At 42.5% G+C, this 57,671-nt stretch carries 57 protein-coding genes (1 of these 57 running past the window's edge); 35 read left to right on the plus strand and 22 right to left on the minus strand.

The window, feature by feature from the left end; translation table 11 throughout:
• The 9 genes from PQG45_RS05580 to PQG45_RS05620 form a co-directional block, all read left to right on the plus strand.
• The coding region (locus tag PQG45_RS05580) for a Crp/Fnr family transcriptional regulator (RefSeq protein ID WP_316070432.1) at positions 1–655 on the plus strand (655 nt) is incomplete at its 5' end.
• A 59-nt stretch (positions 656–714) separates the two neighbouring features.
• Positions 715–2,130: a hypothetical protein gene (locus PQG45_RS05585; protein WP_316070433.1), complete on the plus strand. Its 1,416-nt coding sequence runs from the start codon at positions 715–717 to the stop codon at positions 2,128–2,130.
• Positions 2,131–2,220: 90 nt separating this feature from the next.
• Positions 2,221–3,042, plus strand: coding sequence for a sulfite exporter TauE/SafE family protein (locus PQG45_RS05590; protein ID WP_315577503.1), 822 nt, complete (start codon positions 2,221–2,223; stop codon positions 3,040–3,042).
• A gap of 33 nt (positions 3,043–3,075) precedes the next feature.
• Positions 3,076–4,494 carry an MBL fold metallo-hydrolase gene (locus PQG45_RS05595; protein ID WP_316070434.1) on the plus strand — a complete coding sequence of 473 codons (1,419 nt, stop codon included), beginning with the start codon at positions 3,076–3,078 and terminating at the stop codon, positions 4,492–4,494.
• 2 nt (positions 4,495–4,496) lie between these two features.
• Positions 4,497–4,769, plus strand: a complete 273-nt coding sequence (locus PQG45_RS05600) for a rhodanese-like domain-containing protein (RefSeq protein WP_315577501.1) — start codon at positions 4,497–4,499, stop codon at positions 4,767–4,769.
• A gap of 84 nt (positions 4,770–4,853) precedes the next feature.
• On the plus strand, positions 4,854–5,063 hold the full coding sequence (locus tag PQG45_RS05605) for a hypothetical protein (protein WP_316070435.1): 210 nt from the start codon (positions 4,854–4,856) through the stop codon (positions 5,061–5,063).
• Complete coding sequence (locus PQG45_RS05610) at positions 5,041–5,244, plus strand: DUF6132 family protein (RefSeq protein WP_315577499.1); 204 nt, start codon at positions 5,041–5,043, stop codon at positions 5,242–5,244. The genes PQG45_RS05605 and PQG45_RS05610 overlap by 23 nt, the downstream gene beginning before the upstream one ends.
• Positions 5,245–5,429: 185 nt before the next feature.
• Positions 5,430–5,993: a YeeE/YedE family protein gene (locus PQG45_RS05615; RefSeq protein WP_315577498.1), complete on the plus strand. Its 564-nt coding sequence runs from the start codon at positions 5,430–5,432 to the stop codon at positions 5,991–5,993.
• A gap of 68 nt (positions 5,994–6,061) precedes the next feature.
• Positions 6,062–6,508, plus strand: a complete 447-nt coding sequence (locus PQG45_RS05620) for a DUF6691 family protein (RefSeq protein WP_315577525.1) — start codon at positions 6,062–6,064, stop codon at positions 6,506–6,508.
• A gap of 187 nt (positions 6,509–6,695) precedes the next feature.
• Here PQG45_RS05620 and PQG45_RS05625 read toward each other — a convergent pair whose 3' ends face one another.
• The 3 genes from PQG45_RS05625 to PQG45_RS05635 form a co-directional block, all read right to left on the minus strand.
• Positions 6,696–8,369, minus strand: coding sequence for a bifunctional metallophosphatase/5'-nucleotidase (locus tag PQG45_RS05625; protein ID WP_316070436.1), 1,674 nt, complete (start codon positions 8,367–8,369; stop codon positions 6,696–6,698).
• Positions 8,370–8,374: 5 nt separating this feature from the next.
• Positions 8,375–9,412 carry a c-type cytochrome gene (locus tag PQG45_RS05630; protein WP_316070437.1) on the minus strand — a complete coding sequence of 346 codons (1,038 nt, stop codon included), beginning with the start codon at positions 9,410–9,412 and terminating at the stop codon, positions 8,375–8,377.
• An 88-nt stretch (positions 9,413–9,500) separates the two neighbouring features.
• A complete protein-coding gene (locus PQG45_RS05635) occupies positions 9,501–10,154 on the minus strand; it encodes a DUF2202 domain-containing protein (RefSeq protein ID WP_316070438.1) in 654 nt (217 codons plus the stop codon).
• A 145-nt stretch (positions 10,155–10,299) separates the two neighbouring features.
• On the opposite strand from PQG45_RS05635, the gene PQG45_RS05640 reads away from it, so the two are divergent.
• Together PQG45_RS05640 and PQG45_RS05645 are read left to right on the plus strand one after the other, a co-directional pair.
• The gene (locus PQG45_RS05640) at positions 10,300–11,490 is read left to right on the plus strand and encodes an NAD(P)/FAD-dependent oxidoreductase (RefSeq protein WP_315577494.1); all 1,191 of its coding nucleotides are present in this window, start codon (positions 10,300–10,302) and stop codon (positions 11,488–11,490) included.
• A 38-nt stretch (positions 11,491–11,528) separates the two neighbouring features.
• On the plus strand, positions 11,529–12,524 hold the full coding sequence (locus PQG45_RS05645; protein ID WP_316070439.1) for a glycosyltransferase: 996 nt from the start codon (positions 11,529–11,531) through the stop codon (positions 12,522–12,524).
• Positions 12,525–12,565: 41 nt separating this feature from the next.
• On the opposite strand, the gene PQG45_RS05650 is transcribed toward PQG45_RS05645, so the two are convergent.
• Positions 12,566–12,976, minus strand: a complete 411-nt coding sequence (locus PQG45_RS05650) for a DsrE family protein (protein WP_316070440.1) — start codon at positions 12,974–12,976, stop codon at positions 12,566–12,568.
• Positions 12,977–13,014: 38 nt separating this feature from the next.
• Here PQG45_RS05650 and PQG45_RS05655 point away from each other — a divergent pair, with 38 nt between their 5' ends.
• From PQG45_RS05655 to PQG45_RS05670, 4 genes are all read left to right on the plus strand, one after another.
• The gene (locus tag PQG45_RS05655) at positions 13,015–13,614 is read left to right on the plus strand and encodes a class I SAM-dependent methyltransferase (RefSeq protein WP_315577491.1); all 600 of its coding nucleotides are present in this window, start codon (positions 13,015–13,017) and stop codon (positions 13,612–13,614) included.
• Between the two features lie 71 nt (positions 13,615–13,685).
• Entirely contained in the window at positions 13,686–13,991 is a 306-nt protein-coding gene (locus tag PQG45_RS05660; protein ID WP_315577490.1) for a rhodanese-like domain-containing protein, read from the plus strand.
• Between the two features lie 269 nt (positions 13,992–14,260).
• The gene (trxA, locus tag PQG45_RS05665; protein WP_315577489.1) at positions 14,261–14,557 is read left to right on the plus strand and encodes a thioredoxin; all 297 of its coding nucleotides are present in this window, start codon (positions 14,261–14,263) and stop codon (positions 14,555–14,557) included.
• A gap of 84 nt (positions 14,558–14,641) precedes the next feature.
• A complete protein-coding gene (locus PQG45_RS05670) occupies positions 14,642–15,367 on the plus strand; it encodes a thioredoxin domain-containing protein (RefSeq protein ID WP_316070441.1) in 726 nt (241 codons plus the stop codon).
• 216 nt (positions 15,368–15,583) lie between these two features.
• Here PQG45_RS05670 and PQG45_RS05675 read toward each other — a convergent pair whose 3' ends face one another.
• The 5 genes from PQG45_RS05675 to polA form a co-directional block, all read right to left on the minus strand.
• Positions 15,584–16,780 (minus strand): MFS transporter, encoded by a 1,197-nt coding sequence (locus PQG45_RS05675; RefSeq protein ID WP_315577487.1) that lies wholly within the window; start codon positions 16,778–16,780, stop codon positions 15,584–15,586.
• A 63-nt stretch (positions 16,781–16,843) separates the two neighbouring features.
• Positions 16,844–17,413: a Crp/Fnr family transcriptional regulator gene (locus PQG45_RS05680; RefSeq protein ID WP_315577486.1), complete on the minus strand. Its 570-nt coding sequence runs from the start codon at positions 17,411–17,413 to the stop codon at positions 16,844–16,846.
• Positions 17,414–17,461: 48 nt separating this feature from the next.
• Complete coding sequence (msrB, locus tag PQG45_RS05685; protein ID WP_315577485.1) at positions 17,462–17,938, minus strand: peptide-methionine (R)-S-oxide reductase MsrB; 477 nt, start codon at positions 17,936–17,938, stop codon at positions 17,462–17,464.
• Between the two features lie 42 nt (positions 17,939–17,980).
• Positions 17,981–18,973: a glycosyltransferase gene (locus PQG45_RS05690; RefSeq protein ID WP_315577484.1), complete on the minus strand. Its 993-nt coding sequence runs from the start codon at positions 18,971–18,973 to the stop codon at positions 17,981–17,983.
• A 10-nt stretch (positions 18,974–18,983) separates the two neighbouring features.
• Positions 18,984–21,809: a DNA polymerase I gene (polA, locus tag PQG45_RS05695; protein ID WP_315577483.1), complete on the minus strand. Its 2,826-nt coding sequence runs from the start codon at positions 21,807–21,809 to the stop codon at positions 18,984–18,986.
• A gap of 65 nt (positions 21,810–21,874) precedes the next feature.
• Here polA and pdxH point away from each other — a divergent pair, with 65 nt between their 5' ends.
• The 4 genes from pdxH (at position 21,875) to PQG45_RS05715 (ending at position 23,531) form a co-directional block, all read left to right on the plus strand.
• Positions 21,875–22,507, plus strand: coding sequence for a pyridoxamine 5'-phosphate oxidase (gene pdxH / locus PQG45_RS05700; RefSeq protein WP_315577482.1), 633 nt, complete (start codon positions 21,875–21,877; stop codon positions 22,505–22,507).
• A 73-nt stretch (positions 22,508–22,580) separates the two neighbouring features.
• Positions 22,581–22,841 carry a hypothetical protein gene (locus tag PQG45_RS05705; protein ID WP_315577481.1) on the plus strand — a complete coding sequence of 87 codons (261 nt, stop codon included), beginning with the start codon at positions 22,581–22,583 and terminating at the stop codon, positions 22,839–22,841.
• A 209-nt stretch (positions 22,842–23,050) separates the two neighbouring features.
• Positions 23,051–23,251: a hypothetical protein gene (locus PQG45_RS05710; protein ID WP_315577480.1), complete on the plus strand. Its 201-nt coding sequence runs from the start codon at positions 23,051–23,053 to the stop codon at positions 23,249–23,251.
• Positions 23,238–23,531 (plus strand): type II toxin-antitoxin system RelE/ParE family toxin, encoded by a 294-nt coding sequence (locus PQG45_RS05715; protein ID WP_315577479.1) that lies wholly within the window; start codon positions 23,238–23,240, stop codon positions 23,529–23,531. Before PQG45_RS05710 ends, PQG45_RS05715 begins: the two co-directional genes overlap by 14 nt.
• Before the next feature lie 321 nt (positions 23,532–23,852).
• Here PQG45_RS05715 and PQG45_RS05720 read toward each other — a convergent pair whose 3' ends face one another.
• A complete protein-coding gene (locus PQG45_RS05720; RefSeq protein ID WP_315577478.1) occupies positions 23,853–26,771 on the minus strand; it encodes a DNA polymerase III subunit alpha in 2,919 nt (972 codons plus the stop codon).
• 2 nt (positions 26,772–26,773) lie between these two features.
• The gene (gene dinB, locus PQG45_RS05725; protein ID WP_315577477.1) at positions 26,774–27,961 is read right to left on the minus strand and encodes a DNA polymerase IV; all 1,188 of its coding nucleotides are present in this window, start codon (positions 27,959–27,961) and stop codon (positions 26,774–26,776) included.
• A 108-nt stretch (positions 27,962–28,069) separates the two neighbouring features.
• On the opposite strand from dinB, the gene PQG45_RS05730 reads away from it, so the two are divergent.
• Both PQG45_RS05730 and PQG45_RS05735 read left to right on the plus strand, forming a co-directional pair.
• Entirely contained in the window at positions 28,070–28,771 is a 702-nt protein-coding gene (locus tag PQG45_RS05730; RefSeq protein ID WP_315577476.1) for an XRE family transcriptional regulator, read from the plus strand.
• 216 nt (positions 28,772–28,987) lie between these two features.
• Entirely contained in the window at positions 28,988–31,084 is a 2,097-nt protein-coding gene (locus PQG45_RS05735; protein WP_316070442.1) for a Tex family protein, read from the plus strand.
• Positions 31,085–31,117: 33 nt separating this feature from the next.
• Here the strand turns inward: PQG45_RS05735 and PQG45_RS05740 are convergent, their stop codons facing one another.
• The 4 genes from PQG45_RS05740 to PQG45_RS05755 all read right to left on the minus strand — a co-directional run bounded on the left by PQG45_RS05740 (position 31,118) and on the right by PQG45_RS05755 (position 34,334).
• Complete coding sequence (locus tag PQG45_RS05740) at positions 31,118–31,369, minus strand: heavy-metal-associated domain-containing protein (RefSeq protein WP_316070443.1); 252 nt, start codon at positions 31,367–31,369, stop codon at positions 31,118–31,120.
• A gap of 108 nt (positions 31,370–31,477) precedes the next feature.
• Positions 31,478–31,678 (minus strand): heavy metal-binding domain-containing protein, encoded by a 201-nt coding sequence (locus PQG45_RS05745; protein ID WP_316070444.1) that lies wholly within the window; start codon positions 31,676–31,678, stop codon positions 31,478–31,480.
• Between the two features lie 11 nt (positions 31,679–31,689).
• Positions 31,690–33,849 (minus strand): TonB-dependent receptor, encoded by a 2,160-nt coding sequence (locus PQG45_RS05750; RefSeq protein ID WP_315577472.1) that lies wholly within the window; start codon positions 33,847–33,849, stop codon positions 31,690–31,692.
• Positions 33,850–33,941: 92 nt separating this feature from the next.
• Entirely contained in the window at positions 33,942–34,334 is a 393-nt protein-coding gene (locus PQG45_RS05755; RefSeq protein WP_315577471.1) for a hypothetical protein, read from the minus strand.
• Between the two features lie 82 nt (positions 34,335–34,416).
• Between PQG45_RS05755 and PQG45_RS05760 the strand changes: the two genes are divergently transcribed.
• Together PQG45_RS05760 and PQG45_RS05765 are read left to right on the plus strand one after the other, a co-directional pair.
• Complete coding sequence (locus tag PQG45_RS05760; protein ID WP_315577470.1) at positions 34,417–36,054, plus strand: S8 family serine peptidase; 1,638 nt, start codon at positions 34,417–34,419, stop codon at positions 36,052–36,054.
• Positions 36,055–36,057: 3 nt separating this feature from the next.
• Positions 36,058–37,164, plus strand: a complete 1,107-nt coding sequence (locus PQG45_RS05765; protein WP_315577469.1) for an acyltransferase family protein — start codon at positions 36,058–36,060, stop codon at positions 37,162–37,164.
• Here PQG45_RS05765 and PQG45_RS05770 read toward each other — a convergent pair.
• From PQG45_RS05770 to PQG45_RS05780, 3 genes are read right to left on the minus strand one after another with little or no spacing between them, the layout of a single operon-like run.
• Positions 37,161–38,084 (minus strand): ROK family protein, encoded by a 924-nt coding sequence (locus tag PQG45_RS05770; protein WP_315577468.1) that lies wholly within the window; start codon positions 38,082–38,084, stop codon positions 37,161–37,163. The genes PQG45_RS05765 and PQG45_RS05770 overlap by 4 nt on opposite strands.
• Complete coding sequence (rsgA, locus tag PQG45_RS05775; protein WP_316070445.1) at positions 38,065–38,997, minus strand: ribosome small subunit-dependent GTPase A; 933 nt, start codon at positions 38,995–38,997, stop codon at positions 38,065–38,067. The genes PQG45_RS05770 and rsgA overlap by 20 nt, the downstream gene beginning before the upstream one ends.
• The gene (locus tag PQG45_RS05780) at positions 38,984–40,231 is read right to left on the minus strand and encodes a 3-deoxy-D-manno-octulosonic acid transferase (RefSeq protein WP_315577466.1); all 1,248 of its coding nucleotides are present in this window, start codon (positions 40,229–40,231) and stop codon (positions 38,984–38,986) included. Before PQG45_RS05780 ends, rsgA begins: the two co-directional genes overlap by 14 nt.
• Before the next feature lie 64 nt (positions 40,232–40,295).
• On the opposite strand from PQG45_RS05780, the gene ytxJ reads away from it, so the two are divergent.
• The 7 genes from ytxJ to PQG45_RS05815 all read left to right on the plus strand — a co-directional run bounded on the left by ytxJ (position 40,296) and on the right by PQG45_RS05815 (position 47,490).
• A complete protein-coding gene (gene ytxJ / locus PQG45_RS05785) occupies positions 40,296–40,622 on the plus strand; it encodes a bacillithiol system redox-active protein YtxJ (RefSeq protein WP_315577465.1) in 327 nt (108 codons plus the stop codon).
• 5 nt (positions 40,623–40,627) lie between these two features.
• Positions 40,628–41,431, plus strand: a complete 804-nt coding sequence (locus PQG45_RS05790) for a hypothetical protein (RefSeq protein ID WP_315577464.1) — start codon at positions 40,628–40,630, stop codon at positions 41,429–41,431.
• 12 nt (positions 41,432–41,443) lie between these two features.
• The gene (lipA, locus tag PQG45_RS05795) at positions 41,444–42,313 is read left to right on the plus strand and encodes a lipoyl synthase (protein WP_316070446.1); all 870 of its coding nucleotides are present in this window, start codon (positions 41,444–41,446) and stop codon (positions 42,311–42,313) included.
• Positions 42,314–43,501: a lycopene cyclase family protein gene (locus PQG45_RS05800; protein WP_316070447.1), complete on the plus strand. Its 1,188-nt coding sequence runs from the start codon at positions 42,314–42,316 to the stop codon at positions 43,499–43,501.
• Positions 43,502–43,567: 66 nt separating this feature from the next.
• Positions 43,568–44,824 (plus strand): methionine adenosyltransferase, encoded by a 1,257-nt coding sequence (gene metK / locus PQG45_RS05805; protein ID WP_315577461.1) that lies wholly within the window; start codon positions 43,568–43,570, stop codon positions 44,822–44,824.
• 106 nt (positions 44,825–44,930) lie between these two features.
• Complete coding sequence (locus tag PQG45_RS05810; RefSeq protein WP_315577460.1) at positions 44,931–46,049, plus strand: vWA domain-containing protein; 1,119 nt, start codon at positions 44,931–44,933, stop codon at positions 46,047–46,049.
• A gap of 1 nt (position 46,050) precedes the next feature.
• The gene (locus PQG45_RS05815) at positions 46,051–47,490 is read left to right on the plus strand and encodes an AAA family ATPase (protein ID WP_316070448.1); all 1,440 of its coding nucleotides are present in this window, start codon (positions 46,051–46,053) and stop codon (positions 47,488–47,490) included.
• Between the two features lie 34 nt (positions 47,491–47,524).
• On the opposite strand, the gene PQG45_RS05820 is transcribed toward PQG45_RS05815, so the two are convergent.
• Positions 47,525–47,857 (minus strand): HPF/RaiA family ribosome-associated protein, encoded by a 333-nt coding sequence (locus tag PQG45_RS05820; protein ID WP_315577458.1) that lies wholly within the window; start codon positions 47,855–47,857, stop codon positions 47,525–47,527.
• 127 nt (positions 47,858–47,984) lie between these two features.
• Entirely contained in the window at positions 47,985–49,622 is a 1,638-nt protein-coding gene (locus tag PQG45_RS05825) for a VRR-NUC domain-containing protein (protein WP_316070449.1), read from the minus strand.
• Positions 49,623–49,783: 161 nt separating this feature from the next.
• Here PQG45_RS05825 and PQG45_RS05830 point away from each other — a divergent pair, with 161 nt between their 5' ends.
• From PQG45_RS05830 to PQG45_RS05845, 4 genes are all read left to right on the plus strand, one after another.
• Positions 49,784–50,974, plus strand: a complete 1,191-nt coding sequence (locus PQG45_RS05830; RefSeq protein WP_315577456.1) for a phosphoglycerate kinase — start codon at positions 49,784–49,786, stop codon at positions 50,972–50,974.
• 82 nt (positions 50,975–51,056) lie between these two features.
• Positions 51,057–53,513 carry a bifunctional UDP-N-acetylmuramoyl-tripeptide:D-alanyl-D-alanine ligase/alanine racemase gene (locus tag PQG45_RS05835; RefSeq protein ID WP_316070450.1) on the plus strand — a complete coding sequence of 819 codons (2,457 nt, stop codon included), beginning with the start codon at positions 51,057–51,059 and terminating at the stop codon, positions 53,511–53,513.
• Between the two features lie 366 nt (positions 53,514–53,879).
• The gene (locus tag PQG45_RS05840) at positions 53,880–54,239 is read left to right on the plus strand and encodes an ArsR/SmtB family transcription factor (protein ID WP_315577454.1); all 360 of its coding nucleotides are present in this window, start codon (positions 53,880–53,882) and stop codon (positions 54,237–54,239) included.
• Positions 54,240–54,258: 19 nt separating this feature from the next.
• A complete protein-coding gene (locus tag PQG45_RS05845; protein ID WP_315577453.1) occupies positions 54,259–54,594 on the plus strand; it encodes a hypothetical protein in 336 nt (111 codons plus the stop codon).
• 70 nt (positions 54,595–54,664) lie between these two features.
• Here PQG45_RS05845 and fumC read toward each other — a convergent pair whose 3' ends face one another.
• Positions 54,665–56,068: a class II fumarate hydratase gene (gene fumC / locus PQG45_RS05850; RefSeq protein ID WP_315577452.1), complete on the minus strand. Its 1,404-nt coding sequence runs from the start codon at positions 56,066–56,068 to the stop codon at positions 54,665–54,667.
• Positions 56,069–56,155: 87 nt separating this feature from the next.
• Between fumC and PQG45_RS05855 the strand changes: the two genes are divergently transcribed.
• Positions 56,156–56,506 (plus strand): Spx/MgsR family RNA polymerase-binding regulatory protein, encoded by a 351-nt coding sequence (locus PQG45_RS05855; RefSeq protein WP_315577451.1) that lies wholly within the window; start codon positions 56,156–56,158, stop codon positions 56,504–56,506.
• Here PQG45_RS05855 and PQG45_RS05860 read toward each other — a convergent pair whose 3' ends face one another.
• Positions 56,507–57,671, minus strand: the 3' portion of a protein-coding gene (locus PQG45_RS05860; RefSeq protein WP_315577450.1) for an ABC transporter permease. 143 nt of this gene lie beyond the right edge of the window; only the last 1,165 of its 1,308 coding nucleotides appear in the window; the start codon falls outside the window, past its right edge; it ends in the stop codon at positions 56,507–56,509. It lies immediately after the preceding gene.

Raw genomic sequence — 57,671 nt, forward strand, 5'->3', positions numbered from 1 at the left:
AGTCTGGGGATTTAAAAACAGACCCATGGAATTAGATATATTAGCCAATTTCGAACCCGAGTTAAAGAAGAAAATCCAACAGGTTGGCGTGATTCGCAAGTTTCAGGCCGATGATTTTCTCATGAAAACAGGCCAAAGCATTCGCTCCGCGGTATTGGTTACGAAAGGAATTATTAAAGTTTTCCGGGAGGATGATGAAGGTAACGAGGTATTCATGTACAACCTTCACCCTGGAGAAGCTTGTGCGATTTCCATGACCTGCGCATCCCGAAATCTGAATAGCCAAATCATGGCGAAGGCATTGGTAGACACCGAAGTTTTGACCATTCCGGTGGAATTAATGGATGAATGGGCGGCTAAGTACAAATCCTGGTATCAATTTGTCCTAGAAACCTACCGTTCTCGCTTTGAGGAATTATTGGATACACTTGACCACATTGCCTTTCGTAATTTGGATGAACGATTATTGTGGTATTTAAAACAACATCAAAAGAGCCTAAAGAGTAATACGATCAAGGTTTCATTCACCGATATCGCCACAGAACTTAATTCCTCTCGGGAGGTTATTTCTCGTTTGATGAAGAAGCTGGCGGAAAAAGGACATATCAAAATCAACAAAAACCAAATTGAAATTATTGATTTGAAGACGCTGTGATATTCATCACGCAGGATAAATAGAAATGGAGCCAACTTGCAGCTGAAATTTATCACAGCATGCAGATCAAACACCTACTTCTAATGATCATTAGCCTAGGAACGAGCCTATCGCTTAGGGGTCAACACCAAGAAATTCATTCAGCCCCTCATCTTTGGAAAGGAAAAAAAAGTGTCGCGGAGGATTCAACCTCACTCCTTTTTGCCTTTAAACATGGCAAAGTACACGGTAACCTGCGTTACTTTTTCATGGCGACAGAAAACCAGGACCACCTAACGGATGCACACGCGAATGCGATGGGCGGAGGACTTTTTTACGAAACAGCCGCGTTCAAAGGCTTTCAGATGGGTGTAGGAGGTTATTTTATCTACAACATGGGGTCCTCCGACATGACGCATGTCGACAAATATACACAGACGGTCAGTCGGTATGAAACCTCTTTATTTGATCTAGCGGATTTAGCTAACAAACATGACTTAGATCGCCTAGAGGAGCTTTATTTAAAATACAACTTCACGAAATCATCCCATGTGTCGGTTGGTAAACAGCTCATTAACACCCCCTTTATCAATCTTCAAGATGGCCGAATGCGTCCTACTGAGGTGGGTGGTATTTACGGAGAATTATTTCCAGGCAAAAAGAATAAGCTGGAAGGGGGATACTTGTATGAAATTTCCCCGCGCGGAACAGTTGATTGGTATGGAATAGGCGAGTCAATCGGAATTTATCCAAATGGTACGAATGTAAATGGGACCAAAGGAAATTATAAAGGGAACATCGAATCCAAAGGCGTATACCTTATGGGATATACCCATCAATTACCTCGAGGAAACTCACTTAAACTTTGGAATGTATTTGTTGAAAATGTATTCAACACCAGTATGGTACAATGGGATATCAAGCAGCAACATTGGGTAGCAGGCATTCAATATACGCAACAGCAAGCGGTTAATGAGGGAGGAAACGAAGATCCAACGAAAACCTATTTCGCTCCTAGCCAAAAATCACGCGTTATCAGCGCTAAAATAGGCTATGAAAATACGCAATGGAAAACATCCTTCAACTATACACGCATTACCGCAGAGGGGCGATATTTAATGCCACGCGAATGGGGTCGTGATCCTTTTTATACATTTATGCCTCGGGAGCGAAATGAAGGCTTTGGCGATGTGAATGCGTATGTAGGGAAAGTAAATTATAGCTTTTCTGAGGTACCCTTGAAGGCTTCATTAAGTTATGGTTATTTCCAATTGCCTGATGTAAAGAACTACGCATTAAACAAATATGGCCTCCCCAGCTACACACAATTAAATATCGATTTGAGTTATGAGTTCGTTGATTTCCTTGAAGGCTTAGAATTACAGGCCTTGTATGTACACAAAGCCAACCAGGGGGAAACCTATCAAAATGAAAAATACATCATTAATAAGGTCAATATGAGCAATTATAACCTGATTTTAAACTTTCATTTTTGATTAAAACTATTTTTAGCCTTGTGATAAAAATCACGAAAAAGCGATAAAAATGGCCCCAAATTTGTATCAACAAAAAACAATAAAACACGCATGGAAATTATAGGTTATTTTGCTTCACTACTCATTGGAATTTCACTCGGCTTAATTGGCGGTGGAGGATCCATTTTAACGGTACCCGTTTTAGTTTATTTATTTGGTGTAGATCCTATTTTGGCAACGGCATATTCGCTTTTTGTTGTAGGGGCAAGTTCCCTAGTAGGGGCATTCCCTAAATACAAACAAGGCTTAATCAATGTAAAAACAGCCGTTATTTTCGGCATTCCTTCGATAGCAGCGGTTTATGCGACGCGTAAATTTATCGTTCCTTTAATTCCTGCAGAAGTTTTCACCGTTGGTGATTTTGTTGTCACCAAATCCATCTTAATGATGGTTTTATTCGCAGTATTGATGGTCGCTGCATCTATCTCCATGATTCGCGGCAAATGTGAACAATGCGAGAAAGAGAAATTAGGTACCTATGTAGAAGAAGAACAAGTATTCAACTATCCGATGATCTTATTAGAAGGTGCTGTAGTGGGCACTTTAACAGGCTTAGTAGGCGCAGGAGGTGGCTTCTTAATCATCCCGGCCTTAGTCATGCTGTCTAAATTATCCATGAAACAAGCTGTAGGAACTTCCTTATTAATCATTGCTGCGAAATCATTAATCGGATTTACAGGTGACCTAGGACATCAGGTGATTGATTGGAACTTATTGTTAATCGTAACTGGCCTTGCCATCGTAGGTATATTCTTAGGCGACATCATTAGTAAAAAAGTAGATGGAAATAAATTAAAAGTAGGTTTCGGATGGTTTGTGTTGGTGATGGGGATGTATATCCTAATCCAACAACTTGCTTTCCCAATGAAATAAAACAATCACATTCACAGCATAATAATTACCAAAATGAAAGTAGAACAAATTTACACAGGATGTTTAGCACAAGGTGCTTACTACATCGAGAACAATGGAGAAGCGGCAATCATCGATCCACTTCGTGAGGTGCAACCTTACATTGAAAAAGCAGAACGCAACGGAGCGAAAATTAAGTATGTTTTTGAAACACACTTTCATGCCGACTTCGTTTCTGGACATATTGATTTGTCGGCGAAAACAGGTGCTCCGATCGTTTACGGACCCAATGCCGCTTGTGCATTCGATTGCATCTCTGCAACAGACGGACAAGAGTTCCCATTAGGAAACGCGACGATCCGTGTCATTCACACACCGGGTCACACGATGGAATCTACTTGTTTTCTTTTGATTGACGAAAACGGAAAAGAAACGAGTTTATTCTCTGGAGATACGTTGTTTATCGGTGACGTAGGTCGTCCTGATTTAGCCCAAAAAGTAAAGGCTGATTTGACAGAAGAAATTTTAGCGGGTCATCTATTTGAATCTTTGCGTAACAAAATCATGCCTTTGGCAGATGATATTATCGTGTATCCTGCACATGGAGCGGGATCAGCATGTGGTAAAAACATGAGCAAAGAGACAACTGATACATTGGGTAACCAAAAGAAAACGAATTATGCATTAAACCCTGCTTTAACAAAAGAAGCATTTACCAAAGAGGTATTAACAGGCTTGGTTGCTCCTCCCGCTTACTTCCCATTGAACGTTTTAATGAATATTCAAGGCTATGATTCCATTGACAAAGTATTGGAGCGTGGACAGCATGCCTTAAGTCCAGAAGGATTCGAAGCGGCAGCAAATGAAACGAGTGCGTTAATCTTAGATACACGTGATCCACAAACATTTGCAGCAGGATTTGTACCTAATTCAATTAACATCGGAATCGATGGATCGTTTGCTCCCTGGGTTGGTGCGATGATTCCCGACATCAAACAAGAAATCTTATTGGTGACCGATGAAGGCCGCGAAGAAGAAGTAATCACGCGTTTAGCACGTGTGGGGTATGATTTCACGATAGGTTATTTGAAGGGTGGATTTGCCACTTGGAAAGCTTCAGGTAAAGAAGTTGATCACATCGAGTCCATAGATACGGATGAATTATTGAAGCGTGTTCAAGCTGGAGAGGGAGAAATTTTAGATGTTCGCAAAAACTCTGAATATTTATCTGAGCATGTCATCGATGTTGAAAATGCACCATTGGATTTCATCAATGACAGCATGTTGAAAATCAACAAGAACAAAACCTACTTCATTCACTGTGCTAGTGGTTACCGTTCAATGATTTTCAACTCGACGTTGAGAGCTCGTGGGTATGATAACTTAATCGACATCAAGGGTGGATTTAAAGCCATCAAAGAATCGGAGAAATTCAAAGTTTCTGAATATGTATGTCCTTCAACACTATTGTAATCATGGAAGATTTATTAGCTAACCCGGCAACTACGGTTGTTGACGTCCGCGAAACAAATGAGTTTGCGATGGGACATTTTGATGGAGCAATCAATATACCTTTAGGCATAATTCCTTTACGCTTAGATGAATTTAAATCGATGAAAGGACCCATTGTTGTCTATTGCCGAAGCGGAAATCGTTCAGGCATGGCCATGAATTTACTGAAACAAGCAGGACTTTCGGAGGTTTACAACGGTGGTGGACTGCATGAAATGCTTGTTTATCAAGATTAATGACAAAATTTGTAGCCCAGGCTTTGCCTGGGCTTTTAATCCCTATCTGCTATGTTTGCTAACTTAACTCAAAATTGGAATGTAATGCGCATCATCCGCCTGGTTATCGGTGGATATGCCTTGATTGAAGCATACCGGGGCCAAGATACCCTTATGGGATTACTAGGACTTGTATTAGTGGGCATGGCAATCTTAAATGCAGGCTGTGGCGCTCAAGGTTGTGCTGTACCTATGTCAAAATCAAACCCAAAAAAAACAGCGGAAATTGAATATGAAGAAGTTCATTCAAACTAATTTTTGGCAAATCTTAGGTAGCCTATTTGGCGGCATCGCTGGATATTTCTACTGGAGAGATATTGGCTGTTCGACAGGCACCTGTCCGATCACAAGCAAACCCCTGAACAGCATTATTTATTTTGCCGTGCTAGGTTACTTGATGATTGGAACGATTGCCAAAGCGAGGGTGAAGAGATAAGAGGTAAGAGTGAAGAGGTAAGAGTGAAGAGATTTTATAGAAATGAATTAATTTGCCGAATTATTTAAACTAGCAACTAGCAACTAGCAACTAGCAACTAGCAACTAGCGACTAACGACTAGCGACTAGCAACTAGCAACTAGCAACTAGCGACTAACGACTTAAAAACTAAATTTTAACTTACAATGATGGAAACAATCACCCAACCCTGGCCTTGGTATACGGCAGGAATAATTATCGGACTTATCGTCCCTGCCCTATTAATTTTGGGGAACAAACATTTTGGTATTTCAGCTAACTTACGCCATGCGTGTGCAGCTTGCCTACCCAGCAATATTCCCTTTTTCAAATATGATTGGAAAAAAGAGTCTTGGAATTTCTTTTTTGTAGGCGGAATTCTGGTGGGTGGCATTATCTCTACAATCTATTTAGGTTCGGGGGATGCTGTTATCGTCCATCCCGATTTAGCCAAGGAATTAGCTAGTTATGGCATTACAGATTTCTCAGGCATGGTTCCCGTACAATTATTCTCTTTTGAAACCTTGTTCACAACGCGTGGCTTAGTCATGATGATCGGTGGAGGATTCTTAGTAGGATTTGGAGCACGTTATGCGGGCGGCTGTACATCAGGTCACGCAATCATGGGACTTTCCGACTTACAATGGCCATCTTTGGTAGCTACCATCTGTTTCATGATCGGTGGATTTATCATGGCAAATTTCATCATTCCATTCATTTTAAATTTATAATAAACATGGAAAACAAGACTAATCAACACGCAAATCCAACTGATTTCGAAGTGCGTTCTTTGGACACCATGTGTGTCAATGAATCTGAATTAAATCACCCATGGTACTACAACTTGAAATATAGTTTAGTAGGCGTAATTTTTGGTATCGTATTTATCAAAGCTGAAATTATCTCTTGGTTCAGAATTCAAGAAATGTTCCGTCTGCAAAGCTTTCACATGTACGGTGTGATCGGTACAGCGGTAGTTGTAGGAGCTATCTCCGTATTTTTAATCAAAAAATTGAAGATCAAAACGATTCACGGCGAGGACATCACATTCACAGATAAGAAGTTCAACAAAGGCCAAATTTATGGTGGTTTGATTTTCGGCCTCGGCTGGGCTATGACAGGCGCATGCCCAGGTCCTCTTTTCGCACAAGTTGGCTCAGGCGCTATCGTAATCTTAGTGGTTATTCTGAGCGCTACGGCAGGAACGTGGGTATATGGTAAGTTTAGAGACCAGTTGCCGCATTAGAGGTAAGAGGTAAGAACGAAGAGGTATACGTTTTTAAAAACCAGCTGAAATAATATTCTGCTGGTTTTTTTTATATCAAGCCCCAAAAAAGCTAGCCCAGGTTTACTGCGACTAGCTTTTATTATGAAATCCTTACCTCTTACCTCTTCGTTCTTACTTCTTACCTCTTACCTCTAATTTTCAGAGTCTACCTAAAGGAATAATCCACCCCCGTCACTTGACTCAACAAATCCTGAGGACCATCCAAAATCTTTGCATCGTGGCGTAAAATAGGTGTTACAGGAGAGAATTTAACTAAATACTCCTTCATCATTGAGTGCAAGGTGTAGGCTGTATTCGTAGCCTCCTTTACCCCTTTCATGCGGCACAACATATCCTCGGGATCCCCATCACGTTCACATGCACATAAGGTATAAAGTCTATTTTTATCTAATTCAGCACCAGCAATCGTTACCATTTGGACACGATGACCTACACGCTCAAATGCTTTGAATTCCACTTGCATACCTTTGAAGCGAATTAACCAACCGCCAAAACGCTTTGATGCATCCTGTGCAAATACATTCTGCATCTCTTTTTCTAACCAATCTAGAATTTGTTGGCCTGAAGCTTTCGCCGTACGAATGGTACTATCTACGGGTAACATATCATATAAATACCCTTCCGTAATGGCTACTTTGCCATCTTTTCCGGGTACGCGCGGCGGACAAAAACGAAATCCATTCGATAATACAACATCTGCATTCACCTTCCATTTTAGTGCATCTACAATCATTGTATCAATGGTATTCTCTACCACAAAGTTGCGGTAAAGCGGAACCGTGCTATAGCCGAGTACTTTATTGATTTCCTCCTTATAAGGCTTTTCTAAATCCTGAACTAAGGTTTTTATCTCCGCATCAGCTGGATATTTGATTGGATCAACCTCCACTAACTCATATGTGGACCCTAGTACTTTCCCATCCTTCACTTGAATATCAAGTTTACCAATAAATGACCCAAAGGCACCGGGCTCCACAATCTTCGTGTATTCTGCCTGAATAGGTTTACGAACCCTTTCATGCGTATCAGCACCAAAAATATAGTCTACCCCTTGGCAATCCGGGTGATTTCCTAAGGCAATTTGTTGAGATAAGCCTAAGTGAGACAAGATGATCACGAAATCACATTGTTCCTGTTCACGCAATAAGGTCACATATTCCTTTAAATTATCTTCCGGTTTGGTATAGACAATTCCTTTTGAATACAAAGGGGACTGACGCAAGGGAACTAATGGGTCAGTATATCCTAAAAACCCAATTTTAACTCCCAAACGATGCATGATTTGGTAAGGTTGAAAAATCAGTTCTCCTTTCTTTCCATCTCCTAAATCATGGTACATATTGGCACAAATTTTAGGAGCAAGTAAACCTCCCATCAATTTTTGCATGTTCTTTTTGTAATAGACTACCTCCCAGTTACCCGGTAAATAAAGGTCATAATCCATCGCATTTAACAAGGGAACGAACGCTTGACCTGTTGTTTTAACAGAAAGCATACTTCCTTGGAACATATCACCTGTATCTAAAGTGATTGTGTTTTCCGGATTCTTCTCTTTTAATTTCTTTAAGGCCGTAGCCATATGTGGATAACCTCCCGCTTTACGAAAAGTCAACTCATTATTTTCCCAAAACAATTCATCGTGTGCATGCAGTTGGCAATGCACATCGGTCGTTTGTAAAATCGTAATTTGACCAGACCCGGCGATTGACTTCGTTGACAAAGTATTCTTTGTAGAAGTCTTGGCTTGCGAGGCAAGGGGCGATAAAGCCGCTACGCTGGTCAGAATACCACCTTGTAAAAATTTTCTTCTCGAGTTCATTCGGTTTATTTTTTAGACTTCTTGTGTTTGGCAATCCATTCTTTAATCGGCTTATATGGCCCATATTTATGTTGATCTTCCGTAAATGGGTCTGCATAAGGCCCAAAAGGATGATCAAAAGGCTTGCCTGCAATATCAGGCCAGTCTTGACTCAAATCTTTAGCAGGACGCGGCATCGTGTTCACATAAGCAGCTAAATCCCAAGCTTCCTCATCTGTCAATTGTGGTTTCTCGTAATTTGCCCCTAATGGCATATTGTATTTGACATACCCCGCAAAATTGGACATCCGGTATAGCCCTGCCCCATGATTGTAACTATGGGGTCCCCAAAGCGGAGGATAGGTATACGACTTCCCATTATCAGCCATCACACCACCCCCATCTGCTTGATGACAGGACTGACATTTGGCAGCATACACTTCAGCTCCTTTGATTGGATCAATGGCACGTTTCAAACCTTTCAATTTAAAAATGCCTGAACCTTTGGGTGCTACACCTTTCGCTACATCTGACCCTAACCACTTAATATAGGCCAAAATAGCCCGCATCTCCTTGCTTTCAGCCGCTAAGGCCTGGCCATTTAAGCTACGTTCAAAACAATCATTGACCCGTTTAACTTGATCTTCTATCGCTCCTGAACGAGCTCTGAATTTCGGATAGGTGGATTGCACGGCGAAATAATTATTCCCCCAGGGTTGAGTCCCAGCATTTAAATGGCAATTTTGACAATTCATGCCATTGGAAATAGCCTTCACGGACCCTTTTGGCCCTAAATATTCAGATGTATGGGCAATTAACTCCCGACCATATTCCACCAAAGCTTTCTCCTCCGACTTTAGATACATCAACCTCCAATCCGATGGAGCCGTCCATAGATGGGTGAAATTTGAATCAGGTTCTACATACGCTTGAGTCGAATCAACCATTCCATCAGTTGAACGAATGTGCGAAAAACTTAAATACCCCAATAATGCTATTAATGCGATTAGCAAGGTATATAGGAACATTTGCAAGAGGCTATGCGGCTGGGTCTGATGGTTCATGGGATGAGACGAGCGAATTGGTAAAGAAACAAATGACTAAATAAAATAGTAGAATACGTGTGACTTTTGTCACTTTGCAAGTAATTAATTACATTTTTTCTGTAGGCGTAGTTACTATCGCAGTAAATTCCGCTAACGAAATGTATACAGGAACATACGTTCCTCCCGCATTCGATAATTTTTTGTAAAAAGACCTCAAGTGGTTCCGACTCCCCTTATTCAAGAAATCATACACCAATTTCACATCCTGATTATTAGTTACAGCAATCGATTTATTCAAATCATAAATATCTAATTCTTCAATTTTTGCACCTACCTGATAAGCCGCTAAAAGACTTACTTGACCTTGACTAACCAGGGCATTGTACAAGGATTGAAGCACGGGATCCGTAAAAACACCACGCGGATGGGTATCCATTGGATCAATTAATTGATATTTTTTAATAATACTTAGCATTGCCTCCATGTGACTCAATTCACTGTTGGGGATATTTTGAAAAATTTTAACACCGTATCGATCAAACAGCGTTTGGTATACATCATAGGCCAATTTCTCTTCTTCGCGAATAAATAAAATCCGCTCTCGCTCAGCTGAATCCAAGGATTCAAGCGGCAAATTCGTTACGGAACTTTGAATGGCCGCTAAACTTTGTGTTAAATTCCCTTGATCCGTGTTCAAGGGGCCACCTTTTTCACAACCACTTAACAACAATACCCCAAGCAAAAAGACTACATTTTTCATGATATATCGGTTTTAAAATTTATCAAATGTAAACCTGATGGCCCCAAACGAGCGTGACATTTCACACGAAACCCAAAAGTGACTATTATCACGAATAGAACAATATTTTATGCTGAATATAGCGTTATCATTAAACACGTTAACCATGAAAAATCATCACCAAATCGTGATTGTTGGCGGAGGGAATGCCGGCATTTCCATTGCCTCCCAACTCCTCCGCAAAGATTCCACCTTGGACATCGCCATCATTGATGGAGCCAAAAAACATTACTACCAACCCGCCTGGACGCTCGTGGGTGGCGGTGAATTTAACATCAAAGACACCGAACGAGATGAGGCATCTGTTATTCCTGCGGGGGCCAACTGGATCCAACAAATGGTTCAAGGATTTTTACCCGACGAAAACAAAGTAACTCTTGCGGATGGTTCGGAATTACACTATGATTATTTGATTACAGTACCCGGAATTCAACTCAACTGGGGTGAAATCAAAGGATTGAAAGAGAACCTTGGTAAACATGGGGTGTGCTCCAACTACAGTTTTGAGACGGCCCCATATACATGGGAATGCATCCAGCAGACAAAAGGAGGCAAAGCGATTTTTACAAATCCACATACCCCAATCAAATGTGGAGGAGCTCCTCAAAAAATCATGTATTTGGCAGCTGATTACTTTCGTCAAAACAACATTAAATCACAAGTTGAGTTTTGGAGTGGAGGAACCCGGGTTTTTGGTGTGGAAAAATATGAAAATACACTGAAAGACGTGATAGCCCGCTATGGTATTAACACGCAGTTTTTTGTTAAACTCAGTGAAATTGATGGGCCAGCTAAAATCGCTACATTTGTGGGGATAGGTGAATCCAATAAGGATCAAGTGTATGAGGTCGCTTTTGACATGATTCATGTGACTCCGCCACAATCCGCACCTGATTTCATTAAATCAAGTCCGCTCGCAAATGCCGCTGGCTGGATCGATGTAGAAAAACACACCCTACAACACTTGCGATACAAAAACATTTTTGGGTGTGGAGACGCTGCAAATTTACCCGTATCGCGTACAGGAGCTGCGATACGCAAACAAGCACCTGTGCTGGTTAATAATTTACTCGATGTGATGAAGGGTAAACCCATGTCGGCTTCGTATGATGGCTATTCATCTTGTCCCATCATTACAGGCTACAATAAATTGGTATTAGCAGAATTTGATTACAACAATATACCGACGGAAACATTCCCATTTGATCAATCCAAGGAACGCTGGTCCATGTACCAAATGAAAAAACACCTACTTCCATACCTTTACTGGAATCAAATTCTGCCAGGTAAAATGTAGGAAAATTGTGTATTTTTGTTTGTCAAATCACACAAAAAATGCACATTTTAATCGTCCATGATCAGAAAATTCCAGTCGCTGGTTATGGAGGAACTGAACGGGTGATTTGGGGCTTAGCGAAATCCTTGCGGGATCTCGGGCACCAAGTCACCTTTTTAGTACCCCAAGGCTCCTACTGCCCTTTTGCATCGGTGATCATTTGGAATCCGCTCGTGTCGTTAAATGCACAAATTCCAGCTTCTGTCGATGTGGTTCATCTGAATCATACACCTTCAGAAACAATGATAAAGCCTTATGTTGTGACCGTACATGGGAATGTGCCTGCTGAAACAATCCTAAACATCAATTCAATTTTTGTATCCAAAAACCATGCGAACCGCTATGGTTCCGAATCGTTTATTCACAATGGATTAGATTGGAGTGACTATGGAAAACCCAATTTGGCACAATCTCGGAATCATTTTCATTTCTTAGGCAAGGCTGCCTGGCGCGTAAAAAATGTACAAGGGGCCATTGATACGACCCTACAAAGTCCAAACGAACAATTAGCGGTCCTAGGCGGCACACGACTCAATCTCAAAATGGGCTTCCGAATGACCTGGAGCCCCCGAATTCAGTTTTATGGAACGGTGGGTGGCCAACAAAAACTTGATTTACTCGGTCAATCAAAAGGATTAATCTTTCCGGTCCGTTGGCACGAACCCTTCGGATTAGCCATCACGGAAAGCCTCTATTTTGGATGTCCCATTTTTGCGACACCCTATGGCTCTTTACCCGAATTAGTTAAACCTGAATTTGGTGTTTTAAGTGACCAACAAACAGCGTTAACAGAGGCAATCCAACATGCATCTGATTTTAGCAAAGAAGCATGTCATGCCTATGCAAGAGACGTTTTTGATGCGCAGAGCATGGCTAAAAAATATGTGATTGCTTATGAATGTGTATTAAATGATCGCACTTTGAATACCCAAAATCCTCAGCTAATCGAAAAAAATCCACCCAAATTTTTGCCTTGGAATAACAAAAGCTTGTGACTTTCATCACAGGCTTTTAATTGAAAGCACGCTAAATTGCCTTAGTATTTTAGGTAAGCCCAGCCGGCCTCTTGTTTAAGCACAACTTCTGCGACGCCTGAAGGAACAGTACCCGCTTGGGATAAGATGGAGGCGCGATCGATTTTACGTTCACGAATCGTATTTTCACAAGCTTTAAATAATACACCCGAGGCTGCTAATTCAGCAATTTTGGCTTTTTGAGTTGTTTTGCCGTCAATAAGGATACTAATTCCTGAACCATGGGCCACTAATTCAATTTGCGTATTCGTACCTAAAGCGGTTTGCAGATTGGATATATTTTTCAGTGCACCATGCCAAACAAGGGTATCTGAGGTATTTAATTGAATAACCACTTTGTGTATAGGCTGTTGGGCTTGAACAGCAAAAACAGCAGAAATGAAAACAAGGAAAGATAAAATAGTCTTTTTCATATGTTATATTTTTTTTACGAAACTAACCAATTACCCGAATGAAAGCAATGTGGGATGAACGATATCAATCAAAAGAATATCAATATGGAATCAATCCAAATGACTTTTTCGCCGAACAAATTGCCCAATTTCCCGTAGGACGCATATTAATTTCTGCCGCGGGAGAAGGCCGAGATGCCGTATATGCCGCCAAACTTGGTTGGGAGGTTTATGCCTTTGACCTCAGTGAGCAGGGTAAATCCAAAGCCATGAAGTTAGCTCGTGACCAGCAGGTTCAATTGCATTATGTATGCGCGGATGCCTTGCAAGTGGAATTTCCATTTGAATCATTTGACCTGATTATGTCAACCTATTTTCATACACCGCCTGATGTACGCACGAAAGTACATGCCCAATTTATCAACTGGCTTAAGCCAGGGGCGACTTTGTTGATCGAAGGATTCAACAAACGCCAACTAGCTTACACATCCGGCGGGCCAAAAAATATTGAATGGTTATTTGATCCAACGCTGTTGGCCTCCGATTTTAAATCATTGGCCATTCAGGTGAATCAAGAAATTCAACGTACGCTGAATGAGGGGCCATTGCATCAAGGATTGGCGGAAGTCATTCAGTTCAAGGGGATAAAATCAAAATAAAACCCAAGAGACAATTATCACGTTTTAGACAGAATGAGCCAAGTATCTTTGAATGATAAAAAAACAAACACATGCTACAATTCATTAAAAACTTATTGGGCTTTGGACCATCCGTGGATATTCAAGCACTTATTGAAAACGGGGCCAAAATTGTCGATGTTCGCACACCGGCAGAATACAAAGATGGCCATGTTAAAGGGTCGATCAACTTACCTTTGCAAACTTTGGGTAGCCAAATGAACAAATTGAAGAAAGATGAGGTTATTATAACTTGCTGCCGTTCTGGAAGTAGAAGTGGTATGGCTCGCCGACAATTACAAGCTGCAGGATTTACGCAGGTGTACAATGGCGGACCTTGGAATTCAATTAAGAGATAAGAGATAAGAGTTAAGAGTGAAGAGTTAAGAGTTAAGAGTGAAGAGTGAAGAGTTTAGAGTTAAGTGGTAGATAGAAATGAATTAATTTGCCGAATTATTTAAACTAGCGACTAGCGACTAGCGACTAGCGACTAGTGACTAGCGACTTTAGAAAACTGACCAGGACAAAGAAACCCGTCCGGACTTCGGACTATTTCACTCCGGACTTTGGAAAACTTAGAACATTTAAATGCCAGTGACTAGCGACTAGTGACTAGCGACTTTAACCTATGAGCAAATTCGCAGAATTATTAAAATCACCTGAACCGGTGTTGGTCGACTTCTCAGCCGAGTGGTGTGGTCCATGCAAGCAATTGAAACCCATTTTGGAACAAGTAAAATCGAAAGTGGGAGCGGCTGCCAAAATCATTAAAATCGATGTAGACAAGAACAGATCATTGGCTGAAAAATTCCAAATACGGTCAGTTCCTACCTTAATCCTTTTCAAGGATGGAAAATCTGTTTGGCGCCAATCCGGTGTAGTTCCAGCAAGTACACTGGAAGGAATTATCAAACAGCATAAATAGTTGACAGCGATCAGTTGACAGTGATCAGTGATCAGTCCACTATCCGTCAGCCAACTTCTTAAAAATTCAAATTTTCAAATACATATGAAAAAGTTAAAAATTATTTTCGCCACATTGTTCATCGCGCTCTCGTTACTTGGATGTACCAAACAAGAAGGATTGCAAAATTTGACTGCGTCTGAATTCCAAACCACGCTAAAATCAGCCGAACCTGGTCAAATTCTGGATGTCCGTACGAGCGATGAATATGCCCATGGACATATCAAAGGCGCGGTACTTGCTGACATTTCAAGCAATTTATTTCAAGAAGCTGCTGCAAAATTAGATAAATCGAAAGTCGTTTATGTCTATTGCCTATCCGGTGGTCGATCAAGTGCTGCGGCTACACAGCTACAAGAAATGGGATTTAAATCAATCGTCAATTTATCAGGAGGAATGCTTGCGTGGCAGTCGGCCAATCTACCGATCAGTACAAGTGAAGGCGTTTCAGCCCCCTCTTCAGGTATGACCCTCGCCGACTTTGATAAACAATTACAAGGCAAAAAATTAGTGATTGTCGACTACAATGCGACATGGTGTGGTCCTTGCAAACAATTAAGTCCTGTATTAGAAGCTTGGGTAAAAGCTCAAAATGGGAAAGTTGAGTTAATCAAAATTGACGTAGACGCCAACCAAGAACTCGCGAAAGCCAAACAAATTGAATCCATCCCCTATTTAGAATTCTACATCAATGGCAAATTGGCTAATAAGCAAACTGGGATGGGGGAAGCCAAAGCGATGACTGAAAAGTGGACGCAGATATTATTGTAATTAGACGTTGGACTTTAGACGTTTGACGTTAGACGTTAGACTCTTTGGCAAACCTATCAGGATTGCCAAAGTTTGAGATGCGAAGCATCGATTAGACTTTAGACGTTGGACTTTAGACGTTGGGCTTTGGACTTTAGACGTTAGGCGATAGAAATTGAACCTTAATAGGATTACGACCTTAGCACAAACGACTAATGTCTAAAGTCCAACGTCTAACTAACACCTCATCCGAATCTTAATTACCCCCGCTGATATAATCGTTAAGGTACCTATCGAAGCAATACTCACCCAGACAGGGAAATAGGCCATCAATATCCCCGTCATGAAGGCTCCTATCGCGTAACCTAAATCTCGCCACAAACGAAACACCCCTAAGCTTTCTGCCCGATCCTCGGGATGCGTATTTTGCGCCACTGAAGCCATGAAGGTAGGATAAACCATGGCAGTACCTAAACCCAAAAGCACCGATAGACTAGCAAAATGCCAAAATTTTTGTGCAACAATTAATCCAAAAAGCGCTATGCCCTGAAAGAGCATACCCAAAATCAATAAATCCTTTTGACAAATCAAATCGGATAACTTCCCTGTCCCCAATTGCGCCAGTCCCCACACCATCGGGTATAAAGCAACAAGGATTCCGATTTCAGCTAATGCAAAGCCTTTGGCCAATAATAAAATAGGGAAAAGTCCCCAAATCATCCCATCGTTCAAATTATTAATTAATCCCGCTTGGGTGACCGCTCCTAGATTTGGATGACGCCATGTCGTATCCCAAAAAATAGATGTTAATCGGGGCACCGTACTCTGAACTGCCGCAGCAGAAACGTGCCCGCGCGTATCTTGCACAAAAAATACCGACAACAACATTCCCAAGCTTACAAAAGCAATCCCTAAATAAAAAGGATACGGACGAATTCCATAATGCTGAGCAATCCAAGCCGTTAAAAAAGCAACCAATCCCACGGAAAGATAGCCCGCAAACTCATTAATTCCCATGGCTAAACCCCGATTTCGATCGCCTACCAAGTCAATCTTCATCGTTACCGTACTCGACCAAGCTAAGCCTTGATTGATACCCAACAAAATATTGGCCGCAACAATCCAATTCCAGTTGGGTGCCCACATCAAAATAAAGGGAATGGGGATGGCAATAAACCAACCGAGAATTAATAAATTTTTCCGACCGATTTGATTGGCAAAATGCCCCGCATAATAGTTTGCTATGGATTTCGTAATTCCGAAAACGACAATGAAAGAAAACATGACAGCATGTGACTCCATGCCAAAAGATTCCGAGGCTAAACTAGGTAAAATGGAGCGCTCCAACCCAATCATCCCTCCTACCAAGGCATTAATGAAGACCAATAAACTAAACTGCTTCCAGTTCGCGCGTAAACCTAATTGCGTTCCCATACTTTACATTTATTCCTGCAAAGAAGCCTAAATGCAAAGCAATTCCACTTATCAAATGTTAAATTAATCTCTCTTCGCGCGAATGCGACTCAAACTTACTTGCGTGATACCTAAATAGGATGCAATAAATTTCAAAGGTGCCCGACGTAATACTTCAGATTGTTCATGAGCCAAAAGTCGGTAACGTTCTTCCGCCGTATGAAATTGCAAATTCTCGATGCGCTGAATGGTTTGCACATAAGCACGCTCAAACAAGCGCATAAACAATCGCTCAATATCCCGGTGGGCATCATATAAAGCAAATAAATCCTGCGTGGATATCGACCAAACCTCCGAATCCTCCAACACCTGAATCGCTTTTTTACTCGGCAAGCCACCAAAAAGACTTTCAGCCCGTGCAATCAAACAAAATGGCTCATAAAAACCTTCTGTAACATCGTTCCCATCATGAAAATAATAGATACGCGCGAGGCCTGATTTCAAGAAATAGAGTGTTTTACAGGTTTGACCTATATGCTGTAAATCCTGATTTTTAGGAATAGATTGCGATTCGATAAGAGAAATTAAGGCCTCCTCGGACTCAGGACTTAGCCCTGAAATTTTCTTAAGATACGAAATCAGTACGTGCGACATAATTCGATTACTCATTTGTAGAGACGCGAAACCTCGCGCCTACTACCTTTATTTATCCTTCTCAAACCCTAAAGAAACCGAGTTTACGCAATAACGTAAGCCTGTTTCCGTGGGACCATCATCAAACACGTGACCTAAGTGGCCTCCACATTTGGCACAGGTGATTTCCACCCGGCGCATGCCCAAGGTCAAATCCGCGGTTTCTTTGATGACACCTGCTTTGATTTCTTTGTCGAATGAAGGCCAACCGCAATGCGAGTCAAATTTGGAATCCGATTTAAACAAGCGCGTTCCACAGCCCTTGCATGTGTAGTAACCCTTATCCACATGCATCAAAAACTTACCCGTATAAGGGCGCTCAGTACCTTTTTGGCGCAAAATGTAAAATTCCTCCTCACTTAATTTAGCCTTCCATTCTGCTTCAGAAGTTGGTAATTGATCCATCGATGGTGTTGATTTAGGTGCTTGGCTGCATGCTTGAAACGCAAGTGCCATAACAAACAAGAAATAAGAAAATGATTTCATAAGATTTCGTTTCAGATTAAACGAAAAATCTGTGCAATTGTTTTACTCGATCAAATCACCTAGAAACATTAAATACGGCGTCTCCGCAGGCGCATCAATGTCCTTATAGCGATGATAATTCCCCAAAATTAGATTTTGAATCGTTTTCTTCAAACGTTTCCAGCGCGCTTCGGGTAAGTTGGCCCGACGATCCCAATAATCAATGCGCGTATCCAAAGGCTCAAATCGTTGATTCGGAAATTTGGCAGAAACCGCTTTGCGAAGCTCAACCAGAAATTCCAATTTCTTCCGATAAGGTCCTACCTTATCCTCATGCGGGCGTTGAATCCGCTCCCAAAGGGATGGTGGCGTTCCTTGGTTTCCTTTCACTCCCACTTGCTGCTCTGAATGCAAACGGTATTGCACATAGGTAGCGGGAATAAAATCAATCTTATTTTCAAGCGCTGCCGATAAACCTATCCAGGCATCATGTAAGAAATAACTAGGAAGGTTGGTAGGGAAAGGCGTCACGCGATCTAAAAAACGCTTACGAACACCCATGGTACATCCGGTAACTCGGTTACCGTCCAACAAGATATCGACCGATTTGCCCATTTTCCAATCGCGCTGCTGCTCTTCCCGAAAACGGAAGGTAGACCACAAGCGTTTTCCTGAAATTTGGCCAAATTCATCCACCAAAACAGCATCCGTAAAAACGACTTCCGCATCTTCATGGTGATTAAAATAGGTCGCAATACGTTCAATTTTCTGTGGATCCCAAAAATCATCTTGATCTGCCGGGAAAATATAATCTCCTGTACACAGCGTAAGCGCTTTTTGGAAATTCTGATACGTACCTAAACGCGTGGGATTTTGATGAATTTGTAAGGGTAAACGATCCTTGAATTGCTCTAGAATCAACATGGTCCGGTCGGAAGAACCTTCATCGCACACAATAACCTCATCGGGTGGTAAGGTTTGATCAACCAAACTACTCAACTGTGTCCGGAGAAACTTCTCTCCATTCAAGGTACAAAGTGCAACAGATATCTTCAAAACTTATCCATTAATGGGCTTCCAACCAATTCATTCCAACGCCAATGCCCGTCTCAATCTTCACGCCTAAATCCAAGGCCTGACACATAATTTCATCAATGTGCGTACGAAGGTAATCAATTTCTGAAACATGCGCATCAAAAACCAATTCATCATGCACCGTCAAAATCATCCGAGATTTCAAGTTTTCCCGTTCAATAAACGCTTGAATCCGAATCATGGCTACTTTGATCATGTCAGCCGCGGAACCTTGTATCGGGGCATTGATCGCATTTCGCTCCGCAAAACTCCGCTCATTCATGTTGGCCGACAAAATATCACGTAAATAGCGACGACGACCTAACACCGTTTCTACATAGCCTAATTCGCGTGCATTCGTTATCGTCGTATCCATAAAGGCTTTTACCCCTGGGAACTCAACAAAATATTGATCAATAATTTCCTTCGCTTCCGTGCGTGATATTCCCAAAGAACCCGCTAGTCCAAAGGCCGACTGACCATAAATAATACCAAAATTGACGGCCTTCGCTCTTCTACGTAATTCCGATGTTACCTCATCTAAACCTACTTTGAAAACTTTGGCGGCGGTCGCCTTATGCACGTCGATTCCCTGATTAAAGGCATTTAACATCGCTTCATCCTGGGCAAATGCTGCCATGATTCGCAATTCGATTTGTGAGTAATCGGCCGATAATATCTGAAAATTCTCATCCCGAGGAATGAAAGCTTTTCGGATTTCCCGACCACGTGGCGTCCGAATCGGTATGTTTTGTAAATTGGGGTCCTTCGAAGACAATCGGCCCGTTGCCGTCACTGCCTGCATAAATGAGGTATGGATACGACCTGTTTTGGGCGAAATCAATTGGGGCAATGCATCGACATAGGTCGACTTCAATTTCTGTAATTCTCTGAAATCTAAAATCAAACGTGCAATTTCATGCTCCGCTTCTAATTTAGATAATATCTCCTCCCCCGTCTGGTATTGACCGGTTTTAGTCTTCTTAGCCTTGGGATCTAATTTCAGTTTCTCAAATAATATCTCACCCAATTGCTTGGGTGAAGCGACATTAAACTCCTGGCCAGCCACCTCAAAGATTTTTTGTTGGACCTCCCGCGAATCAGTCTCCAAGGTCTTCGACATTTCCTGTAAAAACGCCACATCCAAGTTAACACCCTCACATTCAATTTTAGAAAGCACCCGGGCTAATGGCAATTCTACTTCATTTAATAACTCGATGGCTTTGGGATTTTTCGCCAACTGCTCATCTAAGAAAGGCTTTAATTGCAAGGTTACATCCGCATCTTCCGCCGCATATTCCTTAATATCTTCCAAGGCTACATCACGCATATTACCTTGCTTAGCGCCTTTTTTACCAATTAGCGTCTCAATCGACAAGGGTTCATAGCTCAAATACGCCATCGACAAAGCATCCATGTTATGGCGTTTTTCGGGTTCGATGAGGTAATGAGCCAACATGGTATCATACGTGGCACCTTTGATTTCTACGCCATAATTAGCCAACACGCTCATATCATATTTGATATTTTGTGCGACTTTTTGAATGGCTTCATTCGCAAATAATTCCTTGAATAAATCAACCTGGGCTTGCGCCTCCGCTTGATCTGCTGGGAAAGGCACGTAAAAAGCCTCCCCTTTGCGGTAGGCGAATGACATCCCAACAAGCTCAGCCTCCACAGCCGTTAAGCTCGTCGTTTCGGTATCAAAACAAAAGCTTGTTTGCCTAGCCAAAAATCCAATCAAGGATTTAATCGCCGCTTCACCCTGCACTAAATGATATTGATGCGCCGTGTTGGCCAAATTATTAAAATGAGATACAGCTTCTTCCGCCTCATCGGACATCATGAAATCAGCCGGCGCGGCAACGGGTGAACCAAACATATCCATTTGATTAGCAGCCACCTTCGGGCTAGCTTTGGCTTTGGCAGCGACGGGTTCAGGTTCCTCACCTAAAATTCTCCGACGCAATGTTCTGAATTCTAACTCGTCCAACAAAGGTTCTAATAACTCCCGATTAGGCTCCGTTTTAATTAATCGCTCTTCTTCATATTCAATTGGAACTTCGCATAATATCGTTGCCAAATGACGCGAAAGCATCCCCTGTTCTTGGAAATTTTCCAAGTTTTCACGCAACTTTCCTTTTAATTTATCTGTATTTTTAAAGAGGTTCTCCATGGAACCGTATTCTTCAATTAGTTTTTGAGCAGTCTTTTCTCCAACGCCAGGTACACCCGGGATATTATCCACGGCATCACCCATTAAACCCAACATATCAATGACTTGGTCAACGTTTTGAATGTTCCATTTGGCACAAACCTCTTTGGGACCCAAAACCTCAACCCCCTTACCCATGAAGGCCGGCTTATACATTTTGATGCGCTCCTCTACTAATTGGCCATAATCCTTGTCGGGCGTCATCATATACACCTCAATTTCCGGATTTGCCCGAACGGCCTTTTTGGCAATTGTCCCGATGATGTCATCAGCCTCATAGCCATCTAAGATCAAAATAGGAATATCCAAGGCCTCCACTAATTTCTTCACATAGGGAATCGCAATCGTAATGTCCTCCGGTTGCTTTTCACGCTGTGCTTTGTAAGGCGTATACTCGATATGTCGGAAAGTAGGCGCCGATGTATCAAAAGCAACGCCCAAGTAATCAGGCTTTTCCTTTTGAATGACTTCCAAAATGGTGTTTGTAAAACCAAAAACGGCACTTGTATTTAAGCCTTTTGATGAAATCCTGGGTGTTTTAGCGAACGCAAAATGGGCACGATAAATCAGCGCCATGGCATCAAAAAGGAATAATTTTTTCATAGAAATTGACTAAATTTGAACGAGCAGAAAGCCCGCTCAAAGATAAGAAATAAAAATTCTGAATTATGAATTTAGCTGCCCTTCGTGAGAATTATCAAAAAGGTGAACTTTTGGAAACAACGGTACACCAAGACCCAATCGAACAATTTAAGATTTGGTTTCAGGAGGCTTCGAATGCCAAAGTTCCTGAGCCGAATGCGATGTTCTTGAGTACCGTGGGGCACAACAATAAACCGGCAGGGCGAATTGTCCTTCTAAAACATGTGGATGAGGCTTTCTCCTTTTTTACCAATTATCATTCCCGTAAAGGCGCAGAATTAGCTCATCATGCACAAGCATCTATTACCTTTTTCTGGGGTGAATTAGAACGTCAAATACGCATCGAGGGCCATGTACATAAGATGTCGGAGGTTCTTTCCACCGAATATTTCCACCAAAGACCTCGAGAATCTCAATTGGGCGCCTGGGTATCCGACCAAAGTTCCCGGGTGGAATCCCGTGAATATTTAGAACAACGCTATGCGGAATTAGCCAAAGAATTTGAGGGCAAGGAAATCCCCAAACCTGCCCACTGGGGAGGCTATGAATTGATTCCTGATTATTTCGAATTTTGGCAAGGCAGACCTTCAAGACTACATGATCGGATCGTGTATGAGAAGAATGGGCAGGCGTGGGAAAGATATCGTATTGCGCCATAAATTAGACATTAGACGTTGGACGTTAGACATTAGACGCAAGTAATTAGGCGATTAGCTTTAGACGTTAACCTCTTTGGCAAACCTTGTAGGATTGCCAAAGTTTGAGACGCATGCAATGCGGCGATTAGCATTAGACGTTAGACACTGGACCTTAGCTTCTTTGGCAAACCTTTCAGGATTGCCAAAGTTTGAGACGCATGCAATGCGGCAATTAGCATTAGACGTTAGACACTGGACCTTAGCTTCTTTGGCAAACCTTTCAGGATTGCCAAAGTTTGAGACGCATGCAATGCGGCGATTAGCATTAGACGTTACATTGGACATTGGACCTTAGACGTTGGACCTTAGCATCTTTGGCAAACCTTTCAGGATTGCCAAAGTTTGAGACGCATGCAATGCGGCGATTAGGCATGGAAGAGTTAAGTATAATATATTCCCTCGGACTAGTGAATGACCACTGTCTATTTTTATCAGTTTTTTAGTCTTTTATCGAATTAGACTTTTTTGTTTTTGCACCTAAGTTTGTTTTCAAATAAACCACATATGCAAAAGACACATCGTTACCCCCTTCCAGACCAAGATTCCGAACTTTCATTGATCGAAGATTCTCAATCAAGCGCAATTCCGAATTGGCATAAAATCATTGTCACCGAACGCCTCCGCACCCGTAATAAATCAGATAATTACGAAATGAGCTGGGAAGAAATTATTCAAAGACTTAAAAGCCAGCATGAAAATCTATAAAATCGTTTCGACACGCCAAGTTTATGTTGAAATGAACCAAAATATTTCGTGGTATAACAATCAGATAGCACTTTTAGGAACCTATTTCTTGAAGCAGATTTCTCAATCCATTGGGCTTATCATTCAATTCCCTCATTTGACATACATTCGCTATGCACCTAATATCCGTTGCTGTATTATTTCACAATTCCCCTATATGATTCATTACCAAGTAGATGAAGACAATCAATGTATATACATCATTGCGATTCTCCACATGCGGCGGAGAAGTAAGAGGTAAGTTTTGAGAGTGAAGAGTGAAGAGTGAAGAGTTAAGAGTTAAGAGCTAGGTTATACATTCGCTCGGACTAGCTACCTCCGGACTAGCAACTGCCAACTGACCACTGACTTCTGACCACTGACTACTGCCCTTCGGACTCAGGACTATTTCCCTCCGGACTAGCAACTGACCACTGCCAACTGACCACTGACTTCTGACCGCTGACTACCCCCCCCCCTTCGGACTCCGGACTATTTCCCTCCGGACTGACGACTAGTGACTAGTGACTGACCACTTTCCCCTCTCAACTCTTCACTCTTCCCTCTTAACTCTTCACTCCCCCTAGTCCTCCCTCCTCGGATCCACCCGCCAGCCGAGCTTCCTTAATTGCTGCACCCGTAAACTGCGATGCCCAAATTCCTCCATCACCACACCCTGCATCCAGTACACACCATTTCCCCGAAACGAATACTTCTTCAAATCTGCCGGAAAGTGCACCGTGTCAAAAAACTCACCCCGCACATCCACAAAATACCCGAAATACATACGGTCGCCCGACTTCGTCCGCGTCGGCTTTAAGGTCACTAAATAGCCCAAAATATCCCCGCGATCATACGCAAAATCCGCATTCAACAAGGTTTTGGGCAAGTCGGAAACCAAATCATACGGCGAACACAAAGGAAAACCCAATATCTCCCACTGATCAAAGGCATCCTCCGCCGGATCATGCAACAAATCCGGCAATACACCCAAATCCGACACCTCATCTCCAAACATCTCCATCGCTACCACAGGTGCCGCCTTTCCTTGAAAACGCGCATGCGCCTCCCACAACAAAGGCTTCTTCTCCACACCTAAATGTCGGAAAGCCCCCACCCGAATCAATAAAATCGCCTGCTCCAAGCCCAAAGAAACCCGATGCACAAAATCCTCCCAAGACCGAAACGGCCCTCCCTGCCTCCGCGCCTCCAACAAATCCTGAATCACCCGCTTCTCCAAACCCTTCACATGTACCCATCCCATCCAGACCACCGATCCGCGAATCGAAGTCAAATAATCACTCGCATTAATTTCCGGTGCCTCCACCTGTGCCCCACAGCGCCGTGCCTCATGCACATAAAACTCCGTCCGATAAAAGCCCCCAAAATTATTAATCACCGCCACCATAAACTCCAGCGGATAATAGGTCTTCAAATACAAACTTTGGTAACTCTCCACCGCAAACGAAGCCGAATGCGCCTTCGAAAACGAATAACCCGAAAAACTCTCCATCTGACGCCATACCTCCCGCGCCACCGACTCCGCATAACCCTTCGCCGCACAATTCACAAAAAAAGCCTCCCGAATCCGCTCAAATTCCGCACGCGAACGGTGTTTGCCCGACATCCCCCGCCGCAACACATCCGCCTCCGCCAAACTCAAACCCGCAAAATAATGCGCCACCTTAATCACATCCTCCTGATACACCATCACCCCATAAGTCTCCTTCATCAGCTCCCCCATCAAGGGATGCACGGGCTCATACGAATCCGGCGCATGATACCGCTCAATATAGGCCTTCATCATCCCCGACGACGCCACACCCGGTCGGATGATCGACGAAGCAGCGACCAAAGTCAAGTAATCCTCGCAGTCCAACTTCTTCAATAACTGCCGCATCGCCGGAGACTCAATGTAAAAGCAGCCCATCGTCTCATGTCGCATCAACTGCTTGCGCACCTCCTCATCCTGCATAAAATCCTGCACCCGGTGCACATCCACATCCACCCCACAATTCGCACGAATGATATCCACCGACTCCTTGATATGCCCCAAACCCCGCTGCGACAAAATATCAAACTTCGCAAAACCAATCTCCTCCGCCACATACATATCAAACTGACAGATTGGAAAACCCTTTGGCATAGGCTCTAAGGCCGTATACGCAAACAGCGGCTCTTCCGAAATCAAAATCCCCCCCGCATGAATACTCAGGTAATTCGGGAAGTCCAATAACAAATTCCCGTACTTCACAATCAACGTTTGAATCTCCGAACTCACCTCCCGCATCGCGGTAGCCGGATCGAGCCAAGCGTCTATCTCGGCTTTGGGAAGACCAAATACCTTCGCTAATTCCCGGTAAATCGACTTATCCCGAAACGTCACATACGTAGCGAGCAGACACACATGCTTCGCGCCGTAACGCTTAAAGATATAATCGATGATGTCATTGCGCTCATCCCACGAAAAGTCTATATCAAAATCCGGCGGACTTGTCCGATGCGGATTAATGAATCGCTCAAAATACAAATCCAAGGCCACCGGATCCACATCTGTAATCCCCAAACAATAGGCCACAATCGAATTCGCACCCGAACCTCGCCCCACATGAAAATATCCCCGCGAACGCGCATAACGTATAATATCCCACGTAATCAGAAAATAGGCATCAAAATGCAATTCGTGAATCACCTTCAACTCCTTCTCTACCCGCGCCTTCGCCTCCCGGTCCGATCGTGGATACCGATATCGCAACCCCTCATAAGCGAGTTTGGTCAACAAAGCCAAATCATCCTCCCGACTCGATCCATACAAGCGTCGGTTCTTCGGCATTTTAAAGTCAAAGCTAAAGGTGCAGTCGGCCAGCAACCGCTCAGATGCATCGAGCAATCCGGGGTAATCCCGACAAATCTCCCGCAATTCCGCGGGGGTGTACATTCGTTCATCCTCCTGCGCCTGCGCCTTCGGAGATAGCTTGCTCAATAAGACATTTTGGTCAATCGCCCGCAACAAACGGTGCATCGAAAAACCCTGCTTGTTTAAGAAAGTGACCGGTTGGCACCACACCATCCCACCCAAATCCTTTACATTCCACAAAGCCTTCAAATCGGTCCCACGAACACCCCAACGCTCGTTCTTGCCGAGGGTTTGCAAGCTCCGCCGCCGACTAAACGGAAAAATCGTCCACACATCCTCCCATTCCGGAGGACGATCCGGCCAATCCCCGCCAGCTAATAAAACCTGAGATGCAAAGGCATTAATCTGTGCCAAACCTGCCGGATTCCGTGCCAAACACACATAGCCTTTGGTAAATTCCATGCCCACCACCGGCTTAATCCCCGCCTCCGTACAGGCCTGCACAAAATCGAAAACCCCAGAAGCACGGTGAATATCCGTTAAGGCCAATACCTGAATACCACGCGCAACTGCCGCTTCCACCAGCTGCTCAGGCGAAAGCGTTCCATAACGGAGGCTATAATAGGAATGACAATTTAGGTACATGGCTATTCCGACTTAGGTACTAAAGCATTTCGACGCTCTCCGCGCTCCATCAGTCCACTCGCCCGTAAAACCGAGAAATCCCCGTAGCGATTTCGCAGATTGTCCATCGCCCCATACAAAGGCACCAAACGCGCCCCATCATCAAACAAACTCAACTGCTCCTGGCCTTGTAATAATTTAGAAAAGCGCACCCCAATCAGCCGAATCAACAGTCGGCGATCATACAATTTCTCAAACAATTCATGCACCGCCGGAATCAAGCGATGATCGCTCGCAGATGCCGGAATACTGATTTGTCGGGTATGCGTATCAAAATTCGAATAGCGTAATTTGACCGTGATGCACGAGGTACATTGGCCAAGTTTGCGTAGGTCATAGGCCAGTTGTTCGGTCAACGAACCCAAGATCCGGTGCAACAACTTCACATCCGTCGTGTCTTGTTCAAACGTAATCTCCTTCGAAAGGGATTTTTGTTCCGAATAAGGCACGACAGGACGTAAATCGATGCCATTAGACCGCTCCCACAACATAACACCCGATTTACCAAAAGTCCGTTCCAGGACCTTCAGTGGCATTTGACTCAGGGTACCCACATGGACAATTCCCATGTTTCGAAGGGTTTGGGCTGTCACCGCACCGATCATGGGAATCTTCCCAACCGTCATCGGTGCCAAAAAAGCCCGTTCCTCTCCCGGCAACACCTGGAACTGGCCAGCCGGTTTGATATGATTCGTGGCCACTTTGGAAACCGTTTTATTAACCGATAAACCAAAGGAAATCTGCAAACCTGTTTCCTTGTGAATCTTTTGGCGCAGATCCGTCGCAAATTGATACGAACCAAAAAAGCGCTCCATACCCGTCATATCCAAATAAAACTCATCGATTGACGCCTTCTCCACCACGGGCGCCCGGTCCATAATCATCCGCGTCACCCAATCCGAATGCTGTGCATATGCCTCAAAATCCCCGCGCAACACAATCGCATCCGGACATAACTTCAGGGCCATGCGCATCGGCATCGCCGAACGTACCCCAAAAGCCCGTGTCTCATAACTACACGCCGCTACTACACCACGGTCCGACAAGCCTCCTACGATCACGGGTTTCCCCACGAGACGCGGATCTCGAAGTCGCTCGACCGAGACAAAGAAAGAATCTAAGTCCATGTGCACAATGGCGCGCTCTTGCATAAATTTGGTAGCTATTTGTGTATTTCGAATACCTTTCGTAACTTCGATGAGTATACGATTAAATATTGGATACGAATTTTATTCATTTTAATTAAATAAGCAAATCGCATGAGCACTTTTTTTAGTCAGAATTTACGTTTTTTACGCAGCAAGATGTCCGAGAAAACATCGCAAGAAAAACTGGCTGAATTAATCAAAATCAAAAAGCCCACGTTGGGCTCCTACGAATCCGGCAGAGCAGAACCCAAATATGCCGATCTCATCGATATCGCTGAATTTTTCAAGGTTGAAGTAGACGAATTACTCAAGGAAGATCTTTCCAAAAGACTTCCCGGAATGGCCAACAAACCGAAGCTACGTATTTTAGCTACGACGGTGGATTCCAATAACGAAGAGAATATCGAGATGGTCCCCGTCAAAGCATTAGCAGGATACACCGCTTCTTATGATGATGTCGAGTTCATCCAAGAACTACCTACCTTCCAAGTTCCCTTCTTACCACGCGATAAAAAATACCGCGTATTTCCGATTAAAGGCGAATCGATGTTGCCCCTGCAACCCGGCTCACTTGTCTTCGCGGAATACGTAGAAGACTGGAACGCCATCAAAGACGGTACCATCTGCATCGTCGTGACGCGCGAAGATGGCGTCGTATTGAAACAAGTCATTAATCACTTAGCTGACCGCAAAGTATTGATCCTAAATTCGACGAATAAAACCTATGATCCCTATCCGATTCTCGGCGCTGAAATCCAAGAAATCTGGAAATTTGCAGGTTATTTTCACAGTGATTTCCCGATTACGGAGTAGAGTAGACAGTCGCTAGTCGCTAGTCATCAGTCGCTAGTCATCAGTCGCTAGTCATCAGTCGCTAGTCGTTAGTCCAAATGGAAATAGTCCGGAGGCAATTAGTCTGGAGGAACTAGTCCAAAGGAAAAACTTAAACAATTACACCACCGGACTTCGGACTTTTTGACTTCGGACTCCTTCCAACGTCAAACGTCTAACGTCCAACGTCTAATAATCATGATTTCAAAAATAGCTTCCGCCCTCGGCATCCAAGAAAACCAAGTACGCAAAACCGTCGAGCTACTCGACGAAGGCGCGACAATTCCCTTTATTTCACGCTACAGAAAAGAAGCGACCGGAAGCCTAGACGAAGTACAAGTTGCCCAAATACGCGACTTACGCGACCAATTTGTCGAATTGGAAAAACGCAGAGAGGCCATCCTAAAATCACTCAAAGAATTAGATAAACTCAGCCCCGAACTCGAAAAAGCCGTTCGCGGAGCAGAAACCCTCGCCAAACTCGAGGACATCTACCTACCCCACAAACCCAAGCGCAAAACACGCGCCATGGCTGCACGGGAAAAAGGACTACAGCCTTTGGCAAATAAACTATTCGAACAACGCATGCTCGAACCCGAAGTTTTGGCTGCAGAGTTCTTAGATGATACCGAAGAAGCGCTTGCCGGAGCACGCGATATTTTGGCCGAAGAAATGATGGAAACGGCCGAAGCGCGCGAAGAAGCACGCCAACTGTTTTCACGCAAAACCACCGTCAAATCCACCGTCGCCAAAGGCAAACAAGATGCCGGAATCAAATACAAAGATTACTTCGACTGGTCAGAATCTTTAGCCCAAGCTCCTTCCCATCGAATCCTAGCCCTATTTAGAGGCGAAAATGAAGGAATATTGAACTTGAATCTGGCAGGCCCCGACCAAGATGTGCTCGACAAATTAGACCGTCGTTTCATCAAGGGAAATAATGCCTGTGCCCGACAAGTAACATTAGCCATCCAAGATGGCTACAAACGCCTACTCATGCCGGCCATGGAAAATGAAATGCGGGCAGAGGCAAAGAAACGTGCCGATGAGGAAGCGATTCGCGTCTTCGCGGAAAACATACGCCAATTACTTCTAGCAGCACCCCTAGGCCAAAAACGCGTACTCGCACTCGACCCAGGATTCCGTACCGGCTGTAAAGTGGTATGCCTCGACGAACAAGGTACGCTCCTAGACAATACTGCCGTATTCCCCCATACAGGTCCTGGACAAGCACAAGAGGCAGCTCACACGATCAGCGCTTGGGTAAAGAAATACAAAGTGCAAGCCATCGCGATTGGCAACGGAACAGCCGGTCGGGAAACGGAAACCTTTGTCCGAAATTTAAAACTTGAGGGGGTAACCATCATCATGGTCAACGAAAGTGGTGCTTCCATCTATTCCGCGTCTGAAGCTGCTCGAGACGAATTCCCCGACAAAGACATTACCGTTCGTGGGGCGGTTTCCATTGGTCGCAGATTGATGGATCCACTGGCCGAATTGGTTAAAATTGATCCAAAATCAATTGGTGTGGGACAATACCAACATGATGTTGACCAAAAGAAATTACAAGCCTCTTTGGACGACACAGTCATCTCTTGCGTAAACTCGGTAGGTGTCGAACTGAATACCGCATCCAAGCAAATCCTGTCCTATGTTTCGGGTCTTGGCCCTCAATTGGCCCAAAACATCATCGATTACCGAACCAAAAACGGTCCCTTCATCAAACGTTCTGATTTGAAAAAAGTGACACGTTTAGGCGAAAAAGCCTATGAACAAGCCGCCGCATTCTTACGCATTCGCCACGCAAAAAATCCTTTAGATGCAAGTGCTGTTCACCCAGAACGCTATGACATCGTGGAAAAGATGGCGAAGGATTTGAATTGTAAGGTAGCCGACTTATTGGCCAATGAATCCCTTCGCAAGCAAATCCAATTACAGAAATATGTTACAACTGAAGTGGGTATGCCTACGCTAACGGACATCTTGGCTGAATTAGCAAAACCCGGTCGGGACCCGCGTGAACAATTCGAGGCTTTTGAATTCACAGAAGGCGTGAATGAAATCAAGGACTTACGCATTGGCATGAAATTGCCAGGTATCGTAACAAACATCACGAACTTTGGTGCCTTTGTGGACATTGGCGTACATCAGGACGGATTAGTCCACGTAAGCCAGTTGGCCGACAAATTCGTCAAAGACCCCAACGAAATCGTTAAAGTAGCTCAAAAAGTCATGGTGACCGTGACCGAAGTAGATGAGGCGCGAAAACGAATCGCTTTGAGCATGAAGAAATAAAAAAAAGCCCTCACAATCACATGAGGGCGTTTTTTACTTTTTACAGCAATTAGGGAGCTTATCGAAGCTCTTTTTTAATGCTTTAACTTCGTCGGCATCGTAGCCCGTTTCAGCGATGACCAATTTAATCTTCGCCACGTCAATCTTATCTGGATTATACACCACGGTGATGTTCGATTGATCTTCGAGATTCAAATCGGCCTTTTCTACCCCTTTTGTTAATGCCAAATTCTTTTCGATGCGCTCCTTACACATCTCACAAATAGCAGACGTTTTAATTTTCACAGTTTGTGAAGGCCCTGCAAATAACCCGAAAGGCAAGAACAGAAAAAATAATATATACTTCATTCAATTGTTTTTTTTAACCCCAGGCTTCAGCCTGGGGAGTATAACCTATTTTTTAACCACTTTTAAATCCATCGTGCAAGCTGGACACTTCCCTTTTTTCGTATAGGTTTTAGTTCCTTCGCACTTCATTGGACATTGATAAACTTCCTTTTTCTCTTCTGTCTTTGACTTTTTAGACTCTTGCGTTTGTGCAAATGTTCCAAACATTGCAAAAAACATTCCGGATACTAAGATGAACTTTTTCATGATATGATTAATTAGTTGATTTTATAACGTAATCCTGTGTAAACCATGCGACCTGCTACGGGCCCCCAAACCATTGTGGCATCAAATCCACGTGCAAATGGATCCGCTGCGCCCATGATCGGATTAGGCTGTGTAAAATTAAAAAGATTTTCTACTCCGAGATACATTTCCCAATGTTTAAATTGACGCGTTACTTGTCCATAAACCATCGAAAAGGCGGGTGCGCTCACTTCGGGAGCATCTCCAGTATGCACATAAGCATTTGGGATCCGACGTGCTCCACTCCATTGCCAAGTCAAATCAAACTTCCAGATATCGTATTTCGTGGCATAAGCCAAGTTGACAAGCACACGATCCCGATTTAAGAAAGGTTTTGTCAATCTTCTCAAACTTCCATTTTGACCCCAATAATCCGAGGCAACATCCTGAAAACGATAAGCCGTTTTCCATTCTAAACGTGGCAGCGGACTATAATTAAATTCGATTTGCGCACTTTTGGCATAGGAAACTCCTGGACTCGAATACATCCGAATGGCATGAGCAGTCTCCATATCCACCATCCATTGATGGGTAAAATCCGTTTGGAAGTAATCGAACACAAGATTCGCCTTTCGATTGCCGATTGTAAAATCATGGGATAAACTAACACCATAATTCCAGGCTTCTTCTAATGGATTTAAATCAGCCCCGACCTGCAAATAGCGGCTATTCGCCAAAAAACCCATGTTTTCTGCCAAAGGATTCACGCGTCGCCAGCCCTTCCCTAGTGACGCTCGCATAATCCAATTCGCTGCGATATCCCATTTGGCATGCATACGAGGCACCCATTTCGTCCCTAATTGATTATGAAAATCGATGCGATTCCCTATTACAAACGTAAATTTATTGGGAATAATGAGCGTGTACTCACCGAAAAACCCAGGGACTAATTCAGTCCGGGCAAAACTCGAATCCAAGTATCGCTCCTGGTAAGCATCATACAAGAAACTGGCACCTGCCTTCCAGGTATGATTCGTATTGGAAATCATGGATTGATAAATCAAATTCCCAAACATACTCTGTTCCCGACCCGCATATTGCTTAAAAGCAAAATAAGCGTCATTTTGATGTTGGCTCGTGGAAAGGATTAAACCTACACCCTTCCAAGGCTTCGTCGGAAACAAACGTGCGATTTTAGCAAATGCCTCGAAACGGCCGGTATTACTCCCAAATCCATATACTTGGTAGCGGTTCGATTGTTGTTCATCGAATCCATTTTGTCCCGCTAAACGCGTTTCTCTTAAATAACTAGCCCCTGCTTGAACCATCCAATGTTCCGTGGCATACTTCCATCGGTTCATCACATTGATTAAATTAAATAAAGGTAAATCCATAAACCCATCACCATTCCCATCGATCCGAGCGGCTTGTTGGGAATAATGCGTCAACAATGCCGTCGAAAGTTTCCCATTGAATTTATGTGCAGCTTGTTGGTTTACCTCAAAACGCCCCTGCGAATTCCCATAAGCATTTAAAAAATAAACCTCCGAGGTATCCGGTTTCGCCAATTCCATGTTGATCGCCCCCGTCATGGATTCATAACCATTGACGACGGAACTTTGCCCTTTGGATAAATCGATCGAACGAATCCAGGTCCCCGGAATGTAATTGAGACCGTAGGTTGATTTCAACCCACGAATGGAAGGCACATTCTCCACTTGCGTTTGCACATAGGTTCCCGAAAGCCCAAGTAACGAAATCTGTTTGGCCCCCGTCACGGCATCTGAGAAATTGACAGATACACTGGCATTGGTTTCAAAGCTTTCGGAAAGATTACAGCAAGCTGCCTTGGCAAGGGTTTTCATCGTCAAAACTTCCCGACTTTGAATGGATTGCACATCCTGTCCACCCGGACTTGCGACGACTTTAACCTCAGAAAGCTCGGAATCTTGCGCACGCAAATGCACATGGAAGAATTGTGGCTTTGTAACCCAAACAGAATCAGCTTTAAATCCTACGGAGCGAATGTACAGCCAACCCGGAAATTGTTGAACCTTGATGGAAAACATGCCATTCGTCCCGACAATCCCTCCTTTTTTATCAGGTTGGTAATAAACGGTAGCACCCGGAAGGTCTTCCATATTGCCAGCATCATCCAGACTCATCACCCGACCGGTGATTTCTTGAGCCATGGCCTGCGAACATAGCAGGCAGAAAATAAGTATATATTTTGAGAACATGATTAATCGATGTTTAGTGAATAAAATGATACCATTTTATTCGACTAAATCCGATAAACCTGTAAATGTGCGCGCCGAACCGTTTGCGATTTTACGAAGAACGACGAGGAGTTTAGATTACACGCCTCTTGCCCATCAAACAATGGCTCGGGCGCAGCAGAAAAGACGTAAACTTTACCGGGTGCAATGTGATTAATTACCTGCTTTTTTGATGCAAAGGCCGACTGATTTTTAAGTTGAAAATGCTTATAATGAAAACATGGAGTTCGCTTGATTTCAGATTTTCGACTATTATTTAAAGGCTTTTCTGTTGCCCACGATAGTTTTTGAATACCCGTAAATAAACAAGTAGCCTGCGACCATGCCACCCCGATACTGCTCAGCAAAAGCCATGCAGTCAAGAAGATTAATAAGCTACGTTGTGTCAAGCTGCGCATAAAAATAAGGCATTGAACCTTTCAAACGATAAAATCTTGCTAATTGTTCAATGTAAGCCTAAATATAAGTAAATTCGAACAAATGAAAAGCCTTTTCCATCATATCGTCATTGGCAGTTTGCTCAGTATTTTCGCTGCAAATACCACAATGGGACAAAGTCCACAATACCGATATTTAATCCTTTTTAAAGACAAAAAAGGAAGCGAATATTCAACGAGTCAGCCGCAAGCATTCCTGAGTGCGCGCGCCCTAGCAAGAAGAGACAAAATGCAAATTAAAGTCTCAGAACAAGATTTACCTGTAAATCCAAGCTACATCAGCCAACTAAAAATGCGAGGCGCCCAAGTTCTTTACCCACTTAAATGGATTAATGGTGCCGTTATTAAAACAGACCTTGCAACACTACATACCTTATTGCGATTGCCAAGTGTAAGCGGATATTACAAAAACATGGCGTTGGACTCATTGCCAAGCCAACTTTCCAACAACCTTAATCGTACACTAAGCAGCACTGCACAACCTGATTATGGTACGTCTTCGACACAAATAAAACAGCTGGGTGTTGATGTAATGCATGAAACGGGCTTCAAAGGCGAAAATATTCTGATAAGTCTTTTGGATGATGGCTACATGGATGCCAATACCATTCCAGCAATGGGCGCCGTATATCAAGAAAAAAGAGTTTTATCAACGCTAACAACTGACCCAACCAGAAAGTCGGTTTACGAATCTGGTTCACATGGAACTGCAGTTATGAGTACCATTGCTGCACAAGTCCCTGGAAAACTCTATGGGACGGCATACATGGCAAACTTTGCTTTGGCTCAAACGGAAGAAAGCCAACACGAATTATTGATCGAGGAAGCCAATTGGCTACGCGGTGCAGAATGGGCAGATAGCTTAGGTACAGACATTCTAAGTTCATCGCTGGGATACACAAAATTTGATAACCCCAGTTATGACCATAGTTACCAAGACATGAATGGGAAAACGGCATTGAGTACGCTTGCCGCATTGTGGGCAAGTAGACGTGGAATTATTTGCACGATTTCTGCGGGAAATGAGGGTTCGGGTAGTTGGAAATACATTTCTTCCCCGGCAGATGCCGATTCGATCTTAACGGTAGGCGCAGTAGACAGAACGGGAACCCGTGCCGGATTTAGCTCCATAGGTCCCAGTTTTGATAATCGAATCAAACCCGATGTAGCCGCCATGGGCATATCAACGATTACAGCATTACCTGCCGGGACCATTAGCCCACTCAATGGAACTTCCTTCTCTGCACCTTTAATGGCAGGCCTTGCAGCAGGCTTAGTACAAGCAAATCCCACAAAAAATGCGTGGGAAATCATGCAAGGGATCCGACTTTCTGGATCAATTGCATCGAAACCAGACAATTACCTCGGCTTTGGAATTCCAAATTTTGAGCGTGCAAGCAAAATCATCAGTCCGATTTTAAGTACAGAACCAAATCAGCTACCTGAAATATTGGTCTTTCCGAACCCGCTTGCTACAGGTCAGCAATTACACATCCAACATCCTTACACGCAAGCCTTGCAAGTAGACATCATCTCTCCACAAGGCTCTGTTGTACAAACACTTACAAATATTCCAACTTCCTTCGAAATTTTCCTTCCACCTTTCATTTCTGGTAAATATTATTTTAGATTTACATCGGAAGCAGGTAGCCAAACGATCCCTGTACTCTTAAACCTATAATCTATGAAGTCAAGGTTTTTATCATTGGATATCTTGCGTGGGATTACATTAGCAGGGATGATTCTCGTTAATACCTCCGGAAACGGCAACTTTACATACGCGCCTCTGTTACATGCTCAATGGCATGGTTTCACTCCCACGGATCTCGTATTTCCTACTTTTTTGTTTATGGTTGGGGTTGCGATGCGCTTCTCATTTAAATCTTTTAATTATTCACTAACACCACGTGTTCGATCAAAGATTATCAAACGAACATTGATGCTTTTTTTCATCAATTACGTGATCTTTTATTTCCCATTCACGGACTTCTCTATTGAAAAAATGCGATTCCTGAATGTCTTACCGCGTATTGCACTCTCCTATTGCGCCGTTTCCTTCATTACGTTAAGTGCTCCCTCGACTTGGCTAACACGCATCAATGTGGGGATTCTATTCACTTATTGGGCTATCATGGCATTTTTTGGCGACACGAATGTGCCCTATGAATTAAGTACAAATGCGGTTTTAAAATTGGATTTATTTTTATTTGGACCCAATCATCTATATCATGGAAATGGAATACCTTTTGACCCAGAAGGATTATTAAGTACACTACCGGCCATTTCAACGTGTTTATTAGGCTATCAAGCGAGTATGTACCTGGAAAAACAACGTGCGATTAACAAATCCCCTTTAGCCAATTTACTCGTTTATGGTCTTGCATTAATTGCAATTGCCTTGATTTGGAATAAGGTTTTTCCCATCAACAAAAAACTATGGACAAGTTCTTTTGTCTTATTATGTGCGGGCATTGACTTTATATTAATTGGGCTTTTAAGTTGGTGGATCGAAACCAAAGAACGGCACTTCGCGAATACCTTCTTCCTTGTTTTTGGCACAAATTCGATACTGGCCTACGCCATTTCTGAGGTATTAGCCATTCAAATGGGTAAAATTGAAATGCCAGAAGGGAATGGGGTGACCGACTTGGGCTCTTGGCTTTATTGGCATTTATTCGAACCCGTTTTCGGCAAATACAATGGTTCTTTGGCTTATGCCATCAGTTTTGTATTGGTGTGTTGGTCGATATGCTACGTATTTTACCGCAAGAAGTGGTTCTTAAAAGTTTAGGCGAAGAGCATCGCCGCACCAAAAACACCAGCACTATCGCCTAATTTGGGCTTAAGGATCGGCGTTAATACCTCGCCAGAATTAAAGATGTATTTTCGAATACGGTTATACCCTTCCGAATAAAGTAGATCAATATTTCCTACCCCCCCTCCGATAACAATGACATCGGGATCGATCACATTGATTAAGGTAGAAACTGCCCGACCAAAATTTTCAAGCATCCTTTCTACCGTGGCTTCCGCAGCAGGGTCTGATTTTGCCTCATAACGCTGCATGATTTCAGGCATTCGTCTAGCTTCACCCGTTTGATTGAAATAAAACTGTTCCAAGGCAGGTCCAGATATGACGTGCTCTACACACCCCGACTTTCCGCAATAGCAGTCAAGACCATTCTCCTCCAATATGTTGTGCCCCCACTCGCCACCGATACCATGTAGTCCACTCACAACTTTTCCATGGGCAACTAAACCACCACCGACGCCGGTACCCATAATAATACCAAAAACCATTTCGGCATTTGGATTTACATCCTGAACAGCCCCCAGCAAGGTTTCTGCTAACGCAAAGCAATTGGCATCATTCGCAAGTTTCACTTCACATTGCAAAATGGAAGCTAAATCAGCAGCCATGGGCTGGCCATTCATGCAAACCGTATTACAGTTCTTCATCGTTTGTGTACGCGGATTTAATACGCCAGGCGTAGCAAATCCGATGCGCGAAGGGCGATAACCCAATTGGGATGACACGCGGTCGACCAATTCTTTAACTTGATTCAAAATATGTGTATAGCCAAGGCTTGCCTCTGTATCTATCCGTTCACGAATCAGGACCTCTGCAGGATTTGAAGCGTTCAAGACGGCACACTCAATTTTCGTGCCGCCCAAATCAATCCCCCATAAATTAGCGTCTGTTGTCTTCATTGTCGAATATACTCAAATAACTTAAATAGCGGCTGGTAGCGATGTCGCCTTCCTCCACGGCTTTTCGAACGGCACATGCCGGCTCGGATAAATGAAGGCAATTATTGAATTTACAATCCCCTAAAAGTGCCCGCATTTCAGGAAAATAATGCGCGAGTTCCGCTTTTTCCATTTCGAACACCCCCATTTCATTAATTCCGGGACTGTCAATCAAATAAGTTCCCGGGTTCATTTCCCACATGGTCGAATAGGTCGTTGTATGAACTCCTTTTTGGGCAAAATCAGAAATCTCTTTGGTCTTAATTTGTAAGCCTGGAGCCACTAAATTCATTAAACTTGATTTCCCTACGCCTGAATGACCAGCCAATAAAGATACTTTGTTCTGAAAAATAGCTTTAAACTCTTCAACCCCCTGATTTGCGGGAATGGACGTAAATAAGATCCCATACCCGAGTTCCTGATATAATCCCGCATATTCAAATACCTGATCTTGCTCTTCCTCTGAAAGCAAATCCATTTTATTGAATACAATTTGAACGGGAATACGAAAAGCCTCGGCTGTTACCAAAAAACGATCTAAAAATCCCAAGGATGTTTTGGGGGATTTCAAGGTCATGACAAAAATCGCTTGATCCACATTCGCCGCCATTAATTGACCTTGCGCTGTTTTATGAACCGATTTCCGGATGATGTAATTCGTACGCGGAAGAATCTCTTCAATGACCACCGTTTCATTCGCAGCATCCTCCACGGCATACATGACATGATCTCCCACAGCGATAGGATTAGACGTTTTAGGCCCCTTTAATTTAAATTTGCCCTTCAGTCGGCCCGCAAACACCTTCCCTGATTCCGAACGAACTTCGTACCAAGAACCTGTCGATCGCATGATGAGACCTTTATTTAATTCCATGGCTTTGTTCGATCAAGTAATTCATAATTTTTTGCGTCGCACCTGCTTGAAGACTAACGAATGTTCGAGCTTGAACCTGTTTATTTACAAACACATCCTCAGCATCATAGATTTCACGCATTTTGCGCGCTAAGCTAGTCATATCGGCAATCGGGTAGGCTAAACCAAATTCAACCAAATCGCGTGCTTCCTTAAATTTAGTATAATTTTTATTGCCAAAAAACACGGTAGGCCCGTATACGCTGGCTTCCAACGTGTTGTGCAATCCGGCACCAAAGGCTCCACCGATGTAAGCAAAGGACGCCCCACGGTAAATCTGAGACAAATAACCGACTTCGTTAACGATCAGCACTTGCGCATCTGACCGAGGTGATTCCGTTGAAAACTGCGTAGGTAATTGAATGGCCGACTCCCATTTCTTCAATTCATCCGCATGAATTTCATGGGGAACGATGACCCATTTAAACGGAAATTCGTTGGAATTAATCAGTGGAATCAAAACATCCATATCGGCCTGCCAAACGGAACCTAACACCATAAAAGCCTGATTATTAATAAATTGATTTAATAAAGACCAAGGTTTGGGCTGACGCAAATGTTGGACAACCCGGTCAAAACGCGTATCTCCTCCCACTTGAACATGGGTCAAAGCGATGGAATCCAACAGCGCTTTCGAATGATCATCCTGGACAAAAATTTGAGTAAAGCATTGTAGTAGCGACCGAAAAAATCCCCCATACCAAGTAAAAAAAACTTGATTGGAGCGAAATATGGCTGAAATCAAAATCGTAGGTATCGCACGCTGACGAAGTCCCTGTAAATAAAAATACCAAAACTCATACTTGACAAAAATTGCCACAGAAGGTTTCGCTAAATTCAGAAAGCGCTCACTAGCACGAGCCCCATCCAAAGGCAAATAGCTAACATAATCAACCCCTGACGTATTCTTACGAACTTCATATCCGGAAGGCGAGAAAAATGTAAGCAAGATAAAATGGGTCGGGAATTGTGCTCGATAGGCCTCCATGACGGGTTTGCCTTGTTCAAATTCCCCCAAGGATGCGGTATGAAACCAAGCAACAGGCTTGGTGTTGTCGCGTAAAGCTTTCTCCAAACCTTCCCAAACGTCAGATTGCCCCGCATTCCACAATTGAGCTTTAGGTTTCACATAGGAAACAAGCCGCACTAATTGTCGGTACAAAAACAAGGCAAAAGAATACAACCAAACTCTCAAGTTTTTACTAAATTTGATGTTGAATCAATAAAATTACTAAATAAGCAGCATACTGCCTCAACAAATGAATTGGATTCCCTTAACAACTGAAGCTCAACTGGATGAAATTGTTCAACTTTCTGAAACGAAGCCTACGCTAATTTTCAAACATAGTACACGTTGCTCGATCTCCTCAACTGCATTAAGTAGATTGGAACGTGCCTGGGATGCAACAGAAACGCCCGCTTATTACCTAGATTTAATTGCCTACAGACCCATATCGGGTGCAATTGCCGAAAAATTTGACATCGAGCATCAATCTCCTCAAGTTCTGGTGATTAAGCAGGGAAAATGTAGTTATTCGGCGACGCATTGGGATATCGCAATGGAAGAAATCAAACCTTTTTTATAAATAACATGCGGTATTGCATCTTCATTTCTTGCTTGATTATTTCCTTGAGCTCTTGGGCCCAACGGAAATCCACGTCGGCAGAAAGCACCCTGCAAATACCGAGTAAACAAAGCCCTACCAAAAAAGCGAATCTTCCCAGCGAGAAACTTTCAAGTACTTGGGCGATTGGCATAAGTACCAGTACAAATTCTGGGATTATTGGAGGGCTGAGCCTACGTAAATATTGGCTGAATGACGAGAAAAGTCAATCCTTCGCGCAACTAGATGCGGATATCATCAAAGATTACCGGGAATTCACATCACCTTATTCGTATAATGGGCGTTCGTATATCGAAGGAAAACTCAATCAATTAATCGTCATCCGACCCGCATACGGTCGAAGATGGACGTTATTACAAAAATCGGCAGAAGGAGGACCTGCGTTAAAAGGAGTGCTATCCACGGGTCCAAGCATTGGATTGCAGAAGCCCTATTATGTTGATATTTCCTACACGAATTCAGCAACATCTCAAGCCTATACCTTGGCTGTACCTTATGCCAAAACCCTTGATGATACATATCCCAAAGCATTCATTATTGGAGACGCTAGTTTCTTAAAAGGATTTGATGCCCTAACTCCTATACCGGGTTGGCATGTAAAAACGGGATTAAACCTCGAATTAGAGTCCTTTAAGCATAACCACTTAAGCATCGAACTTGGGTTTTGCTTGGATTATTTTACAAAACCAATCGAAATGTTAAACCAAACCGAGGGTCGCGGTGTTTATACGACCGGATACCTGACACTTTTCTTTGGAAAGAGTCATTAAAACGCCTAACAAATGATTGAATTACCTCAAGTAAATCCCGTACCTGCAAATCGTAAGCCTGATTGGCTTCGTGTGAAATTACCCATTGGCGAAAGTTACTCTAAGGTGCGCAAACTCGTGGATGAATATAAACTTCATACCATTTGCCAATCTGGAAATTGCCCGAACATGGGTGAATGCTGGGGCGAAGGGACAGCAACCTTTATGATTTTGGGAAATGTCTGTACACGCTCATGTACTTTTTGTGCGGTAGCAACAGGCCGACCGCAAGAATATGATGAAGACGAACCTCGTCGAGTGGCAGAAGCGATTCGTTTGATGCAAGTAAAACATGCCGTTATCACGTCGGTTAACCGGGATGAACTGAAAGATAAAGGTGCTGAGATTTGGTACCAGACGGTGCGTGCCGTTAAAGAAACGACACCAGCTACAACGATCGAAACATTGATCCCGGATGTAAAAGCAAACTGGGATGCCTTAATTCGCATGATTGAAGGTGGCCAGGAAGTCGTTTCCCATAATATGGAAACGGTAGCTCGCTTATACCGTTATGTGCGTCCACAGGCAAAATACGAACGAAGCTTAGAGCAAATCAAGCGTACCAAAGAATTTGGAAAACGCAATAAATCGGGCATCATGCTGGGTTTAGGCGAAACGAAAGAGGAAGTATTCCAAGCGATGGACGATTTAGTAGCGAATGGATTGGATGTATTAACCCTTGGACAATACTTACAACCCACCAAAATGCACCATGAAGTTATCGAATGGATTCACCCGGACACATTTGCCATGTACAAGGAAGAAGGACTAAACCGAGGACTTGCTTATGTTGAATCCGGTGCATTAGTTCGTTCAAGTTACCACGCGGAAAGACACATCTAAATGACAGATAACGCAACAGAAAATCTCAAAAAATATACTTACATCATCGCTGGTGGAGGTATGTCGGGACTTTCTCTTGCTTATTATTTAGCTGAAAGTAAAATACCCTTCGAACGGATATTAATCATTGATCAAGGCACCGAGGCGCCCAAAACGTGGTGCTATTGGAGTGATGAAACGCAGCCCTTTGAAGCCTATGCTGAACATGCATGGAAGAACTTATCCGTTCATACATTTGCCAATCAACAGCTAGATTTACCAATTGAACCGTTCGTTTATCGGAAAATCGAGAGTTCAACCTGGACAAAAGCAATCAAAGAAAAACTGCATAATAATCCCAAATTTGAATTCATTCAAGCATCGATTGAATCCTTTCAATACCAAGGAAAATTTACTCAAGTGCTAACAAGTAAAGGTGTCTTTGAAGCTACCGAAAAGATTTTTGATAGCATCAGCCCCTACCCTTGTGACCTAACGAACACAAAGGAACTAAAACAACATTTTGTTGGCCTATTTATCGAAACAAATTTTCCACTTTTCGATGCCAGTAAAGCAACCTTATTCGACTTCCGAATCGCCTTTACAAATGCCTGTGAATTCATGTACGTGCTACCAACAAGTGCAAGAACAGCGCTTTTCGAACATACCTTTTTTTCGAGTACATTACTTGAGGAAGCGGAATACATGAAGCAAATCAAAGCTTATTTATTTGCCTATCATGGACTGAGCGATGATGATTATGAAATCAAAGGCACAGAGAAAGGCATTATTCCGATGAACTACGTCGAAATAAAACAAAACCTGCATCAGAAAATAGTGAAGATAGGTACTGCAGGAGGATTCGTTAAATCGAGTACAGGGTATTCATTCAAACGAACACAAGAGCTCTTGAAAAACCTCGTTCTTCACTTGGAGTCAAATCAATGGAATGCGAATGTCATTTCACAAACGAAGTTCAAAGTATTACTGGACCGAATTTTCATTCAGGTATTGGTCGACCAACAAGTGAAAGGGAGTACCGTTTTTGAAAAGTTGTTTCAAAAGAATTCAGCCCAACATATGTTACGCTTCTTGGATGAAAAAACGAGCTTTTGGGAAGATTTGAGAATGATGACCACAGTGCCCACTTGGCCCTTCATGAAAGCATTCTTTAAAATAGTAATCAAACGATCAACCTTTTCCCATTAAATGGTTGTCGACCCGAGATAATAATCTTAAATTTGCACGATTTTTTAACAAAAAAAGAAACAACGAATGGCTTATTTATTTACTTCAGAATCAGTTTCAGAGGGACATCCCGATAAAGTAGCTGACCAAATTTCGGATGCGTTAATCGACCATTTCATGGCGTTTGACCCTACTTCTAAGGTTGCTTGTGAAACCCTAGTAACAACGGGACAAGTGGTATTAGCGGGTGAAGTAAATACAACGACCTACTTAGATGTTCAGGCAATCACGCGTGAAGTGATTCGCAAAATTGGTTATACCAAAGCAGAATACATGTTTGAGGCGAACTCTTGCGGTATTTTATCTGCGATTCACGAGCAATCAGCCGACATCAACCAAGGAGTCGATCGCGCGAAACCGGAAGAACAAGGAGCGGGAGATCAAGGAATGATGTTTGGTTTTGCTACCAAAGAAACAGACAATTACATGCCATTGGCATTGGATTTAGCACATAAAATTCTTCAAGAGTTATCATACATCCGCAACAATGAGCCAAATTTAATTGGCTATTTACGTCCGGATGCTAAATCGCAGGTAACGATTGAATACAGCGACGATCATACGCCACAACGCATTGACACGATTGTTGTGTCAACGCAGCACGATGATTTCGCGACGGAAGCGGAGATGTTGGCCAAAATCAAAAAGGACATTGTTGAAATCGTTATTCCACGCGTGAAGGCGAAGTTAAAGCCCGAGTTACAAGCGCTATTCAATGATGCGATTACCTATCACATTAACCCAACGGGCAAATTCGTGATTGGCGGGCCACACGGTGATACAGGCTTAACAGGCCGTAAAATCATTGTAGATACTTACGGTGGAAAAGGTGCTCACGGCGGTGGTGCTTTCTCAGGAAAAGATCCTTCAAAAGTTGACCGTTCTGCAGCCTATGCAACGCGTCACATTGCGAAAAACTTAGTAGCAGCTGGATTATGTGACCAAGTATTGGTTCAAGTATCGTATGCGATCGGTGTTGCAAAACCATGTGGTTTGTTCATCGATACGTATGGTACGGCCAAAGTTGACTTAACAGACGGTGAAATCGCACGTAAAGTAGAAGCTATTTTCGATATGCGCCCTTACTTTATCGAGCAACGCTTGAAATTACGTAACCCGATCTATTCAGAAACGGCTGCTTATGGCCACATGGGACGTAAAAACGAAGTTGTCACGAAAACATTTAATGGCCCAGGTGGACAAAAAGTAACGAAAGAAGTAGAGTTATTTACTTGGGAAAAATTAGATTACGTGGATGCTGTTAAATCGGCATTCGGGATTTAATCTCCAAATCGATTATGAAAAGGTGCTCCCCCAAAGAGCACCTTTTTTTATGACATAAATTTGGCTTTATTTGAACAAATTTAGGCGTTATTGAGTTAAGAAGGACATGAGCACGACAGGTAAAAAAGGTTTTTATTTCAAAGAATTCGAAGAAAAAAGCGTTTCGCCTTTTGATAAGCTCTTTGGGATTTTCAAAGAACTCATCACCCATACTTCTGGCGATTTTGATGAGGCCATCGAATGGCTGCGCGAATTGGATAAAGAGTATGAATTAACGGATGAAAATTATACGATAGAGGATTTCATTGAAGACTTAAAAGCCAAAGGCTACATTCGGGAAGAAATCGACGAAAATGGTGGATCAGGGATGGGCATTACAGCCAAAACCGAACGAGCCATTCGACAAACTGCTTTAGAAAACATTTTTGGTAACCTCAACAAAAGTGGCGCAGGCAATCATAAAACCAAAGCATCCGGTCAAGGCGATGAATTGACGGGTGAATTCCGGTCCTATCATTTCGGGGATAGCCTAGAAAAAATATCCTTGACGGAAAGCCTGAAAAACGCGCAAATCAACCATGGCATCGGAGAATTTGAATTAACAGAAGAAGATCTAGTCGTAGAAGATACGCAATACAAATCTCAAATGAGTACCGTCCTGATGATTGATATCAGCCACTCGATGATTTTGTATGGTGAAGATCGAATCACACCCGCTAAAAAAGTAGCGATGGCTTTGGCTGAATTAATCACGACTCGCTACCCGAAAGATACCATTGACATTTTGGTATTTGGCAACGATGCATGGAGCATTTCGATCAAAGATATCCCCTACCTGAAAGTTGGCCCCTACCATACCAATACCGTCGCAGGATTGCAGTTGGCCATGGATATACTGCGCCGTAAGCGGAATACCAATAAGCAGATATTCATGATCACCGATGGAAAGCCGAGCTGCGTGCGGGAAAAAGATGGCACCTATTACATGAATAGCAATGGCCTTGACCCCTATGTGACGGAGAAATGTTACACCCAGGCGGCACAGGCCCGCAAATTACATATTCCCATTACGACCTTCATGATTGCGCGTGATTCCTATCTCCAGCAGTTTGTAGATAAATTCACGGAAGCTAATCAAGGCAAAGCATTTTACACAGGTTTGCGTGGATTAGGGGAAATGATATTTCAAGATTACGAAACGAATAGAAAGAAAAGACTTAAATAAAATGATCAAGAATTTAGGAGAATTAAAGGCCTCAGGCTATGTAAGTAAATCCATCAAAGACGAATTACGTGATAACCTCATCAAGCACATGGAGGCGGGGACAACGGTCTTCGAAGGCGTTCATGGATTTGAAAATTCGGTCATTCCAGAATTAGAACGTGCTATTTTATCACGACACAATATTAATCTATTGGGACTGCGTGGTCAGGCAAAAACACGCCTAGCGCGTTTAATGGTCAACTTACTCGATGAATACATCCCTTATGTGGCAGGTTCTGAAATAAACGACGACCCTTTGAACCCTATCTCGCGTTTTGCGATTAATTTACTTGAAGAACATGGCGATCAAACGCCAATTGCATGGCTTCACCGAAATGATCGTTTTGCCGAAAAATTAGCTACACCGGATGTTACGGTCGCCGATTTAATAGGCGATGTCGATCCCATTAAGGCGGCCAATTTAAAACTATCCTATGCAGATGATCGCGTGATTCACTTTGGGATGATACCACGAGCGAATCGATGCATTTTCGTGATCAATGAAATCCCCGATTTACAGGCAAGGATTCAGGTAGCCTTATTTAATATCCTACAGGAGGGAGACATCCAAATTCGGGGCTTTAAATTACGTTTGCCATTAGATGTGCAATTCATATTTACGGCAAATCCAGAAGATTACACAAACCGCGGCAGCATCGTGACACCCTTGAAAGATCGTATTGGATCTCAAATTTTGACACATTATCCGGAGAGCATTGCAATTGCTCGGAAGATTTCTAGCCAAGAAGCGCGCATAAATACCGCGCAAAGCGAGCGTGTTTACATTCCAAATCTTGCCTACGATTTACTCGAGCAAATCATTTTCGAAGCAAGACAAAGCGAATACATCGACCACAAAAGTGGAGTAAGTGCACGAATGAGCATATCCATGTTGGAAAGCTTAGTCAGCACCGCTGAACGACGCGCATTATTAAACAAGGAAAAACAAACAACAGTTCGATTGGCCGACTTTATGGGCATCATACCTGCCATTACCGGAAAGGTAGAGCTCGTCTATGAAGGGGAACAAGAAGGTGCTGCGTTCGTGGCGGAACAATTGATCGGTCAGGCCATCAAAACATTCCTCCCAGGTATGTTTCCTAAAATTGAAAAACTCAGTAAGAAAATAGAAGAAAGCCCTTACAGCAACTTGCTGGAAGCCGTATTTTCCGATGGAGGCATAGTCCTTTATGATGAGTCAACCGACAAAGATTATCAGTCAACATTAGACGAATTAAAACCGCTGAAGGCATTGGTTTCGAAATACCAACCCGAAACCCTAGCGGAGGATCGATATTTTGTATCTGAGTTTGTTTTATGGGCTTTGGCAGAGCATCATAAATTAGGCAAAGAACGCCTTCAAGATGGATTCCAATTTAAGGATCTCTTAGGCATCTTGTAATAAAAAAAGCGCCCGGAATGGGGCGCTTTTTCTTTTATTCTAAGGTAAGACTGAGCTTATCCGTTTTGACTTGATTAATTTTTGATTTGAAACGTTTGATTTGTTCAGCTAAGGCATTTAAGGCTAGATCCAGGGCCTCTTCAAACGAACGTGCGGTTTCCTTAACGAACAAAATAGCACCCGGCACGGCAATCTTAATTTCTAACATCTTTTCGCGCATTTTACCTTCGCCTTTGGCCAACTTCAAAAATACTTCGCCTCCGGTTATTCGATCATAAAAAGTCTCTAATTTATTCAACTTAGCTTGAATGCTATCCAACAATTTACGATCAGCACTGAAGTGAATGGCGTGTACTTGCACTTTCATAATCATTAAATTTAAAGGGTGAATAGATGCTTTGGGAATCTTAGCAAAGCAACCGAAAAACAGAACGTTTTAGATTCATCGAAAAGGTATATTTTTTTCGAAAGCTTGTCAAGCAATTAACAAAAATTTATTTCCAAACAACCCGAATTAGGGAAACGGGAATTCCCAATGCTGCAAAAGAATCATGCCAAAAATGCTGTATGGCCGATAAATGATCATTCGGAGACTTGACTTCCACAAAGGCATATTCATCGCCACGTTGGATAAATAAATCCGGAAAACCTTTGGCATGCGTAGATAATCTTGACCACATTAATTGCAAAACTTGTTGGAGCGCGTTTGTCTCCACACTTACGAGTACACTTTCGATTAACTGCCAGTTGAGATGTCCCCAATCAACCAGAGGATTAATTGTTCCATGATTTTCATCAGCGACCTGACGCATGTAAAGCAAAACCTGCTCGCGATCATGCAGCAAATCAAGTAATTCCATAAATCGTGCGGTATTTACAGTCGTATAATCAATCGTCGGAGCGTATTGAAAAGGATGATGGAATCCTGCACTTCGATCCGTAAAAATGAGCTCCCAGGTCAACAAACCCAATATATTCTTCCAAACACCATTTTCTGAAAATGCCGCATAATAGCCTTGATCGATGTAATAATCAATGAGTCCTTGCTCAACACGACCCTGATAGGAGCCATCGATTTCAATTTTCTCCGCTTTTTTCAGTCGGCCTGTCACTTGTTTAACGTGTTTTTTTGAAGCTTGCCGAGCGATAAAATCTTGAAAAAAGTGTAATTCTGTGGGGTTTTCCACATGCAATTGACCAAATTCAGCCCATTGTAAGGCTTCATCCATGCGTTTTAGTTTGGTCAAAATACGAATGCGGCGTTCCAATGCTTGCGCAGAACCTGCCTGCTCATAGACCTCCAAAGCTTGCTCTAAATAGGCCTGCCGCTCGAGGTAACGCCCCACTTGAAATAATAAACGCTCATAGGCAGGAATCGCTAAATCAGATAATACGACCGCCATGGGAACAATAAGTTCGAACAATGAATCTTTCAGTTGGCCCGGATCCATTTTATCCTGCTGCTCATAAAACCATTCCCGCCAGAGACTCAATTGCCACTTTTCTTCAATTTCTTTCCGAGAAGTAAAATACGGCTGAAAGTCATCTTCATCCACTTCAACATATTGACGGTGCCCTAAATCCCGCACCACAAATTCCTTCAAATCACGATTCTTACTTCCAAAAAATAGAAATGAACAAAATTGATATAAATGCAATTGCAATGGTCTTATCCAGGTACTTGCCGAAAAGGAAGGACTTAGCGGAAGGCCGACTAACAAATCCACCAGAGCCTGCTTGGATAATGCCTTGAAAGATTCATTGCTTGTTGAAATTTCCTTTACCATATCGACGCAAGTTTGCTTGGTGAATACATGTAAAAGCGATGATGTAAAAACCGTGGAATCATATTCTCCGGCAAAACCATGATCGATTAATTCTTGAATCACAGAATCCAAGGATTCAATTTCTCCATAGTTTAAACTCGAGCGATTGAACCAAGCCACACTCCTACCAGCCAATCGAAGATAAAGGCATTGGGCAGGAAAAGAAAGCGCTTGGAAAGAAGAAATAAATTCGGATTCTGCCGGATTTAGCAAATTTTTATAATGCTTATCCACATAACGCAGAACATATTGAAAGTAATCCCAATAATAAGTAGGAGAAAAATTGGAAGGATCTATGTTCTCCATGAATTATGCGGATTAATTTTACTCTAAAATAGGACTATTTGAGTATAAATTTCAAGAATTTCAACAGAAAATTAGATTTTTTCAACAATTTCAGAAATGATGTTATATTTGTAGGCCTGATATTTCTTAGGTTTATCATATCTTATAACGAAACAAAATTTATGCAAACGGTTTCAAATTTCAACTTTGCTGGCAAAAAAGCATTAGTTCGTGTTGACTTCAACGTACCTCTTAATGAGCGATTTGAAATTACAGATGATACGCGTATCAAAGCAACCATTCCTACGATTCAAAAGATTCTTTCGGATGGCGGTTCGGCTATTTTGATGTCTCACCTAGGTAGACCGAAAGATGGTCCAACAGAGAAATATTCATTGAAACACTTGGTTACTCCCCTTTCACTTGTATTTGGTGTTAAGGTAAAGTTTGCAACGGATTGTATCGGCGAAGATGCTACATCTTTAGCTGAAGCATTACAACCAGGTGAAATCTTGTTATTGGAAAACTTACGTTTCTACAAAGAAGAAGAAAAAGGTGATGAAGTTTTTGCTCAAAAATTAGCTCGCTTGGGCAATGTTTGGGTAAATGATGCCTTTGGAACCGCACACCGCGCACACGCTTCTACGGCCGTGATGGGAAAATTCTTCACAGATAAAGTGGCAGGTTATGTAATGCAAGCAGAACTTGAAAATGCACAAAAGATTCTTGAATATTCAGAGCGCCCATTCACGGCAATCATGGGTGGTTCAAAAATTTCAGATAAAATCTTAATCATCGAACGTTTATTAGACAAGGTTGATAACTTGATCATCGGCGGTGGAATGACATATACCTTCTCGTTAGCAGAAGGTGGTAAAATTGGAAAATCAATTTCAGAGCCTGATAAGGTTTCATTAGCGAAAGAATTAATCGAAAAAGCGAAAGCAAAAGGGGTTAATTTAATCATGCCCGTAGACAATGTTTGTGCAGACGATTTCAGTAACAATGCGAACCGTCAAACGGTCAACCGTGGTGAAATTCCAGATGGTTGGGAAGGTTTAGACATTGGCCCTGAATCAGTGAAATTATTCCAAGATGTGATTGCTAAATCGAAAACGATCCTTTGGAATGGACCAATGGGTGTTTTCGAATTCCCGAACTTTGCGATTGGTACAAACGCTATCGCTGATGCGGTGGTAAAGGCAACTGAAGAAAATGGCGCATTCTCATTAATTGGAGGTGGCGATTCAGCTTCTGCCGTAAATAACGCAGGATATGGTGATCGCGTGTCGTACGTATCTACTGGAGGCGGTGCACTATTGGAATACATGGAAGGTAAAGTATTACCGGGAGTTGCTGCATTAGAGGCATAATCCCCCAATACCTAATAATTTTAAAAGGCGAGGAGTTTTTCCTCGCCTTTTTGTATTTTAGTCTTTTGTTCAACTCGTGCCCATGATTTACCCCAACGAACCCGTTCAGTTAAAGTCGACCTTCATTAGTTTAGACAGTCGGCAAATCTACGAACCCGCTGACACCGCTTTTTTTGCAGTCCGTGGATTACATCATGATGGACACCAATATGTAGAATCACTTTATCACAAAGGTGTCCGCGAGTTTATCGTAGAGAAGGCTGCATGGAACAGCTCATTAGCCGAAAAAGCAAAATCTTGGAATAATACCTCCATTTGGGTGGTCAACAATAGCATTGAAACCTTACAGCATATAGCACATGTACATCGCATGGCTTTTAGACTTCCAGTCGTTGGCATCACGGGTTCAAATGGCAAAACAATCTGCAAGGAATGGTTATTTAAATTAACCAAATCGAAATTTCAAGTTGTTAGAAGCCCTAAAAGTTTCAACTCCCAAATAGGCGTTCCCCTTTCAGTCTGGGGCATAAAAACCCATCACCGCCTCGGAATTTTCGAAGCAGGTATTTCACAGAAAGATGAAATGAGTCGCTTAGAAGCGATTATAAGACCCGAATTTGGCATTTTAACACATATAGGAGAAGCGCATGGCAAAAACTTTGAAAGCGAAGCAGCAAAGCTTTCTGAGAAACTAAATCTTTTCCGCCATTCGAAAAAATTAATATACCGCGTTACACCCAATACAACTCCTGTTGTCATCGAGACAATGCAACGGAATAACCCAACATGCGAGTTGGTCGGCTGGAGTACCACAGACACCAACCAATCCATCTTCGTTTATTGGAAAATAACAGGTAAAAGCAGCCAGTTAAAATTTCAAAAAAGAAATCAATCCGAACCATTTATTAGCGTTCAAAGTCAATTACATGACGAAGCATCGCTCGAGAACCTGAGTCATTGCCTGATACAAGCGCATTTACTTGGCATGAGCAATGAAGAACTAACAACAGCTGTTATGGGTATCAAACCCATTTCCATGCGCTTAGAAATCAAAGAAGGCGTGCGGAATAACCAACTCATAGATGATTCATACAATAACGATATCGATGGCCTTAAATTAGCCCTCCCCCTTTTCAAGCGTTACGAAGAAAAAAAGAAAGTATTGATCATCAGTGATTTCATCGAAACAGGAATAGATGAGGACACCTTATACCAACAAATTGCCCAATTAATCGTACATCAACGCATTGAAAAAATCATTGGCATAGGAAGTCAAATCGAACGAAATAAACACTATTTCCAACATATAGACACATATGCCACGGCCGAAACATTCATTGAGTCAGGGGACTTAAACAGCTTGCATGACTCAATCATCTTACTAAAGGGTGCTCGAAAATATGCCTTTGAAAAGATTGTCAATGCACTCGAAACAAAAACGCATTGCACCCAATTGGAAATCAATTTGGATGCCCTACAACATAACTTAAGCTATTACCGTAAAACCATTGGTCATTCTACCAAAATCATGGGCATGGTAAAAGCACAAGCTTATGGGGCTGGCGCAGTGGAAATTGCAAAAATATTACAATCACAAGGAATCGAATACCTAACCGTTGCATATGCTGATGAGGGCGTTTTGCTACGTAATAATGGAATTTATACACCGATCATGGTAATGAATCCACAAGTAGAGGAATTCGATAAAATGACATCATATGCACTCGAACCTGAAATATATAATTTCAGTTTGTTAGCCGCAATTGATGAATACAGCACGAATCAAAACAAGAATATCAAGATTCATATCAAATTGGATACCGGGATGAAGCGTCTTGGTTTCGAGATGTCTGATATACCCCAACTGATGCATGAACTAAAGCAAATGCCCCAACTATGGGTTGTAAGCATTTTAAGCCATTTAGCAGCTTCTGAAAACCCAAAACATAAAGCATTTACGGAGCAGCAAATCGCTCAATTTAAGGAAGCATCACAAGCAATCAGTGATCAATTAGGCTACAAACCCTTGAGACATATTGCGAACTCGGCAGCCATCCAAAATTACCCAGAAGCACACCTCGACATGGTCCGATTGGGCATCAGTATGTATGGTATTTCAGGTAATTCGGTCGAAAAAACAGCACTAGAAAATGTATTATCGCTTAAAACCTACGTATCACAGATAAAAAATGTAGCAAAAGGGGAAACAGTAGGCTACGGAAGAATAGGACAATTCGAAGAAGATGGTAAGATTGCTACCTTGGCAATTGGGTATGCCGACGGCTATAGTCGAGCACTAGGAAATGGCCAAGGTCACTTTGAAATTAACGGACATATTTGCCCTACAATCGGTAGCATTTGCATGGACATGTGCATGGTAGATGTCAGCACACTGACCGAAATAAAAGAAGGTGATGAGGCGATTGTATTTGGCGGAAAAATACAATTAGCAGCTTTTGCCAAAGCAGCACAAACTATTCCTTATGAGATGATGACAAGCATTTCATCACGCGTCAAGCGAATCTATATACGAGAATAAATACAGCGCAATAAAACACCTCCAACAAGCGAGCCACATGATTAAATTTTCATGTGGCTTTTTTTAATGCGTCATTCATTTTATACCCGTATATATTACAAACTTAGACTGGTCATCATAAATAGCCTATCAAAAAACTGCCAAAGGAGCCACGAGCAACAACCATAAAAACAAATTCAATCAATTAGCGTAATAGCTAATAATACATAGCGATTAAGCTAATTAATTAGCCGTCCGACTAATTTACACTTAGCCAAAAAGCTAATCATTTAGTGTAATTGCTAAATAGATTAAATACATTGCCATTAGCCTCTATTTTGATATCTTATTAGAATATATTAATTTAGCTAAATAAGTAATCATTATATGACAATCGAGGCAATAAGCAAGGCTATTGGTGATGAGTCACGACGTAAGATCATTGAGCTGCTCAAAGATGGCGAAATGCCTGCGAGTAGTATTTTTGACCAATTCGACTATGCTGCTCCTACGATTTCCAGGCACCTATCTGTATTGAAAGAGGCTGGAATTGTGTCGACTCGCAGAAACGGGGTATTTATCTATTATGCACTTGAAAAAGAAGTCTTAGTCCAGTTGGCCCAATGGCTCACACCTTTGCTCCCACCGACAAGTCATGTAGCCAAAGCAGCACCGAAAGAGCGCGTAATCCGGACTCCAAAAGTAAAGACAGAAAATCCATTTGATAAATTCCAAAGTGAATTTTAATTAGAATAATACAATTTATATGAAACGATTTGTCATCATTATTCGCGGCCCTGTCGAGGGAATTTCAGGAGCTAACAGTCTTGCTTCATCCGAAGAATTGGAACAAATTCGTACGTGGTTAAAATCCATAAAGGAGCAATACCAAGACATGCTTTATCAGAAATTTTCCGGACAAACCTTGTATTTAGGTGCGAGTGGAAAAATTGAACAAAAGATAGTTCAGCTCATTGATGGTGGAGAGATTTCTCAAGTCATCACGCTCATCATGTCTTCCTGGGAGGAAGCAACACGCGTTGCCGAGAGTTTTCCCTTCCCCAATACCTTTTACACAGTTGAATTACGTGAAATGGCATAAAAAAGCCCCATACGAAACGTATGAGGCTTTTTAGAGGCAATGCCGCGAGAATCGCGTATTTTTTTCTTACTTATACATTGATCTCACCTACCATATTCTCAGGGCGAACCCAAGCATCAAACTCTTCTGCGGTTAAATAACCCAAGGCAATAGCCGTCTCTTTCAATGTAGAGCCATTTTTATGCGCTGTTTGAGCAATTTCTGCCGCTTTGTAATAACCAATCTTCGTATTTAATGCCGTAACAAGCATCAATGAGTTATTGACGTGCTTAGCGATGTTTTCATGCAAGGGTTCGATACCCACAGCACATTTATCATTAAATGCCACACATACGTCACCAATTAAGCGAGCCGAGTGTAAGAAGTTATAAATCATCACAGGCTTAAACACGTTTAATTCAAAGTGGCCTGAAGCTCCTCCAATATTAATAGTAACATCATTCCCCAATACCTGCGCAGCGACCATGGTCATCGCTTCACATTGTGTCGGATTAACCTTACCTGGCATAATGGATGAACCTGGTTCGTTATCAGGAATGTAGATCTCGCCAATGCCTGAACGAGGACCAGATGATAACATACGTACATCATTTCCAATCTTCATTAGACTCACGGCAACCGTTTTTAAGGCACCGTGTGCTTCCACAATCGCATCGTGCGCTGCCAAGGCCTCAAACTTATTTTCAGCCGTTCTAAATGGCAAACCTGTCAACGAAGCAATGTGCTTCGCAACGTTTTCCGAATAGCCTTTAGGCGTGTTAATGCCCGTTCCTACAGCTGTCCCTCCTAGCGCTAATTCCGCTAAGTGGTCTAAGCAATTATTGATTGCTTTTAAGCCATGATTCAATTGCGAAACATAACCTGAAAATTCTTGTCCTAATGTTAAAGGCGTCGCATCCATAAAGTGTGTACGACCTATTTTAACCACATTTTTAAATGCTTTTGCCTTCGCTTCTAAGGTATCACGTAATTTCGTAATGCCCGGAATCGTGACTTCCATCAAAGCTTGATACGCTGCGATATGCATCGCTGTAGGAAAGGTATCATTGGACGATTGAGACTTATTCACATCATCATTTGGGTGTACAAACTTCTGCTCATCCATCAAATCTCCTCCTTGAATCACGTGTGCACGGTAAGCGATCACCTCATTACAGTTCATATTTGACTGTGTACCAGAGCCCGTTTGCCAAACTACTAAAGGAAACTGATCTGCCCACTGACCTGCTAAAATTTCATCACAAACCTGTCCAATCAGATTTTTCTTCGCCTCATCCAATACACCCGCCTCGAAATTCGTGATTGCCGCTGCCTTTTTCAAGAAAGCAAATGCACGAATAATTTCTTTCGGCATCTTATTGATATCTTGAGCAATGGGAAAGTTCTCGATAGAACGCTGCGTTTGTGCGCCCCAATATACATGTGCAGGTACCTTCACCTTGCCCATCGTATCTTTTTCAATTCTATATTCCATAATGGCTATTTGTATTATTTTTGTAAGCAATTCACAAAAATACCACCAAAACCAACAAGGTGGGAATGATTTTAAATAAAAAATAACATGCTAACAGTCTACGGAATTCCCGCTTGCAATACAATGAAAAAAACCTTTGAATTCTTAGAGGCAAAAGGCATTGAATATACCTTTCATAATTATAAAAAAGAAGGCATCACAGAACCCATTTTACAAGGATTCATCGACACACTCGGGCTCGAAAAAGTATTCAATAAGCAGGGTTCCACTTACCGACAATTGCCTGATGAAACGAAAGCATCTTTAGCCACAAATTCCGCTGCATTTTCCTTCTTGTTAGAAAAAAATTCAGCGATCAAACGACCCATTCTGACAGATGGCAAACGCATGATCGCTGGATTTAATCCGGATGAATTAGATAAATGGCTAAATGTCTAATTACCCTTTATAAAAAAGCCATTTAGACAATTCTTTCCAGGTGGCTTTTTTCCCATACATTAAAATTCCCACACGGTAAATACGCGCTGAAATCCAGCTACAAGCTAGAAATCCTACTACCAGAAGACTCATCGATAGCGCCAATTCCCACATAGGAACCCCATAAGGTAAGCGTACCATCATGTTGATCGGCGAAGTAAACGGAATCATCGATGCCCAAAAAGCAACTGTACTGTCGGGATCTTGCATCGTGTACTGAGCCAACAAAAATGACAAGATAATAGGAATCATAACAATAAACGTGAATTGCTGCGCTTCCGTGGCACTCTCAACAGCAGACCCGATCGCCGCAAACAAAGAGCTGTATAACAAATATCCAACGAAAAAATAAAATAAAAAGGCCACGAGAATCAGGGGGATATTCGTACTCTCCAGCACCTTCGTCACCTCACCCATCGGGGAATCTTGCATAACATTGCGCATGTCAACTGATGCCTTTCCTTGGTCTACTGCCATAATCGCTTTCGCCTTGGAAGCATAGATTTTCCCGGTCACTTGCGTTAATCCAATCGTTAATACAATCCATAAAAGGAATTGCGTAAGTCCCACAAGCCCTACCCCAATAATCTTCCCTAACATTAATTGATAAGGTTTCACGGAGGAAATAATCACCTCAATGATCCGACTACTCTTTTCCTCAATCACGCCATTCATTACTTGAGAGCCATAAAGTAAGAGCGTGACATATAAAATCAAGCCCATAATACCCGCAAGAATCATCGCCCCTGCCGAACTTGAACTTGTTTCTCCCCCATTTTCAGATACCGTAATGGTCTCACTCGCTATATCAACCTGCGTATCTTCATAGACCTTCGCTGAAATTCCAGCCTTATACATCAACTCCTGCCGTACTTTATTCTGAATCAAGCGCTCTACGGCTTCTTTTAAATTAAGTCCAATGTTCTTTGATGAATAAATATGGACACCTTTGGGATTTGATAAAACATCCACAGGAATACTCACAAAGGCATCGTAACCAGACTTGGCAAACTGGGTCTTGAAGGCTTTTTCCGGCACATTTGTAAAGGTAAAGACCAACTCCTTATCTTGTAAGTCGGCCGACTTAAGCAAATGACTTTGATCGAAAATGGCGATTTGCTTCTGC

This window comes from Aquirufa regiilacus (assembly GCF_032470275.1).
Taxonomy (GTDB): Bacteria; Bacteroidota; Bacteroidia; order Cytophagales; family Spirosomataceae; genus Aquirufa; species Aquirufa regiilacus.

Coding starts and splice junctions, on each gene's coding strand:
- ytxJ (WP_315577465.1), top strand. CDS start 40,296: ATGAATTGGATTCCCTTAACAACTGAAGCTCAACTGGATGAAATTGTT.
- PQG45_RS05800 (WP_316070447.1), top strand. CDS start 42,314: ATGACAGATAACGCAACAGAAAATCTCAAAAAATATACTTACATCATC.
- fumC (WP_315577452.1), bottom strand. CDS start 56,068: ATGGAATATAGAATTGAAAAAGATACGATGGGCAAGGTGAAGGTACCT.
- PQG45_RS05590 (WP_315577503.1), top strand. CDS start 2,221: ATGGAAATTATAGGTTATTTTGCTTCACTACTCATTGGAATTTCACTC.
- polA (WP_315577483.1), bottom strand. CDS start 21,809: ATGAAAAAATTATTCCTTTTTGATGCCATGGCGCTGATTTATCGTGCC.
- PQG45_RS05760 (WP_315577470.1), top strand. CDS start 34,417: ATGAAAAGCCTTTTCCATCATATCGTCATTGGCAGTTTGCTCAGTATT.
- PQG45_RS05745 (WP_316070444.1), bottom strand. CDS start 31,678: ATGAAAAAGTTCATCTTAGTATCCGGAATGTTTTTTGCAATGTTTGGA.
- PQG45_RS05610 (WP_315577499.1), top strand. CDS start 5,041: ATGAAGAAGTTCATTCAAACTAATTTTTGGCAAATCTTAGGTAGCCTA.
- PQG45_RS05730 (WP_315577476.1), top strand. CDS start 28,070: ATGAGCACTTTTTTTAGTCAGAATTTACGTTTTTTACGCAGCAAGATG.
- trxA (WP_315577489.1), top strand. CDS start 14,261: ATGAGCAAATTCGCAGAATTATTAAAATCACCTGAACCGGTGTTGGTC.
- PQG45_RS05765 (WP_315577469.1), top strand. CDS start 36,058: ATGAAGTCAAGGTTTTTATCATTGGATATCTTGCGTGGGATTACATTA.
- PQG45_RS05675 (WP_315577487.1), bottom strand. CDS start 16,780: ATGGGAACGCAATTAGGTTTACGCGCGAACTGGAAGCAGTTTAGTTTA.
- dinB (WP_315577477.1), bottom strand. CDS start 27,961: ATGCAAGAGCGCGCCATTGTGCACATGGACTTAGATTCTTTCTTTGTC.
- PQG45_RS05825 (WP_316070449.1), bottom strand. CDS start 49,622: ATGGAGAACATAGATCCTTCCAATTTTTCTCCTACTTATTATTGGGAT.
- PQG45_RS05635 (WP_316070438.1), bottom strand. CDS start 10,154: ATGAAAAATGTAGTCTTTTTGCTTGGGGTATTGTTGTTAAGTGGTTGT.
- PQG45_RS05655 (WP_315577491.1), top strand. CDS start 13,015: ATGAAAGCAATGTGGGATGAACGATATCAATCAAAAGAATATCAATAT.
- PQG45_RS05600 (WP_315577501.1), top strand. CDS start 4,497: ATGGAAGATTTATTAGCTAACCCGGCAACTACGGTTGTTGACGTCCGC.
- PQG45_RS05830 (WP_315577456.1), top strand. CDS start 49,784: ATGCAAACGGTTTCAAATTTCAACTTTGCTGGCAAAAAAGCATTAGTT.
- PQG45_RS05735 (WP_316070442.1), top strand. CDS start 28,988: ATGATTTCAAAAATAGCTTCCGCCCTCGGCATCCAAGAAAACCAAGTA.
- PQG45_RS05715 (WP_315577479.1), top strand. CDS start 23,238: ATGAAAATCTATAAAATCGTTTCGACACGCCAAGTTTATGTTGAAATG.
- PQG45_RS05605 (WP_316070435.1), top strand. CDS start 4,854: ATGCGCATCATCCGCCTGGTTATCGGTGGATATGCCTTGATTGAAGCA.
- PQG45_RS05855 (WP_315577451.1), top strand. CDS start 56,156: ATGCTAACAGTCTACGGAATTCCCGCTTGCAATACAATGAAAAAAACC.
- PQG45_RS05625 (WP_316070436.1), bottom strand. CDS start 8,369: ATGAACTCGAGAAGAAAATTTTTACAAGGTGGTATTCTGACCAGCGTA.
- pdxH (WP_315577482.1), top strand. CDS start 21,875: ATGAATTTAGCTGCCCTTCGTGAGAATTATCAAAAAGGTGAACTTTTG.
- PQG45_RS05835 (WP_316070450.1), top strand. CDS start 51,057: ATGATTTACCCCAACGAACCCGTTCAGTTAAAGTCGACCTTCATTAGT.
- PQG45_RS05595 (WP_316070434.1), top strand. CDS start 3,076: ATGAAAGTAGAACAAATTTACACAGGATGTTTAGCACAAGGTGCTTAC.
- PQG45_RS05660 (WP_315577490.1), top strand. CDS start 13,686: ATGCTACAATTCATTAAAAACTTATTGGGCTTTGGACCATCCGTGGAT.
- PQG45_RS05670 (WP_316070441.1), top strand. CDS start 14,642: ATGAAAAAGTTAAAAATTATTTTCGCCACATTGTTCATCGCGCTCTCG.
- PQG45_RS05620 (WP_315577525.1), top strand. CDS start 6,062: ATGTGTGTCAATGAATCTGAATTAAATCACCCATGGTACTACAACTTG.
- PQG45_RS05750 (WP_315577472.1), bottom strand. CDS start 33,849: ATGGCTCAAGAAATCACCGGTCGGGTGATGAGTCTGGATGATGCTGGC.
- PQG45_RS05840 (WP_315577454.1), top strand. CDS start 53,880: ATGACAATCGAGGCAATAAGCAAGGCTATTGGTGATGAGTCACGACGT.
- PQG45_RS05820 (WP_315577458.1), bottom strand. CDS start 47,857: ATGAAAGTGCAAGTACACGCCATTCACTTCAGTGCTGATCGTAAATTG.
- PQG45_RS05680 (WP_315577486.1), bottom strand. CDS start 17,413: ATGTCGCACGTACTGATTTCGTATCTTAAGAAAATTTCAGGGCTAAGT.
- PQG45_RS05770 (WP_315577468.1), bottom strand. CDS start 38,084: ATGAAGACAACAGACGCTAATTTATGGGGGATTGATTTGGGCGGCACG.
- PQG45_RS05645 (WP_316070439.1), top strand. CDS start 11,529: ATGCACATTTTAATCGTCCATGATCAGAAAATTCCAGTCGCTGGTTAT.
- PQG45_RS05615 (WP_315577498.1), top strand. CDS start 5,430: ATGATGGAAACAATCACCCAACCCTGGCCTTGGTATACGGCAGGAATA.
- PQG45_RS05810 (WP_315577460.1), top strand. CDS start 44,931: ATGAGCACGACAGGTAAAAAAGGTTTTTATTTCAAAGAATTCGAAGAA.
- PQG45_RS05710 (WP_315577480.1), top strand. CDS start 23,051: ATGCAAAAGACACATCGTTACCCCCTTCCAGACCAAGATTCCGAACTT.
- PQG45_RS05640 (WP_315577494.1), top strand. CDS start 10,300: ATGAAAAATCATCACCAAATCGTGATTGTTGGCGGAGGGAATGCCGGC.
- PQG45_RS05845 (WP_315577453.1), top strand. CDS start 54,259: ATGAAACGATTTGTCATCATTATTCGCGGCCCTGTCGAGGGAATTTCA.
- rsgA (WP_316070445.1), bottom strand. CDS start 38,997: ATGGAATTAAATAAAGGTCTCATCATGCGATCGACAGGTTCTTGGTAC.
- PQG45_RS05720 (WP_315577478.1), bottom strand. CDS start 26,771: ATGTACCTAAATTGTCATTCCTATTATAGCCTCCGTTATGGAACGCTT.
- PQG45_RS05630 (WP_316070437.1), bottom strand. CDS start 9,412: ATGAACCATCAGACCCAGCCGCATAGCCTCTTGCAAATGTTCCTATAT.
- msrB (WP_315577485.1), bottom strand. CDS start 17,938: ATGAAATCATTTTCTTATTTCTTGTTTGTTATGGCACTTGCGTTTCAA.
- PQG45_RS05650 (WP_316070440.1), bottom strand. CDS start 12,976: ATGAAAAAGACTATTTTATCTTTCCTTGTTTTCATTTCTGCTGTTTTT.
- lipA (WP_316070446.1), top strand. CDS start 41,444: ATGATTGAATTACCTCAAGTAAATCCCGTACCTGCAAATCGTAAGCCT.
- PQG45_RS05790 (WP_315577464.1), top strand. CDS start 40,628: ATGCGGTATTGCATCTTCATTTCTTGCTTGATTATTTCCTTGAGCTCT.
- PQG45_RS05755 (WP_315577471.1), bottom strand. CDS start 34,334: ATGCGCAGCTTGACACAACGTAGCTTATTAATCTTCTTGACTGCATGG.
- PQG45_RS05585 (WP_316070433.1), top strand. CDS start 715: ATGCAGATCAAACACCTACTTCTAATGATCATTAGCCTAGGAACGAGC.
- PQG45_RS05815 (WP_316070448.1), top strand. CDS start 46,051: ATGATCAAGAATTTAGGAGAATTAAAGGCCTCAGGCTATGTAAGTAAA.
- metK (WP_315577461.1), top strand. CDS start 43,568: ATGGCTTATTTATTTACTTCAGAATCAGTTTCAGAGGGACATCCCGAT.